The organism is Paenibacillus sp. Marseille-Q7038 (assembly GCF_965111595.1).
In genome coordinates, this window is sequence record NZ_CBCOOM010000001.1 from 3,058,296 (window position 1) to 3,115,966 (window position 57,671).

Sequence of the window (57,671 nt, forward strand, 5' to 3'; positions counted from 1 at the left end):
ATCCCATTCATCGGGAATAACCGTCTCATAAATGTGTGCTACGCTAACTTCCAGTCCTTTTTCACGTAGTCGATCCGGCAGCCAAGACCGCGCAAGATTTCCACAAGGCAGGAGGACTTTCTGACCTGGCAACAATTCATCTCCAAAGGTATCCATTAATCCTTCTTGCTGGTAAGAGCCTTGCACTTCTTCTGCTATGATTCCTTTGCTTCGTAAAACTTCTCTTGTAGAAGGTCCAATAGCTACGATTCTAGCTTTTGATAATGCACGAATATCTAGGCCTAGCTCTTCAAGATGCTTAAAGAAGTATTCCACTCCGTTAACACTCGTAAAGAAAACCCAATCATACTCCGGCATGGAGGCGAGTGCGGTTTTGATCTGATCTCTTGTTTCTACTGAAGCGGGAGGCACTGTTTCAATCACAGGCAGCTCATAAGCTTCTCCGCCAAGTTCTTCAATTCGATCTACCAGATCAATCGCTTGTGTTCTAGCCCGTGTGACCAAGATCCGTTTACCGAATAAAGGCATGGATTCTACCCATTTGAGCCGTTCACGTTGTTTAACTACATCTCCTACTACGATCACACCGGGCGGACGGAATCCATACTGGGTTACTTTTGCTTCAATATCTTCCAGCGTTCCGATCAGTGTATCCTGTTCTGCCCATGTCCCCCAGCGAATAAGGGCTACAGGTGTATCCTTTGGTCTGCCATGATCAATGAGCTGCTTACTAATATATCCAATATTCGCAACACCCATCATAAACACCAGTGTTCCGGTTGCATTCGTTACTTTATCCCAATGGATCGCACGGTTCATTTTTTCCGGACTCTCATGTCCTGTAATAATCGAAATAGAAGAAGCGTAATCCCGGTGAGTTACTGGAATTCCAGCATAGGCAGGTACACTGATTGCAGAAGTTACCCCTGGTACAATCTCAAAAGGCACGTTATTCTGCTTCAATAACTCTGCTTCTTCACCCACTCTTCCAAAAATCGTAGGGTCTCCGCCTTTTAAACGAACAACCTTCTTTCCCGCTAGAGCCAAATCAACTAGAAGCTGATTAATATCTTCTTGTTTCATCGTATGTCGATTTGTCTTTTTGCCTACATAAATTTTTTCTGCTCCCGGTTTCATAATTCGAAGCAATCTAGGGCTCGCTAGCCGATCATATACGACAACATCTGCCTTTTGAATACATTCCCATCCCTTAACTGTAATGAGCTTTGCATTGCCCGGACCTGCCCCTACTAGATAAACTTTTCCTGTCATGGACATCATCCCCTTACATCTGCCAGTATCTTCTCTGCACCCATTTCAATTAATCGGCTGGCCACAGCCTTACCAAGCTGTTTTGGATCAGTACCTGTTAAGGTTTGTTTCAATACGGTTTGGCCATCCGGTGTTCCTACCATACCCGTGAGTTCAATTTGTTTGTCTTCCGAATTACTACCCGTAACCCATGTGGCATAAGCTCCAATAGGAACCTGGCAACCACCGTTCAGGACATGTAAAAACTCTCGTTCAGCAGCAACTGGTTTGGCTGTTACTTCATCATTATATAAAGAAAGAAGAGTAAGCAATTCCTTATCATCCTTACGGCATTCAATACCCAGTGCGCCTTGACCAACCGCTGGCAAACAAGTTTCAGGAGATAAATAGGAGGTAATTCGATCGCTCCATCCCATACGCGCAAGACCTGCTGCAGCTAAGATAATTGCTTCAAATCCTTCCGTCTCAAGTTTACGTAAACGAGAATCAATATTCCCGCGGATCCACTCAACATTGAGATCGGGTCGATAAGCCTTCAACTGACTGGCACGGCGCAGGCTGCTGGTGCCGATTTTTGCTCCCTGGGGAAGCTCATCAAGCGAAGCTCCATTTCGAGAAATTAAAGCATCTCTTGGATCTTCTCGTTTGGGTACCGCCCCCGTCGTAAGGGATTCAGGCAGTACCGAAGGCATATCTTTCATACTATGTACCGCCATATCAATCTCTTTGTTCATCATTGCCTGTTCAATTTCTTTGACAAACAGTCCTTTACCGCCTACTTTTGACAGCGTAACATTCAGAATCTGATCTCCTTTAGTGACAATTTTCTTCACTTCAAAATCAAATTCAAGTCCATGCTCTGAACTTATTTTCTTCAAATCCTCGATGACATGACCTGTCTGTGTCAATGCTAAAGCACTTTGTCTGCTTCCCACAATAATTGTACGCATCTTATTACCCCTCCCGATTGGCATTAAGCCACCTTACCATTTCTTCCTGTGACCATGGTCGAAACTGTTTTTTTCGTATTTGTGCTAAAATATCCATTTCAAGCACCCGATCAAGCAGGCATTTTCTATCTCTCCGATCTTCGACCTCAAGCTGAATAACTTCTCGAAATTGCTGTAAAAAATCAAGGTAAATCTCATATTCTTCCCCATAGTCGGCTCTCATCTGTTCCATAATTCGTTTCGATAATCCAGGGCTTGCGCCTGATGCAGAAACCGCAATGGTTAACTTCCCCCGGCGTACAGAGCTGGGTGTTATAAAATCACCGGTACTCGGAGCATCTGCACGGTTAACAAGAATATTTCTCTGCTGGGCTTCGGCAATGACTTGTTCGTTTACTTCTGGGCTATCCGTTGCCGCATATACAAGAAAAGCCCCTTCCAGGTCTCCCTGGAGATAGGGCTTCTTACGCCATTCGGCTTCACCCCGGTGAACCATGTGAAGAAGGTTTTTCGTCACTTCGGGGCTAATAATAGTGAGCAGCGCTCCTGAACCTGCAAGAGCCTCCATCTTTCGCTCTGCTACCTTACCTCCGCCGATAATAATGCACCTGCGCCCTGAACAATTCAACATAACGGGTACATAGTGATTCTCCATGCGTAATGTCTCACTCCCCTGTCCAGCGATGAAACATGGACCATGCGTTGCTCAAAAAACTAATAATAACAAAAGCATATCCAATCAAAATCCACCTTGCCATTACATGCTGAGGTGCATCAATATATCGTTTGGATACAAAATAACCAACATAGATACATAGCGCAATAAAAGTAGCGAGCACTTTCAGATCTAATAGGTACAACCACTGCTTCTCGGCAACGATCGACAAAATGGCGAGGATCACAGATATACCAAGAATGGGTGTCCCGATGAGGCTTGCTTTGTTCATATACGATTGCAGAATTTCAAGGCTTGGCACACGTCTCATGGAATCATTCCAACGTTTTAACTTCAGTCTGTAATGTAAAAAGAGATAAATCAATGCAAAAACTGCCGATACCGTCAGTGCTGCAAATCCAAGATTTGCAAGTGCAATATGCATTACGAGCATGCCATGTACGGTCTGCCAATTGAGTAGTGCATTCTCACTCGGAGCGAGCCAAAAGTCACTAAGCACCAAAGCGCTGAAACTGACTACATTCAGTAGAAATACAATGTATTCAGACCTCTGCCCCCTGCTTAATATGAATGAAATTAAAACGATACAAAATGAAAATAAGAAAATAAAATCGTACATGGAGTAGATGGGAACATACCCTTCATTCACCGTGTAGAACAGAAGATACAATAACTGCATTATCGATACAATAACAAGAAGCCCTGTGCCTATCCGCTTTGCACTCGTATTACGACGAATACAATCCGAGAAATAAAACAGAAGGCTCAGAGCGTAAATATAAATGATGAAACTGTGAATCGTATCATGAACCGTCACTTAGCTCTACACCTGCCTTACAGGCTCACAGGAACATAAGCGAGACGCGAAGATTCCTTTGCAGCTCCATGGTTCATTTCCACGGCAGGCTGTAAACTCCCTTGAGAAGGAGCAGTGTCCTGTTTCTTGTCATCAACCTCATCCTCGAGCCCGAACATTTTGGTAAACATCAATAAAGCGTCGTCTGCTTTTTTATCAGCAGCCATTTCTTTAATTTGGTTAATCGGCTCATGGGTTATTTGATTCAGCATACTTTTGGTAAGACGCCGAATGACTTTACGCTGTCTTTCATCTAGTTCCGGCAGCTTATTAAATAAACTTTCGAGTGTATCCTCGTGAACGGTTTTTGCTTTTTCTTGAAGGGCACGAATGACAGGCCGTACTCCCAGCGTTTTAAGCCACTGCTGAAAAGCCATCATTTCTTCTTCAATAAATGCATCAATTTTAGCGGCTTCCATACGGCGCATTTCAAGATTTGTCTCTACTACGCCTTCTAAATCATCAATATCATATAAGTAAACATTGGACATATCACTGATTGCAGGATCAATATCTCTTGGCACCGCAATATCAATCATAAAGAGCGGACGTGCTTTTCTCCGCTTCATGCTTTCTTTCATCATATCCAGAGAAATAACAAAGTCCTTGGCACCCGTAGAACTGATCAGAATGTCGACTTCATGTAATCTGGTAAATGCCTGTTCCATAGTACAAGCGGTCCCTTGGAATTTTTTCGCCAATTCTTCAGCACGTACAAAGGTCCGATTCGCAACAATAACTTCTTCCGCTCCATTTGCGTACAAATGTTGCACGGTAAGTTCGCTCATTTTTCCCGCACCAAGAATCATTACTTTTTTGTTCGAAAACGAACCAAATATCCGCTTGCCGAGTTCTACCGCTGCATAACTCACCGAAACGGCAGCTTCTCCAATGGATGTTTCTGAATGTGCCCTTTTACCAACCGTAATCGCATGTTTAAATAGTTCATTAAACCACGTACCTGTTGTTTTCTCTTGCTGTGCACACAAAAAAGCTTGTTTAACTTGCCCAAGAATCTGAGTTTCTCCAATAACCATAGAGTCAAGCCCGCTTGTCACACGAAACAGATGACGGATTGCCTGCTCATCTTCGTAGATATAAAGATGCTGGGTAAATTCTTCACGGGAAATCCCAAACCATTTCTCCATAAAACTACGAATAAAATAGCCGCACATATGAAGACGATCGACTACCACATACATTTCAGTCCGGTTGCATGTAGCTACAATGACGCCTTCCAATACACTATTTGTCTTTTTAAGCTGCTGGAGCGCAAGGGATAAGTCCTTCTCATCAAACGTAAAACGTTCCCTGACTTCTACAGGCGCTGTGCGATAATTCAATCCAACTGCGACGATGTGCATTGCAAGTTCACCTGCCTCTACGATTTCATTAAATTTGTAAATGATCTATATCACAATATGCTGTAAACAGCACATGATCTTGAGTACATAATGTAAACAATACTCAGTATAACATATGTATTTGCCCGGCTAAGTGCTTTTTATGACATGTTTATGAAATCCTCATTTTACAGGCAAAGCTTCCGCTTAATTTTACCGGCTCTTCATATCTTTATACAGTGACGGAGACACTCCACACTTTTCAAACCTCAAATTGTAATTATTCATCCGATTAAGTATACCAGAATTGTAAAATATCTACATATATAAAACAACCATGGATATTTATCCATGGTTGTCATTTTAATCAATATTATTAACTTTCCATCAAACAAGTTCGATTTGGTTCATTTCAGGTGTTTCGACCTTCATTTCACCCAAACCGCGAACCAATTTTTTGGCGTACGTTTTGTCTGGTTTCAGTACGGACACCAGGTAGTCAATGGCTAACTGCGGGTCTACCGTTTCTCCACAAGTGTAACAATCAATTGCGGCAAAACCTCTCTCAGGATACGTGTGAATCGAGAGATGGCTCTCTGACAGCAATACAAGTACTGTCGCTCCTTGAGGTTCAAATTGCTTGGATTGTACAGACAATACTGTAGCACCACAAGCCTCAGCTGCATCAATCATCTGTGCTTGCAAAAACTCCTCATTGTTCAGTAAATCAAAGTCGACTCCCCAAGTATCAACAGCAACGTGTCTTCCGAAAGTTGAATATTCCATCTTCCGGTTCCCCCTTCCTAGGAATAAAATGTTTGAAAAAATTTCATCCGCTAGGACCTACGTCATTCACTTCCCGAGGGAATAATCTCTCGCAACATCTCAATGTCCTGAGTGAATCCTGGTTCCTATATTCTTTTCAACGAGATTAAAAATAACATCTATCGGATGCAATTGCAATAGTTTTTTTACAAGCACTACAAATAAATACATCTGTTACTATGAAATAAATCATAATTCTTTCATCATCGGAATTGTGGGGATCTAAATCGGAGTTTTACTCCAAATCTACACCCTGCTTTTTCATAAAGAGTAGCTAACCAAAAAGGTAATTCATCCTTGTAAATGTACAAACAAAAAAACTCCATACCCCAGTAGGGTAAGGAGTTCTAGAAAATAAAATGCTAGGGTATTTCCTTAGGAAAATACTTATGCTTCTAAAGCGAATAAAGTAAACGTATGAGTGCGTAATTGCTCGTCAATCTTCGCAATTTCTTCTTGATTATAGGTTCTATTCCGTAAATCAAGCAGTTCGTTAACACTTCTTTTAACCTTTGTAATCTGTTGCTCGACATTTCTCATCCGGAATACATCTTCCATTTCTTGAAGTGTATTTTTGTATTGATATACCGTCTGGGATTGATTTTCTCTTACTTCAACAATTTTACGCACAGATCCTTTTGAATAAACATAAGACATTGTAAACCCAGCATATACCCGATTTACAATTCCTTCTCCTTTGAAGCAAAGGAATAACTTGCGCACCAAATTAGTTAAGTGTACATTTACCAAGCGGCAAGACAACTCACAGACATAAAACCCTTCTCTACGATCAAATGGAAAATGAACTTCCTCGCCTGCATGATCCTCTAGTACAATTTCCTGTCCTCCATTACCAAGAACTTTCACTCTTGAATGGACATGACCGTCTTCTGCCATCTGCAAGAACTGCTTCATTTGAGTTTCCGACAATTTCAAAGTGGCTTTAACATATTCTGTGGCTAACCGCTGAGCCATAAAAATCTCCCCAATTCTTTCCTGATCTATCTCAGGCCGGTGTTTTCACCGGAAATTTCGTAACAAGGCTTATGCCTGACTCTATTATACACTACCTTTTAAACCGTTCGCTCCTTCTCTAAACCATAAAAACTTACGCAAAAACCGTAAATAACCGGATAAACGCTTAAATTCTATAGCTCATAGGGAAGATGCTCACTTTCCTGCATTAAAAGTTCATGCTAACTCTGTCATCCTGCATTTTAGGCTTGTCACGCTTCGTGAGTTGAGGTTTCCTGGCCTTCTTCTATTTCATCCTGCTCTTCTTCCTCACCGAATGGATCATTAGTGAATGCATAGCGGGAAATAACTTCCCACAATTCATCTCTGCCAATACCTTCTTCTGAAGAAAAAGATACAAATGAATCATCTGGATGAATCTGAAGGGCTTCTTTTATAATTTTTGCATGTTTAGCGCGTTTTGTTTTTGGAATCTTGTCCATCTTTGTAGTTACGATGCAAACAGGAAGACCATGATGTTTGAGCCAATCATACATCATAATATCGTCCTTGGTTGGTGCATGACGCATATCGATCATCTGCATCACAAGTTTCAGTTCTGAACGCTCCAGCAAGTATTTCTCCATCATTTGTCCAAATAATGCCCGCTGTGTTTTCGAAACTTTAGCATACCCATAACCCGGGAAATCGACAAAATAAAGCTGATCATTAATACGATAATAGTTCAGTTGTTGTGTTTTACCTGGTGTCGAACTCGTTCGTGCCAGGTTTTTTCGATTAATCATTCGATTAATCAGTGATGATTTCCCCACATTGGAACGCCCTGCCAGAGCAATCTCCGGCAAGGCATCCTCAGGATATTGACTGGGGCTTACAGCACTAATAATAAATTCCGATTTTGTTACTTTCATAGTTGATAATTGTCCTCTCTAATGCACTCCTGCTTGTTCTACAAGAGCATGCTGCAGTACTTGATCCATATGAGCAACAGGAATGAATTCGATATCTTCTCGAACACTGTCCGGAATATCTCTTAAATCACGTTCGTTGTCCTTAGGTAATAAAATTTTCTTGTATCCAGCTCGGTGAGCTGCCAGTGATTTTTCCTTCAGCCCCCCGATCGGAAGCACTCGACCTCGTAGCGTGATTTCACCCGTCATCGCTACGTGTTTAGACACATAACGATTCGTGAGGGCTGAAATAAGCGCAGTTGCCATCGTGATCCCTGCTGAAGGACCATCTTTAGGAATGGCACCTTCCGGTATATGAATATGAATATCATTTTTCTCATGGAAGTCTGGGTCAATTCCAAGTTCAACCGCCTTGGAACGAGTATAGCTGAATGCTGCTTGTGCAGATTCTTTCATCACGTCTCCAAGTTTTCCGGTCAGGGTTAACTTGCCGGTACCTGGAACAACGGTCACTTCAATCACCAAAGTTTCGCCGCCAACCTCAGTCCATGCAAGACCTGTCACTGTACCGATCTGATCTTCAAGATCTGCTACACCATATCTAAATTTACCCGGACCAAGATAATCTTTAATCTCTTCCGGTGTAATGATGATACTTCCTTCATATCCTGTCACAATTTTCTTGGCTGCTTTACGGCAGAGGGATGCCATCTGCTGTTCCAAGTTCCGCACACCGGATTCTCTTGTGTATTCACGAATAACTTTCAGCAGTGTATCTTCACCAACTTGGAGCTGCTCCTCCGTAAGACCATGTTCTCGAATCTGTTTAGGCAACAAATAACGATTTGCGATTTGCAGCTTCTCTAGTTCCGTATAACCTGGAATATTCAAGAGTTCCATACGATCAAGAAGCGGTCTAGGAATACTGTGTATCGTATTGGCAGTTGTCACAAACATGACGTTCGACAGGTCAAAAGGCAGTTCAACAAAATGGTCACTAAATGTGTTGTTCTGTTCCGGATCCAACACTTCAAGAAGCGCTGATGACGGATCACCACGGAAGTCAGAAGCCATTTTATCAATCTCATCAAGTAAGAAGACAGGGTTTAGTGAACCTGCTGTTTTCATACCTTGAATGATTCTCCCCGGCATTGCGCCTACGTAGGTTCGGCGATGACCGCGAATTTCTGCCTCATCTCGAACTCCGCCAAGTGAGATGCGTACAAATTCCCGTCCAAGTGACTTCGCTATGGAACGGGCCAGTGATGTTTTCCCTACCCCAGGAGGTCCTACAAGACAGAGAATCGGGCCTTTGAGCTTCTTAACCAGCTTCTGAACTGCTAAGTACTCAAGCACTCTCTCCTTCGGTTTCTCCAGGCCATAGTGATCTGCATCAAGCACTTCTTCGGCAGCCTGAATATCAAGATCATCTTCCGTCGAGCGGCTCCAAGGCAAAGCGAGCAACCAATCAACATAATTTCGAATAACGCCGCCTTCTGCAGAGCTTGCCGGCATTTTCTCAAGACGATCAATTTCTTTGTCTACCTTCTCTTGAACCTTCTCGGGCAGATTAAGAGCAGCCGCTTGGTTGCGCAGTTCTTCCACTTCACCTGCACGGCCTTCTTTTTCTCCAAGTTCCTTTTGAATGGCTTTCATTTGCTCACGCAGATAATATTCCTTCTGCGTTTTTTCCATCTGTTTTTTCACACGCTGGCTGATCTTACGTTCAAGCTCCAAAACTTCCCGCTCATTATTAAGAATATCGAGAAGTTTCTCAAGTCTTTGCTTCACGTTAATCGTTTCCAGAATTTCTTGTTTATCCTTAATCTTAAGTGAAAGATGACTGGTTATTACATCCGCAAGACGCCCAGGTTCTTCAATATCAGACACCGCTGCGAGTGTCTCCGGGGTAATCTTTTTAGACAGATTTATATAATTTTCGAACTGGTTCAGCAACGTTCTCATTAGAGCATCCGTCTCCGGATGGTTCGTTTCTTCTTCTGGAAGCTCCACTGCCAGTACTTCATAAAAATCAACATTATCTGTATACTCGGTAATTTCCGCGCGTTCCAATCCTTCTACAAGGACCCGAATCGTCCCATTCGGAAGCTTCAGCATCTGTCTGACCTTTGCCACTGTCCCGATCCGGAAGATGTCTTCTCTTGTAGGTTCTTCAATATTTACTTCAGATTGGGAACACAGGAGGATTAAATGTTCTTCTACCATCGCTTTTTCCAAAGCCTTAACTGATTTCTCCCTGCCTACATCGAGATGAAGTACCATACTCGGGTAAACAAGAAGTCCTCTCAAAGGCAGTAAAGGAAAACGACGACCTTTGGCTTTGCTCGGTCCCATCGCTTTCACACCTCCAATGGCTCTCAAGTTGTTATCATTCATTATTTTATCAAATGTTCACATAAAAAACCAATGAAGGGACAAGCATTACATGCTTTCGGTACTATTCAGTTTACCGTTCCGATTATGATCGGCATGGAGAACAGATGGAGAAGAAGGTGGAAAGAGTTCTGTAGGAGGAGAAACGACCTCTTCCACTACTATTTTTTCTGACTCTCCAAATACATGCTGGAACACTTCTTCAGCCGTCTCAACCGGAATCACACGTAAGCCTTCCAAGTTATCAAAAATGGATTGCCAATTCTCAGCGGGAATGATTACTTTTTTGGCTCCTGCCTGAAATGCTGCTTCCACCTTAGCCAAAACGCCGCCAATTGGTTTCACTTTTCCGTGAATACTTATTTCTCCTGTCATGGCCAGCTCATGATCTACAGGAATTCCCCGAATTGCTGAAACAATCGCCGTCGCCATCGCAATCCCAGCGGAAGGTCCATCAATCGGCGTTCCTCCCGGGAAATTAATGTGAAGATCATAATTGGATGGTTCATACCCCATAGCACGAAGAACAGTCAGAACATTCTCTACAGAACCTTTTGCCATGCTTTTGCGGCGCAGTGTTCTAGACCCTCCGCCAATCTCTTCTTCCTCTACGACACCCGTAATGTTATAGGTGCCCTTGCCTTTTGATACAGGTACAGCAGAAACTTCAATTTCAAGCAGTGCTCCCATATTGGGACCATACACAGCAAGTCCGTTAACAAAACCGATTTGTGGACGACTTGGTATTTTACGATCAGGTCTTGGCTGAATTTGACTACTGCTCGCTACCCACTCTAAATCAGAGGCCTGTAGTTCATCCCGATTCTCGGTCAGGGCAAGTCCGGCAGCAAGCTGTACAATGTTTACTGCTTCCCGGCCATTCGTCGCGTACTTTTTAACAACTTCTACCGCTTCGGGATTCGCTGAAAACCCGATTTTGGATATGGCATCTTCCGCAATTTGTCCAATCTCTTCTGGTAATAGCGCGCGGAAAAAGATTTCCATACAGCGAGAACGCAGTGCTGGCGGAATTTCATGTGGAGATCTTGTCGTTGCACCCACAAGACGAAAATCTGCTGGCAATCCATTTTGGAAAATATCATGGATATAAGCAGGAGTATGCGTATCTTCGGAATTGTAGTACGCACTTTCCAAAATCACTTTGCGATCCTCGAGTACTTTGAGCAGCTTGTTCATCTGAGTCGTATGAAGTTCACCAATTTCGTCCACAAATAAAATCCCACCATGTGCTTTGGTAACGGCTCCCGGTTTCGGCTGAGGAATACCAGCTACCCCCATTGCACCCGCTCCTTGGTATATCGGATCATGGACGGATCCAATGAGAGGATCTGCAATTCCCCGTTCATCAAAACGTGCTGTGGTCGCATCAATCTCGGTAAATTTGGCATCTGCCTTAAAAGGAGAAGCCGGGTTCTTTTTCGCTTCCTCTAAAATGACCCTGGCTGCCGCTGTCTTCCCTACTCCCGGCGGACCGTAAACAATCACATGTTGGGGATTACCACTGCAGAGAGCGGCCTTCATGGCCCGCAGACCATCTTTTTGGCCCACAATATCCTCAAGTTTTGCAGGTCGTGTCTTTTCAGCAAGTGGTTTCGTCAGTGAGATGGCTCTCAGCTTCCGTAGTTTATCCAATTCTTTGCGAGATTCTTTTTCTACCGCACTTCGATTATTTTTTTGCGAGCGCAGCATATTCCAAAAATATAACCCAATTACAACTCCAAAAAATAAATTGACCAACATAATGATAATCGTTATTTCATTTCCCATATTGAAGCCCTCCTGTTCAATCTTTCTTTCACATATTTTTGCCACGTAAAAAGTTCGATACTTGGTAGTATAGCCTTTTCCCCTTGTGGTAAACGTAAAATACGGATGAAGTGGGAGAGAAAAACAAAAAAAGCCAACTTTCGCGAGTGGAAAGCTGACTTATCTTATATAGATAATAAATATTAGTGCTTACGACCAGGGATGACCCCTGTTTCTTCATAGGCAACCACAATTTTATCAATTTCTTTTTTTAATTCATTAACCATCTCAGCCTCAGGTACTTTACGAATCATCTCTCCATAACGGAATAACAATCCTTCTCCCCGAGCACCGGCAATACCGATATCTGCTTCTCTTGCTTCCCCTGGACCATTAACAGCACAGCCGAGTACAGATACTTTAATCGGCACTTTAATCTGTGAGATGTACTCTTCCACTTCATTCGCAATGGAGAATAGATCAATATCAAGACGTCCACAAGTCGGGCAAGAAATGAGCGTAGCTGCATTCGAGATCAGACCAAACGCTTTAAGCAGTTCTCTTGCTACCTTTATTTCTTCTACCGGATCGGCACTTAGTGAAATACGCATCGTTGAACCAATGCCGAGTGAAAGAAGTGCTCCCATACCCGCTGAACTTTTAATCGTTCCCGAGAATAAGGTGCCCGCTTCTGTAATCCCAAGATGAAGTGGATAAGGAATAACCTGAGCTGCTTTGGTATAAGCTTCAATCGCCATGGGTACGTCAGAAGCTTTCAGGGATACGATAATATCATGAAAATCCAGCTCTTCTAGAATACCTATGTGATAAAGTGCGCTTTCTACCATCGCATCTGCTGTTGGATAACCGTACTTTTCGAGCAAATGGTTCTCAAGAGAACCGGCATTAACTCCAATACGAATCGGGATACCTTTTGCTTTACAAGCTTCCACTACTGCTTCTACTTTTTCACGGCGACCGATGTTACCTGGATTAATACGAACTTTATCAATCCCATTCTCTATCGCCTTTAAAGCCAGCTTGTAGTTAAAGTGAATATCCGCTACCAGTGGGATATGAATCCGTTTTTTAATCTCTTTAATCGCATCTGCTGCTTCGTCATTATTTACCGTTACGCGAACGATCTGACAACCTGCTTCTTCCAGACGCAAGATTTCAGCAACGGTTGCTTCTACATCGGCAGTTTTTGTTGTACACATACTTTGTATAATTACTTCGTTGCTTCCGCCGATGGTAATATCTCCAACTTTTACGGGACGTGTATCTTGTCTCAGAAACATGATGGCTTTCTCTCCCCATAACGTCAAATCTCCACCAGCAAGAGGACTGGAATATCCAGTAATAAGCCCCTGTACCAGTGGAGTATGACTAATTTATTTAAACTAGATAAGTGGGATCAGCCTAGATCACGCACTTTCTTCCTGTTTTTTATCTTTTGCATCTCCACTGCGTAATTCAGGTGTTGTTTTTTCTTCAACAACCTGTTGTGTAATTACGCATTTGGTTACATCTTCACGAGATGGCACTTCATACATTACATCAAGCAATAAGCCTTCGATAATGGCACGAAGTCCACGAGCTCCTGTATTCCGTTTGATCGCTTCACGAGCAATGGCCTCAAGTGCTCCTGGTTCAAACTCAAGAGATACATTATCGAGTTCAAGCATTTTCGTGTACTGTTTAACCAGTGCGTTCTTCGGCTCAGACAGGATGCGAACAAGTGTGTCTTCATCAAGCGGCTCCAAAGTAGAGATAACCGGCAAACGTCCTACAAATTCCGGAATCAAACCGAACTTGAGCAAATCTTCTGGAAGAACCATGCCAAGATATTCTCCTGGTTTCAAGTCCTTCTGCTCTGTTGCTGAGTTAAATCCGATTACTTTTTTACCGATACGACGTTTAATCATTTGCTCCAGACCATCAAAGGCACCGCCGCAAACGAATAAAATATTTGTTGTATCGATCTGGATAAACTCTTGATGTGGATGCTTACGTCCACCTTGCGGCGGTACGGAAGCGACAGTTCCCTCCAAAATTTTGAGGAGAGCTTGCTGCACACCTTCACCAGAAACGTCACGTGTAATCGAAGGATTCTCCGATTTACGTGCAACTTTATCAATTTCATCAATATAAATGATGCCGCGTTCTGCTTTTTCTACATCATAATCCGCTGCTTGGATCAACTTGAGAAGAATATTCTCAACGTCTTCACCAACATACCCTGCTTCCGTCAAAGACGTAGCATCTGCAATTGCAAACGGTACATTCAGAATTTTTGCCATCGTTTGAGCAAGTAAAGTCTTACCAGAACCCGTTGGTCCTAGAAGCAAGATATTACTTTTCGACATTTCCACGTCGTCAATTTTGCTCTGCGTATTAATACGTTTGTAGTGATTATAAACCGCTACAGACAATGATTTCTTAGCTTGATCTTGACCAATTACATATTGATCGAGAATATCACGAATCTCTTTTGGTTTCGGAATATCCTTCAGATCAATCTCTTCATCATGACCGAGTTCTTCTTCCACGATCTCCGCGCAAAGCTCGATACACTCATCACATATATACACCCCTGGTCCCGCCACTAACTTGCGGACTTGTTCCTGGGATTTACCGCAGAAAGAACATTTCAATTGTCCTTTCTCATCGTTAAATTTAAACATATAACCACCCCTTTAAGAATTGATCGGTTTGGTGAGTACTTGGTCAATGATACGGTACTCTAAAGCTTCTTCCGCACTCATGAAATAGTCACGGTCCGTATCACGCTCGATTTTATCAAGGGGTTGACCTGTACGCTCCACGTAAATCTGATTCAGTTTCTGACGAGTCTTAATAATCCAGTCAGCATGAATCTGAATATCGGATGCCTGACCTTGGACTCCGCCCAGCGGTTGATGTATCATTACTTCACTGTTTTCAAGTGCATATCGCTTACCAGGAGCACCTGCTGTTAATAGCAGAGAACCCATGCTGGCAGCCATACCTACGCAGATCGTGGATACGTCTGGCTTGATAAACTGCATCGTATCATATATACCCAACCCTGCTGTAACAGAACCACCAGGTGAATTGATATATAAACTGATATCTTTTTCTGGATCTTCTGCAGCCAGGAAAAGAAGCTGGGCGATTACAAGATTCGCCACATCATCATCTATTGCACCGCTGAGAAAGATAATCCGATCTTTCAGCAGTCTAGAGTAAATATCGTATGAACGTTCTCCGCGATTCGTTTGTTCAACAACCATAGGTACGAGACTCATGTGTAAACCTCTTTTCCATAATAGAATCTTTACCGCACAAGTCAGGGAAAACATAAGAATCTGTAAACATTTTTACAGTACATCTTATTTTAACATGTTCCCTGTTTCATGTCATATAGATCCGCTTTCTCAGATGAAGCAATAATAAGAAAGCTTGATCATATTTAACCATTTTTTTTATGTATGTGCAAATGCGCCTTCCGGCATATAGAGTAAAGACCTATATATTAAGTATATGGAAGGTTATAAAAATTATCACGCATATTAATTAATATCCATCTAATAATAAAAGTTACTATAAAATGGATATTACTTAGAAAAAATAAGGCACGTAAAAAACATTACGTGCCTTATCTGATATACGTGATTTGCATTTTGCATAAATCCATTTCTATTTTAAGGTCCTGGATTTATACTACATGCCATATGTGAGTGATTATTCAGCCGCTTCTTCTTTAGCTTCTTCAGCTGGAGCATCTACCTCTTTGCTGTTTGCCAAAAGGAAGTCGATTGTTTTACGAAGCAATACTTCTTCTTTCAAGCTATCGAGAGAACCATTGCTTTCAAGAATTTGACGAATCTCGTCAACAGAGCGTTTGAAAGAAGCAGCCATGTTGTTCAGCTCTTCGTTTACATCTTCTTCTGTTACTTCAAGATTCTCTTTTTTACCGATTGCTTCAAGAACCAAGTTGTTACGAACGCGTTTTTCGGCATCAGTTTTCATTTGGTTTTGAAGATCTGCTTCTGTTTGACCAGAGAAGCTCATGAACATTTCAAGGTTCATACCTTGTTGACGAAGACGGTTGTCAAAGTCACGCATCATGTTGCTAACTTCGCTGTTGATCATTCCTTGTGGAATTTCAACATTTGCATTTTCAGCCGCTTTTTCAACTACGATATTTTCTTGAGTTGCTTTTGCTTCTTCTTCTTTGCGGGAAGCAAGTTGTTTTTTCAGATCTTCTTTGTACTCAGCAAGTGTGTCAAATTCACTAACATCTTTAGCGAATTCATCGTCAAGTGCAGGAAGTTCTTTACGTTTGATTTCGTGTACTTTCACTTTGAATACCGCTTTTTTACCAGCAAGTTCTGCTGCATGGTATTCTTCAGGGAATGTCACTTCAACGTCTTTGTTGTCGCCTGTTGCAAGACCAATTACTTGCTCTTCGAAACCAGGGATGAATGTGTTGGATCCAAGTTCAAGGGATTGACGCTCAGCAGTTCCGCCTTCGAAAAGTTCACCATCAACAGAACCTTCGTAGTCGATAACAACAACATCACCAGATGCAGCTTGTCCTTCTTCCACTACTACAAGTTCAGCATGACGCTGTTGCAGACGCTCTAGTTCAGCAGCCAGTTCTTCTTCAGAAACTTCAGTGCTTACTTTAGGAACTTCAAGTCCTTTGTACTCGCCAAGTTCAACTTCAGGTTTAACTACAACTTTTGCTTTAAACTTGAATGTTTGACCTTTAGCAAATTGATCAACATCCACTTCTGGTTGCTCTACAGGGAAGATTTCTGTTTGGTCAACAGCTTCCGTGTATACTTCTGGAAGAAGGATGTCAATTGCATCCTGGTACAAGCTCTCTACGCCAAAACGAGCTTCGAAGATTGAACGTGGTACTTTACCTTTACGGAATCCAGGTACATTTATTTTTTTAACGACTTTATTAAAAGCCTTGTCGAGAGCAGCAGCTACACGATCTGCTTCTACTTCAACTTCAAGAACCCCAAGGTTCTTCTCTATTTTTTCCCAAGTTGCTTTCATTTATGCTTTCCCCTCCAAATTTCACGTGTTAACCATTGTCAAGCGCGTACAAAATAACCATTTTAGTATAAACAACATTAAATGCAATTTCAAGGGTAAACCCTTGCAAACACAGCAGGAAAAGTTTTATAACCTATTTTGTGCCCAGTCCTCCTGAAACAAATTGCTTAATTGAGCGATACGCCTGTTCAAATCGGAACCTAACCTCGCTCGTGATCCCATACAGGGTGCGAATCTCTTCTTCATTATGCGAACCTCCCAAACTCTCAGCCACCGCTGCATGAAGTGCAGCAGCCCACATATCGAGCATGGATTCATCGCCTTCCAGCATAGAGCGGTAATCACTTGTTCCAAAAACGGCCATGATATATTGCGACCAAAGCTCCTGAGCGAAATAAAACAAAGTGGGCTCGTGAACTTCCGTCTGATCTGCGACACGTTCTAGAATCCGAAGAACAGCGTGCGGGAAGTCTTCTGGTTTCAGAGGTACTGTCTCTATTTCAACTTCGACCTTCTCTGTTCCTCTTTGTAGAGTAACCTGAAAGTCAGCCCCTCTTTTCCGCAGGGTTTGAAGCACTCTAAACTGAAGTAATGGATGTAATCTGCTTTGTTCAATCCACTCTTTAAGTGATTCATCGACGCTCGGTACGTCTACATATGCTAGCTGGTCAAGCGCAAGCATGGTTTGTTCACTCAGCGGCTCATCCTTCAAAATACGCAGCAATTTATTCGCATAATCTCCGTCTTCAGCCAGCTTATTTTTCGCGTTTTGACGTGCTAAATCCTCTTCACTTTCAATTTCATCCTCTTCTTCAGGAACCGAATTATTGTCATCAGCACTTATATATTGAGGAAAGGCTGCCTGTAACCATTCAAGCAACGCTGCCCACTCTTCATAGTTTTTCTGATCCTGTCCCTGGCACTGAAGCAGAAATTCAAGCAAATTCATCGCTTCCGCATAGCGTTCATTTTCCAGCATAACGGTGAGCTGTATCTGATAAAAGTCTAGTGTCTTAGGAAACAATACAATATTTTTATCTGTAGTGTGTGAACTTGTATCTTTAATTAAGATTACCTCCTCTCTACCCGGAAGCTTAAAGCGACTCGTTGATTATATAGAAACCCGTAGTCTATGTATAGCACTAATATATTAGAATAACCTAAAGTGGTACAGAAAAAACATAGAGCTCTCCATTTTATGAAATAAACTGTCCCAAGTAAAAGATCGCCGCACTCTTTTTATTTTATTTTAGTATAACTGTTGATTTTACGTTTTATATATGGTATGCTCTATTTCGCGCTTGAATTTGTCTCAGTAGCTCAGCAGGATAGAGCAACGGCCTTCTAAGCCGTCGGTCGGGGGTTCGAATCCCTCCTGGGACGTACAATAAAAAGGTATCCTTTATAGGATGCCTTTTTTATGTCCTCGGGATGAGAACCCCTATAAGGGGCGTCGGAGCTTTTCTTCGAGCATTACAGTTCAAAATAGTCCTCAACTATAGAAATGATAGAAGAATTGTTGAGGTATCAATTACACAACCAATAAGTGTTATAAAAAAAGAGTAACCAAATGGCCAATGTCATTTAGTTAAGCTCTAAGATAAAACCTGAATTAAATTTAAAACGGCACGGGAAAAGTCCTATGCCGTTTTTTTGGTGTAAGTAGAAAAAAAAAGCGCACAGCAAACAAAGCGGATGAAATATCCGCTAAAAAAAGTTTGTGTGAAACGGATTATGCTACTCTATAGACGAAGCTAACAACGGATCTATACCGGATTTTTCGTGTATTCTTCTGCCCTTGACGAATGGATCGAATCGGCAACATGTTTTTACGAATCAGCGCTTCCATATCGGGTGGGGGTTCATCGTCTCGTAAACGCAGAAAATGTCTACAAACGTAAACAGCGACCGTAAAGTTGACTTGGTATGGGTATCGTTTATCCATTTGGGAAATGACTACGTGCGAGGTAATCATTTCAGCAAAATTGTACATGATCATTTTTGCGAAAATCTCTTGGGTGATCGATTCTTGTCTCTTTGCGTGAAAATTTGTCAGACCAACAGTGTATTTTAATGCTCTGAAAGAGGTTTCAATGCCCCAGCGCATGTTATAAATCGATTTGATTTCATTAGGTGGGAAATCAGTAGCAGAAAGATTGGTAATGATCGTTTCATAAGTGCCACAAGGCAGGATAAAACGAACAACCCGAAAGGAAATTGGATAAAACATGCGCTCATGCAGATCCAAAAAATCAAATGTAGAAGTGGAAGGGATGAACTTGTAAATCTCGGGCTGAGATTTAACCTTTTTGGTTTGTTTTTTGGTGAGTGTCCGATGAACATCAATATCAAACTCTCTACTAGATGGCAAACGTAAGCCCGAAAGAATACCATTGGAGTTTACATCCTTTACCCGTATGACGTAGTTCCAGCCTTTGCGTTCAATATGTGCGAAGTTATTGTAACTTTCATAGCCTCGATCGGCAATAACAATAGCTTTGCCTTGAATAGGAGAACGGTCAACCATATCAGCCATTGCCCTTCCCTCGTTGCACAATCTTCGTGGCTGAACAAGGGCATCTACGTAAAGTCTGTTGCAAAGATCATAGGCTGCGTTCAAATGCAGAAGGTTATAACCTTTCGTGTTCGGTCCACTTTGAAAATAGGTATCTGTGTCCGCAGAGTTCGTTGCGATATGCAAATCCGAACCGTCAACAGCAAGTAATCGATACCCACGATAGTGCTTGATATCCGTAAACAAACGCGTAAATTCATGAAATAAAAATTCCACAGCAGACGGTAGAATTTTATTCCTCTGTTGGACAAAAGCGGACGTGGTTGCAGTGTTTACGTCATAGCCCTCTGATTCCAAGAGTTCCTTATATATACTATTGCCACCCATTGAGATTAGAAGTTGCATGACCGTTTCAAAGGGTAGTTTTTTCTTTCTGGTAAAATCTGTTTCAGGGTTTTTGACATAAGGTGCAGGTGCAGCTGACATTTCTTGTATAAGGGATGTCAGTGATTGTTTTAGTGAATTTGCGTACTCGTTCATTGGCGTAACCTCCTTGTTTCAAGGGGCTTCGCCACACATTTTCGCTTACTTGTCAAGTCCTATTTCTCGTTTGTTCACAAAAAAAGAGCAGGTTATCTTTTTGATAACCTGCTCTTTTAGCATGCGCCTTAACTAAATGACATTGACCAAATGGCTACTCTTTTTTAATGTGGATTTAGGATGATACTATATACATATAGTTAAGATACATCAGACCAAACATTAGGCTAGCAATAAATTTATAATATTTACCTTCACCTTTTAAGTCTAACAAGACTCCACATGAAAATAAATCCTAGGAGCAAGAATATTAATGGCATTTCACTATGTCTCCTAACTATTTATTATCTCCGTTAGTCCAATAATGTCCAACCCCCTTAATTAATTTCAGGTGGTCCCTCCAGAAGCAAATTGATATAACCCAATTGAAATTAAAAACAGTACGAGAAAGATAATTCCGATTAGTACTACTATCTTGAATGTTCCAGAAGATTGAGATTTATGTTTGAGTTGACTTTCGACACTTATCAATCGATCTTTAATTTCTTGAATTTCTTTTTCGTGTTCCATTATTTCTCCCCTTCACTCAGGTTCATACTTTTTTTAATTTTCTTAGAATTACTGCTGTACAGACAGATATAACACTAACTAAGTATAAAAGAGCGTATGCTACAGCAAGATAATATGTCAGTTCAGCTTCAATACCGGACCTTGTAAGAACTAAAATAATGGCATAGCCAACAACAAAAACGACAATACCCAATAGAGCATTTTTAATAACTTCTTTCACAAATTCACCTCCTAGGTTTATACTAGTTCCCCGATTTCTGTGCCACTTTATTTGACCAAGAGGATCTACCCAGATGTGGTTATGCTCATTAGTTCTTCTTACATGACATAAAAGAATTAATAGATATGAAGTGAGATTCTGTAAAGATCATTCGAAATGTAAGCCAGTGCTATACAGGCAATCAATAAATATATCTTGTAGTGCTTCTGACTCTTAAAAATCTGAACAAAACAAATAAAGAAGACTATACATAAAACAGAAAAAATTATATCAGTTCCAATAAACCCCAACATGTGCCTTGATACTCCCTCCATGAATATTTTAATAGCTTGCTCTTTAAATAATATTAGAGAAGTATATCACGTCATCGTCACATTTATTAGTTATAATTTACCAATATCAATATAATTTCTATAATAGCTCTTTACACATTTATTCAACTAAACTGCCCTTTAGCTTAATAGACGGTAGCCTATCACTCAGGTTGCCGTCTATTCTTCATTGTTAATTAATCCGGTTATCTGATTGAACAATTAACTTTTACATCCTATATATGGTAAAGTATGCATGATTGATTCAATAAGGAGGAACATCATGCGTAAAGTTTTCATATGACGAACAAGCGAGATTGTAGTGAGTGAGTTGAATTTTACCAAGAAGAATGTGTCAGACAATGAAATAGAACTTGAATATACCGGTCTTACGTCATTTGCCCAAGAGAAGATCGAACTTGAAGGAATGATCACCTTATTACAGGAAAACAATGAATGGAAAGTAAATAATGATATGTACAACTTTGAAGATTTAATACCGATCATTGACGAATCTATAATTAAATAAGAAAGGTAGGATTCTATGAGCCGCTCTGTTTTGTACTACCTATGGGTAGCCATCATTGGTTACCTTGCCGGACCTATTTTATTCACAGCTGTACTGCGATTCTTATATCAAGAGCCGCTTAGTCAGCAGGAACTGTCGATGCTTCTTACCTGGACCATCCCTACCTTTTTCACCGTAGGAATCTTGTTATATCTACTATCCATTATCCTTCTCCGCTCCTTACGTATCTATAATGTGTTCACCCAGACGCTTCTGTTTCTTCTGGTTGGCATGCTGCTCGCTGCTTTATTCACACTAGGTGCAGGTATGTTTAGCTATGCTGATATATCGTCACTCATTTCACCAGAAGGTCTGCTGTTTTTCCTATTCTTTTCGGCCATTGGAATTGTCTGCTCTTATGGTGTTTGGCTTGGACATAAGAAACTTAGCAAATCCCCTTTCTATGCGTTATCTGGGGTGTTAATCATCGCTTTTGCAATCCTTATTGTTGTACCTCTTGGGTGAATCGAGTCCTTATAACAACACCAAAAGCCTCGCAAGAAGGTTAATGTCAATTTCCTGACGCACCTTCTTTGCGGGGCTTTGAACCCATTTTTCACATATCTTCGTATACTTCTGTTTCTACTCCATGAACATAATCACTTAATTGACTATAAATATGCACGATCTGCTTCATCGGCATTCGCACCAGACCACTCGAAGAAGGAGCAACAAATTCATGCATTCCGGATAGAAATGGTTCCGGCTGAAATCCCCAATTCACTTTTGTCCTTTTCGTGTACTGTGCATATACGCCTTTTCCTACAAAACAAGCCACTTCCGGACGATACTTCTCAAGCTTCTGCTTCAAGATTTCCCGTCCTTCTGCATATTCTTCCTTCGTAATATCATCAATGCCAACGGTTGGTCTTGCCACAATATTGGTAAAACCATATCCCAGCTTCAGCAGATCCTGATCTTCTTTTGCCTCATATAGGCGCGGTGTCAGTCCCGACTGATGCAAGATCCGGTAAAAGTTATTTCTCGGATTGGCATAATGATGTCCGGTCTCGCCTGACTTAATACTCGGATTAAAGCCGATAAATATAATCTGAAGCCCATGCTCCAGATGATCGGATATGGGTTCCATCTGATATCCTGCTCCTTTATTTGCGTCTTGCTTAAAAAAACATGTTATAAATAGATTACCCAAGGTTATCTAAAGATAACGGTAATATTAACCTACGAAAAGCATTCATTTTCAGTCCCACATTACTACCCAGATGCTATAATGTAACCAGTGTTTCTGAAATATTCAGAAAAATGTGACCCTATTTATAGAAAGAAGCTGAACTATCTCATGATTTTAGACATCTTGCTTGAAGTCGTCCTACCCGTATTTGTACTGATTGGTGTAGGCTCATTAATGCAGCGCGTGTTTGAACTCGATCTGTATACACTCGCCAAAATTAACTTTTACTTTATTACTCCGGCTGCTGTGTTTATGAGTATGTATTTATCGGAGATGTCCGGTGAACTGCTGGGGACAATAGCCCTTTTTTATGCAATGTACTCTCTGATTCTATATTTGATCGGCTGTATTGTGGCAAAATCATTCAAATTTAACAAGGGAATGAAAGCTGCTTTTAACAACAGCATCATGCTGGACAATGCAGGAAACTATGGAATGCCGATTAGTGCACTTGTATTCAAGGGTGATCCGCTTGCCGCCTCGATTCAGGCTTTTATTATGTCGATGCAGAGCTTGCTGACGTTTACATATGGGGTGCTTTCGATTCAAGGGGCACAGCTAAAAGGGAACTACCGCAGTCTTGTTGTCGGGTTCCTCAAAATGCCTGTCCCTTATGCTCTATTGCTCGGTATTCTATGGAATGCACTGGATGCACCGCTTCCTACTTTTCTGTCGATGCCGTTAACTTACGCTCAGCAGTCTATGGTTGCCGTTGCTCTATTGACACTTGGAGCACAGATTGTGAAATATCCGCTAAGATTAGGACGGATCACCGTATATGTCAGTATGTTCATCCGTTTGCTAGTAGCTCCTGTGATCGGTATTGCACTTGTATATCTTCTCGGTCTGGAAGGAATGACAGCACAGGCACTGATCATTGCTTCGGGTATGCCGACTGGCGTGAATGCTTCGATTCTTGCAGAAGAGTACCGGAATGAACCTGACTTTGCTGCACAAACGGTTCTCATCTCCACACTGTTTAATGTCGTAACGCTGATCGGACTTATTGCCATTGCTCGTACTTTTTAAAAGCTTGGCAAGCTTTTTGACTCCAATCGGTTGGCATGTAAAATGCAAAAAATCCTCTTCCCGTTTAAATGGGGAGAGGATTTTTTATAGAAGAAGTCCAGCACCGCATCTAATAGTTGTTGGATTCTTTTTATATGAACCGCACTTCATTCATTAGGTCTCTAATGGTTTCGTACCTTCACGATCATAAAAAAATGGACCTTTCGCCCAGCTCACAGCAAGATGCATCAGTAGTTCTGTCTTTAGCTGTTCCCTGATCGCAGCATGCTGTTCCTGTTCGTAAAGATTCGTCCATTCATGCGGGTCGGTACTCAGGCGATACAGTTCACCTTTCGTTTCATGTACTCTGGATGCGGCCTGAGCGGCAGAACCTTCAATGTACAGAATCAGCTTCCACTCCGCTGTCCGCCACATATATGCGGGTGCTGAGTGAGGCGCAGTAACACCCTTTCCATGAAATTCGCAAAACGTACCGCAGTGCCGAATTTCACCTAATAAATCCACACCGGGGAGCATCGGATTGGCTGCAAGTCCTGCTACTCGTGTCAACGTCGGCACAAGATCAACCAGTTCTGCCGGCTCCTGATCCGCAGTTCCTCTCCTCTGCTCAGGTAGATAGGTACCGGATAAAATCATAGGCACCCTCACACTGCTGTCATACAGATTATATTTAGTGAACCGATATTGCCGTTCTGAGAGCATCTCGCCATGATCCGATACAAATACAATGAGCGCATGCTCTAACCTTCCGAGCTGTTTCAGTTTATCTAGAGCAAGTCCGAAATAATGATCAAGCCAGGAACAATTCGCCCAGTATCTAAGTGTAGTAAGTCTCCGCTCTTCGGGACTTCGCTGTTCCCATACCTTTCTCTTATCCAGATATGACTTATGACTATGTGTATTCAGTTCATCCGAAGCAGTGAGATGTGTATTCTCTTCCTCTGCCCAAGGGGGCTGGGGGATGTCTGGAATATCCTTTATGTTATATAAATCTTCGAACTCTTTAGGTACATTGAAACCGGCATGCGGCTTAAGGAAAGACAGATAAAAAAACAAGGGTCTATCTGGGTCTACGCCCTCTTCCAAAAACTGCATGGCCTGCTCCGCTACCCAGCCATCTCGATGCTGATTCATTCGAATCCCGCTTGTCATACCGGTATAACCGTTACTATTTTCCTCTCCCCCGCCAAAATCCTTGGTTTCTTCATGATAGGCTTTCAGATCTTCTGGATGAGAGTCCCCCATCATCGTTGCGCCCTGTTCATAATGACCACTCTCACGAGTTAATCCAATCGATCTCACTTCGAAACCTCGCGTGGAAGGTTCTTCTACACCGTCACTATGATTCCAGTGCGTCTTCCCGAAACCAGCCGTCTGATATCCTGCGCGGTGCATCAGTTCTGGCAGCGGCTCAGATGGAAGCTTATCTTCCTCAAACAATCCGCCGTAATTCGTTCGGACTCCAAGCTGTGACGGATAGTAACCCATCATCATGGAACTTCGGCTTGGCGCACACATCGGTGACTGGCAGACCGCATTCTGGTAGGTGATGCCCTCTTCAGCAAGCCGATCTAGATTTGGAGTGTGAATATGCTCATTAAATGTTCCAATACAATCCCAGCGCTGCTGATCTGTCATTAGAAAAATAATATTCGGTTTATTTGGAGACAAGTGACTCCCCCTCTCTTTTGGAAGAAAAACTAGATTGATAGCTGCTACTCTTTCTTACTAGTAGACTTCATCTGATTTTTTCATCCTCCTAGTCTCTTAAATCTATCGAATCTCCCTATTTCCTGCAATTGCACAATTTTGTACTAACAGGAATTAAACTATGTTATGTTGGAATTGAAGGCGTTAGTATGAAATGAATACGACACTGGACTTATGCTGAGGATGTGACTTTATTCCATGTTTTCTTGTACAAATTGTTCCCCTACAGAACTGATCTACGAAATAAAAATGACTGGTGAACACAATCTTGCCGTCATAAAAGATATGATCCCTCATCTTCTAGCCCAATCCTCGATCACGCGTTACACTTCTGATACACTGTTCATTCGCGAATCGGAAGTAAACAGCCTGACTGATTTTTTTCAGGATCATATGCATTTGGATCATATCAAGTTCCGTATTTTTGAGGAGCAATGGCAGCCTTTTCGTAACTGGCCTAAAATGCAATCCCTGCAGTGGGTAGATGAAATCATTATGCAAAAGCGAATCACCTGTTATGCCCAGCCGATTGTTAACACAGAAGGCTCCATCATCGCTTACGAAATGCTTGCTCGTTTTATTCACGAAGATGGGAAGCTCTTGTCTCCTTTCGAAGTATTTGAAACAGCGAAAACTCGGGGGCGTCTATATGCTCTGGACCGTCTATGCCGAATGGAATCCGTCCGTGCATCAGCCGGCTTATCTGGATTTATATTCATCAATTTTATTCCAACATCGATCTATTCTCCTGAGCATTGTTTAACCTCCACTATTCAGACGGCAGAAGAAATGGGTGTTTCTCCCTCCAAATTTGTCTTCGAGGTCGTTGAGACCGAAAAGGTAGATGATTTGGAGCATCTAAAGAATATTCTCGGCTTCTACAAAGAACGCGGATTCAAATATGCACTGGATGATGTAGGGGAAGGATACAGCACCATCGAGCTTCTGCGAGAGATTAAACCGCACTATATGAAACTGGATAAAAAATATGTGCAAGGGGTGGCTGGAGACGAGAAGAAACAAAAAGTAGCACAGATCATGCTCGAGGCAGCATTACAGGTAGATTCCGTTCCCCTTGCCGAAGGTATTGAGGAAGACGAAGATTATGTATGGTTACGTGACCAGGGATTTCTCCTATTTCAGGGTTACTTATTCGGACGACCCGCACCTGCCCATACCTTTGTTTTATAATTTCTCCTATCAAACCCCTGACGAGCCCATGTTCCAGATCATTGGATATGGGTTTTTACGTGTTGTTCTACAATGAAAATAAATTCCTTCACCCCCCTCCTCCAATATGTGATATAAGTCCTTGAAAACCACAAAATGATATACGTTAAACAACACGAATTTACATGGATGATCCTGATAGGAGATGGTATGATGCAAATACGCACTATCCCAACTTAAATAGTAGGCTTTGTTAGATTCTTTGAACTCGTTCAGGATAAATTCTAAGAAACGCCTGCTCTACTTTTTAATGAAATAGAAGCTCTACATTATAAGGAGGGTCTGATTTTTATGAAAAAGAAAAAACGTTCTGCTCTGACGATGCTCACACTCGTATTCTCCCTTGCCCTCAGTGCATGTGGTGGAGGAAACAATGCTTCTTCCTCGGGAGATCAAGTGAAGATCAGCTTCATTCATTGGAATAGTGATGCAAAAGTGTGGAATGAAATTATTAGTAATTTTGAAACCGACAATCCTGGAATTGAAGTATCTATGCAGACGTTTCCTTCTGAACAATACCAGACTACTGCACAAGCGAAGCTAATGGATGGATCGGTTGGTGATGTATTTGCGTCTTTCCCTGGTGCACAGTTTGAATCCTTGGCGAAAGCAGGAATTTATACTGACCTAACAGGTGAATCTTTTGTGGACAACTATAAACCAGATCTCATTAAATCTGGCGCTAAAGAAGATAAGCAATATGCTCTTCCCTACAATCTGATATATAACATTCCCGTATATAACGTTGGTTTGTTTGAGAAATACGGACTTACTCCCCCTGATGATTGGGAGGGATTCCTTGCTCTATGTGAAAAGCTGAAAAATGAGGGGATCATCCCTCTTGCTTTCCCGGGTGCCGATATCGGACCTGGACAGTTTATGAACCCGATGATGATGAACAATGCACCGGACGAGGAGATCTTCGCCAAACTAGAAGCTGGAGATGCAAAACTCACTGATGAATGGTGGGTGAAGACGCTAGCTCAGTTCAAGGAACTGAATGACAAAGGTTACTTCCAGGACGGAGCACTCGGTACGAACACCGATGGGGCTATTGCTCTCTTTGTTCAAGAAAAAGCAGCCATGCTGGCTACAGGATCTTATTCTATGTCAGCCATTCTAGCAGGGAATCCAGACCTTAGTCTAAACCTACTTGCTCCCATCACGGTAGCTTCTTCCGAAGCCCAATATGAAGGCATCCATACAACAACTTTTATGCTAGGAGTTAATAGTAAGTCCAAGCACCCGGAAGAAGCGAAGAAGTTTCTTGCTTATCTTAGCAGCACAGAGGTCGCCAGCAAGGTAGCAAATGAAACAGAGCAAGATGTTCCTGTAAAAGATATTGAGTATACAGCCCCTACTCTACAAGCGATTAGTGACTGGAGCACGAAAAACACCCGCTTCCAGCCGCGTTATCTCATCAAGAGTATCGAGATTCAAAAAGCCGTAACAAGCTCTATTCAGGAAGTGATTTCAGGTACATCACCGGAGAAAGCTGCTCAAAATGCACAGATCATCGTGGATCAGCAGCTGAATCAGTAGTTATGGGAGTACGTAAATCGATCTATTGGTTTTTCGTTCCCGGCCTGCTTCTTTATCTCACTTTTTTTATCTACCCAACCTTAAAGGGGCTATATTATTCCTTCACGGATTGGGACGGGATGTCCGAGACTCTGCACTTTGTTGGTCTTCGAAACTATGTGAATGTAGCGGAAAACACGATTTTTCACAAAGCACTAGGTAATAATCTCAAATTCATGTTTAGTGTCGTTATCGTTCAGACCTTGATATCCCTCGTACTTGCTCTGCTGTTAGTACGCAATACGAAGGTGAACATTGGACTACGGGCTCTTTATTTTTTCCCAACCATCCTGTCTTCAGCCGCTGTTGGTTTCATTGGAACTTATCTGTATGATCCTAATTCAGGTTTACTGAATGCCGTGCTGAATCAGATTGGACTATCTTTCCTATCTAACAACTGGCTTGGAGATCCCGCCATCGCGATTTATTCTGTCGCAGGGATTCAGGCGTGGGCACATATTGGGCAGATGATTATTTTGTTTGTTGCCGGCCTGCACGGGATACCGGAAGAATTGAATGAAGCTGCAAGGCTGGACGGGGGAAACCGCTGGCAGATATTCCGATTTGTGACTTGGCCTTTGCTGGCACCTGCTGCTACGCTCGTCATTGCTTATACGACGATTCAATCTTTTAAGGCGTTCGACTTGATCTATGTTATGACTCGCGGCGGTCCTTCTTACTCTACAGAAATTTTATCAACTTATATCTATTCAGCAGCATTCCAAAACTACAATTTTGGACACGCTTCGGCTGCTTCCATTTATTTCTTAGCTATTATCGCTCTAGTTACATTTGTTCAATTCAGGGCACTCAGGTCCGACAAATTACCAAACTGACGGAAGGAGGAAATATTTATGGTCTCACGTATACTTGGTAAGCTGCTGCTTCTTTTATATGCAATTATAATCTCGCTTCCACTTTTGATGGTTGCTACGGCAACGATGAAAAACCAGCAGCAGTTCTATATGAATCCACTTGGCCTGCCTTCCTCCTTCTCGCTAGATAACTACCGTAATTTGTTTGTTGACCAGCCGATGATTACCTATTTCAGCAACAGTATTATCGTTTCATTTACAACGGTATTTATGCTGCTCATCTTAGCCAGCTTGATTGCCTTTGGACTGTATCGTCTGTCTAATAAAAGTGCAAAAGTGATCCTGGTTCTGTTTGTTGTAGGTCTCATGGTTCCTTCCCAGGTGAATATGATTCCAATTTACTCTTTTCTCAGAGACATCGGACTTACGAATAGCCGGACAGGGCTTATCCTTGTTACGATCTCGCTACTCATGCCTTTGTCCGTATTTATGATTAGTGGGTTTATGAAATCTCTGCCAAGAGAAGTATTCGAATCTGCCAGTATCGATGGGGCAGGCGAAGGAAGAATGTATATGCAGATCGCCATCCCACTGTCTGTACCATACCTCGCTGCAACGGCTACTTTTTTATTCGTATCCGTATGGAATGATCTACTCTTCCCGCTGCTACTCATAACGGACAAATCAAAAATGACGCTCCCGCTTGCATTGCTCCAGTTCCAAGGAGAGTATTCAACCAATTATCCCGGACTGCTCACAGGCGTAGTTATCATCTCACTTCCTATGCTGATGATGTTCTTGTTCTTGCAGCGTTTCTTTATATCTGGAATAACCGCGGGCTCATTAAAAGGATAATAAAATAAACACACAAATACACAAAAGGACAAGCTAAGGAAACCGATCTATCGCTTGTCTTTTTGTGTATCTAATCTTCATGTATCACTTTATATTTGTTCATAGCCTAAACCGGCTCGGCAGAGCCTTGCTCTACTTGCTGACGGTACCGTGCAGGAGAAATGCCAGCATAGTTCTTGAATGCCTTTGAGAAGGAAAATAAATCAGGGTAACCCACTGACTGAGCAATCTCTCCGAGCTTGTAGGAGGTATGGATTAACAAGGATTCAGCTTCATTCATTCGCAGCTGTTGCATATATTTCATTGGCGAAATGCCGTAGGTTTTGCGAAATGTTTTCGTGAAATGTGTGCGTTCTACTCCGACATAATCAGCTACACTTTTGATCGTGATCCCTCCAGCGTAGTGAATTTCAAGATACTCTTTTCCTTTTTGTACCCATGAGGGTTCTCGAAAAACATCCTGGGTTACGGATCTTGGTACCGTCAGAGTGGAGAATATGCGCAATAAGAATATCAGCCTTTCTATATCGGAGTAGTCTTTTTGCTCGTTGTAACATGACTGGAACCATTCTTCCATCACATGAACCGTTTCCTCTCTCACACTTTTGCGTAGGTAAGGTCTTGCAGAACTCAGCCCTATTCTCTCCAAAAGTGACAAAGCCTGCTTACCGTCAAAAGCAACAAATATTTTGCGCAGATTACTCGCTTCGGACGTGTAGTATTCATGTGTTACTTGAGGAAACAAGCAAAAAAGATCTCCAGGATGGAGTTGATATATTTCCCCATTCTGAATAAAGGTACCTTCTCCATCCAGTACCATCATCAAATAATAGTAAGGTGTGACGCGCGGTCCAATATGATATCCCGGCTTTGCCTGATTGGCTCCGAGACGAATGGGCCAAGCTGCGCTTGCCTTCTCATAAACCGAGGGATTAAAGAAATGGATTTCCAAAAATTCATGATAGTCTTCTTTCATGTTTTGAAACATTGTATCCCTCCCAATACCACAAAATGATAAATCTAACTCCCCCTCAATTGCTATGGTTTCTACTGTAAATCATTGTTAATATCATTATTATACTATTCCTACCTACTTAGTTGTCATTATTTAATTTCTTCCTACCGTATCAAATCTAAAAAGATAAGTGTCCCTTTATAAGAAATCATAATCCCATAGAGATCATCAATTTCAAGCAGAGGAGATTATAATCATGAGTGAAACGAAATCCGTAGAGTTTGGCTGGTTTATTCCTACGAGTGGAGATGGCAGATACATTGGAACAGCACTCGAAAGAGAGCCTTCCCGAGAATATTTTATACAGGTTGCAAAGGCAGCAGAGAAAGCAGGTTATGAATTCACCCTCATTCCCGCTGGTGGCGATTGCTGGGATGGATGGATTGTAGGCTCTTGGGTGGCAGCACATACAACGAAACTGAAACCGCTGATTGCAATGAGACCTGGGCTTATCTCTCCGGTACTTGCCGCACGTATGGCATCTACGCTAGATCAAATGTCGGGGGGCAGAGCTCTCATTAACGTGGTCACTGGGCATTATCCCGCTGACCTTAAAGCGACGGGAGATCCGCTACATGGTAGTCATGATGAACGATATGAGCGCACGAAAGAATTTTTAGATGTAGTTAAAGGTGTATGGGGTGAAGACGGTTCAGGCAGTGGATTTGATTATGAAGGTAAACATTATCAAGTCGAGGGCGGCGTAAGTAAGCCAGCTTCTCTCCAAGATCCGCATCCTCCTCTGTATTTTGGCGGGAGTTCGGTTGCCGGAAAAAAGGTAGCTGCTGAAAGTGCAGACGTGTATCTGATGTGGGGCGAACCTCTGGAATGGATACAAGAGCAGATTGTGGAGATGGAGCAGCATCTTAAGGATCTGAAAGAAAGAACGGGTATTTCTCGCACACTCCGCTATGGTATTCGTGCTCAAGTCGTTGTCCGGGAAACGGAAGAAGAGGCTTGGAAAGCAGCATGGAACATCCTAAGTAAAGTAGAACCGGATCAATTAAAGAATCAAGAAAAACTGCATGCCAAAACAGATGCCACCAATCAAAAACGCCAGATGGATCTGTATGAACAGTCGAAGGATCAAGATTATATCATCGGACCAAATCTTTGGTCAGGTTTGTCAGCGGTACGTGGCGGCGGAGCAGTCGCTTTCGTAGGTACACCAGAACAAGTGTCTGATCGTCTGATTGAGTTTGTCGATGCAGGTGTAAGTTCTTTCATTCTATCGGGATACCCTCATTTGGAGGAAGCAGAAATTACAGGGGAACTGCTGATGCCTGTGGTAAAAAGAAAACTAGCGGAGCGAACGATTAGCGTAACGATTTAATTCTATCTCGAGTAATGGAGTGGATTACTGCTACACCTTCCCGTTCCATATCAGGTTTGCAAAATGGTTTAAAATAGTTCTTGATCATCTACAGACACATAGTGTACTATTTGAGTAATGTTTTTATGGATAATTTTTACAGTAAACTGTTATAAATAAGGATTTAGTCATTCGTGTTTTAATGTGTCTCACATTTGATTTAAGGGAGCTAAGCTGATGAAATTGCTAACCAGGTATCAATTAGCAAAATGGATATGTATTCTGTGTGTAGGTACGCTCATATTCAATGGTTTCTTGTATTATCAATTTCAAAAGCAAGAACTCCTGTACAGTCTCGTTCCTGCTATTGTGCTAGCCTTAATTACAGGTATATTTTTACTCACTGCAGCTAATAAAAAGGCTTGAGTATTTCATAGTAAAAAGCGTCTCCCTTCCGTTAGGTTAGGAGACGCTTTTTACTATGAATTATCATCGTTCTCTTTTCACGAAAAAACCTTCATACAAACATCGTTCCACTGTATTGCTTCTTGTTCCCTATGCGCCTCCATAAACTCCTCTGCGATCGCTTCAAATTCCCCTTCTATAATAAGAAGAGAATCAGGACTGCGTGTTGCTATCATCTGCTCATAAGCGGCCAATGCCTGATCTACCCCTTGATGGACCATCACTTCAGCAAGAGGTCTCGCAATGGCATAAGGAATATCTTCGGGTTCTTCCCCAAGCACAATATCCATCAGAGTTCTATTCAGCACCTGTAACCCTACATGATCGGCATTACACATCAGAATTACTGCAGATCCTGCATCTGGCAGCAAAAGAAAGTTCGAACGAAAACCGGTATCCCTTCCACTATGCGAGAGTACTCTTGCTCCCTTATAGTCACCCATAAACCAAGCACAGCCTACATCACTCATCTGTCCGCCCCATCCGGTTTCTGCTTGTGGAGACCACATTTCTTGGTAGCTTCTTTGGTCTAGGATCGATGTGGACTTTAGGGATGAAGTGTTCTTCCTAGTTGTACAAGCTCGCAAATGCACAAGTGCCGCCTCGCACATCTCCTGCGCACTCGACAGAAGAGTCGAACTTGGCCCATGAGCCCGGTGATAAGGGAAAATGTGACTCACACATGTTCCATAGCTTTCTTTTGCGTCAAAAACATGTGGACTTGCAATCTGCTCCGGATTTACATTCAGTTTATAAAAATCACTATTGTTCATCCCCATCGGATTCAAGAGATATTCTTTCATATAGGACTCAAAAGATAACCCCGAAACTCGGCTGATGAGATGACCCAGGATTTCATATCCGATATTGCTGTAGCTGAACTGTTCTCCAGGAGCCGCATCCAGGCTCTTGCCCTGAATACCGCGTACATAATGCTCAAGTGCATATTCTTCATATACAGGAGAATGCCACTCATAATCCTCTTCATCCGGCATACCGGAAGTGTGGCTTAGCAACTGGCGAACCGTAATCTCGTTGGCCCTGTCATCCTTCATTAAAAAATAAGGAATCAGATCCGCAATCTTACTGTCTAGAGAGATGGCTCCCTGCTCGACAAGCTGCATGACTGCACTTGCTACAAAGGTCTTCGAGACCGAAGCCATATGAAACAAGGTATCCCCTTTTACGGGTTCATTTGTCTCTATATTTTTCACACCATAGCCGTCTGCTACGATGATTTCATGTTTATGGACAATGCCGACAGCAAGCCCAGGCAAACCTGTATTTTTCATAAATTGCTGAATGATCTGATCTGCTCTTTGTTTCTTTGTCATCACTATTTCTGCGTTCATTCTTCCTCCGATTTCTAGCCATAACTATGGCAATGTATCTGTATTTTTTCCGTTTTTCTGTACTCGATGGACTCGCTCTGTAAACTTGAAACATTGGTTATAAAGAATCAATGGGTACACCCCTCTTCGTTTTTTAGTAAACAACGTCTTACTTAGTAACAATATACTGATTTACATTTTCTTACATTGTATTAAATAGATATAATAAAACTCTACAAATCGCCTCTACCGATACGCATTCCACTATATGTAAGGTTGTGAAATAAGAAGCATCTAGGATAAAATAGGATAATGTTTATTTATATGGAATTTTTATACTTTATAAATCTTCATTAACAGCATCACCTGTAGAAAAACTTACATAAGTAAATGGAGGACGAATGCATGAGTGAAAAACGTGTCATGACTGCCGAAGATCTGTACCGACTGGTCTGGACCAGTGATCCATCCGTATCCCCAAGTGGTGATCGTATTGCCTATGTGTCTAAAAGGGTTAACCCGGATAAAGACGGTTATCACTCTCATATCCGCATACTTGAACGAAACAGCTACGAGGATATGCCTTTTACGAGTGGAGAACAAGATAGCAATCCTCTTTGGTCCCCCGATGGGAGCAAGCTGGCCTTTTTACGTAATAAAGATGGACAACGTCAAATTTGGATAATCGCTGTAAATGGAGGAGAAGCGCAGGTTGTTACCTCTGCGAAATATGGGATCAGCGGATTTCAATGGTCACCGGGCAGTTCGCAGCTGCTGTATCGCAGCCAAGTTCCTTCCGCGAAAGAAGAGTCTACTATAGAAACCGATGTAAGTAATACATCAAAGCCCTCTCCTTCCAAACCGCTGGAAGAAGAAATTATAGATCGCTTGCGTTACAAAGCAGACGGAGGCGGCAGATGGAATGGCCGTAGATCTCACTTGTTTGTACATACACTTGGAAATACGGAAGCAACTCAGTTAACAACAGGTGATTATGATATTGGCGATTTTTGCTGGTCACCGGATGGAAGTCAGATTGCATTTACTTCGAGAATAGCGGAGGAAGATAATCTAGAGGATCTCGATCTCTGTCTAATGAATGATGTCTATGTCATGACAAATAGCGGAGAAAATCGCCGTAAATATACGTCGTCGAATACCACCATCTATTCGATTTGTTTCTCTCCAGATGGTCGCTCTATAGCCGTGTTTGGAAGTGATCATTCCCATCTCAATGCCACTCATGCCGGACTGTACATCAGATCTTTAGATGAAGATGCAGCTTGGACACCGTTAACCAAGTCGTATGATATCCAGCTAACCAACTCCATGGTATCAGATATGCGCTCGGGTATACGTTCCAATGGTCCTGTCTTTAGTGAAGATGGTGCCTACATTTACGCTCTTGTTACTCGAGAAGGCGGCGTTCATCTAGCAAAGATTGCTGTAAACGGTGAAGGATATGAATGGGTATCGCACGGTAAGCGAGATATCTATCAATTCGAATTGTTGAAGGGCGGTCATTTCATCCTCGCAGCAGCAGACCTTACTCATCCCGGTGATTTATACGAATTAAGCCCTGAGACAGGTCAAGAGAACCGCCTTACACAGCATAATGTAGAATTACTGAACGAGCTGATCATCGCTACACCCGAAGAATTCCAATTGGAAGCTTCCGATGGTGCTACTCTTCAAGGATGGATTATGAAACCGGCAGGTACGAAAAAAGGAGATAAAGTTCCCACTGTACTTGAAATACATGGTGGACCGCATGCCATGTACGGATACACTTTTATACATGAATTTCAGCTGCTCGTGGCAAGGGGATACGCAGTAATCTACACCAATCCGCGTGGCGGGTATGGATATAGTCAAGAATTCGTAAGTAGTGTACGAGGAGATTATGGGGGAAGAGATTACCAAGATTTAATGGAATTTACCGAACATGCGATTACCCATTATGATTACATTGATGAATGTAGACTGCTCGTTACGGGAGGAAGCTACGGCGGTTTTATGACAAACTGGATTGTTGGTCATACGAACCGCTTCAAGGCAGCGGTAACTCAGCGTTCCATCTCCAACTGGATTTCATTCTATGGGGTAAGCGACATCGGTTTCTTCTTCACGGAAGATCAGATTGGCGGAAATGTATGGGAGAACACAGAACTTCTATGGAAGCACTCCCCGCTAGCTTATGTTCACAAAATAGAAACGCCGCTCCTTATTTTACACGGCGAGGAAGATCTTCGCTGTCCGATCGAACAAGCAGAGCAGCTGTTTAATGCACTGAAACGTTTGGGCAAGAAAACACAGTTTATTCGTTTCCCAAAAGCAAGCCACGACTTATCGCGCGGCGGTCATCCTGGACTTCGGGTAAAACGCTTAAATCATATTGTTCGGTGGTTTGATGAGCATAAGGATCTGTAAGATCGCATAGTAAATCAATTATTAATCATTCGAAATCATCCCCTCTTTTAACCAAATAAACGAAAGAGACAGCCAGAATTGTTCTGGCTGTCTTCCTTCTTCTATGGAAACACATCGTACACTGTCATTCTCCTAGATCAGCTGCTTACCTGCTCCGGCGATAATTTGTTTAACCTTCGTTTCCAGGCTGATGATGCTCTCTTTCTGAGCAACAATCTCACCCGCAATGGTTGCCAGCTTCGTGAGTGAAATCAGCACGTCTGCGCCTTCTTTTTTCTTCACAATGATATTAAAGTTTTTCATTTCTGCAGAAAATCGTTTTTTCGTTGCACTCATATTACTCTTCGTTGATTTAATCTGAACTTTTATGGGGTCTTGTTGAGCGAGTGAGGTTTTCACCTTTTTGACCGCTTCATCACGGGTTTTCTTCGCTGCGGTGAGCTTGTCCTGCTTTCTTCGAATATCTTCTTTTGCCAAGGTAACCGCTACTTTCGTCGTATCCACTTGTGCTTTTACGGCAGCGGTCAGTTCCTTGTTTTTTATTTTCCTTGCAAGAGCCAGCTCTTTAGTAAGTGAAGAATATAAGGTGAACAGCGGTTCATAACGTTTCTTTGTACTGGTCACATCCTGAGTAAGTGTTGTGATTTTGTCTGCCTGATGCTGCTTTAACCGAGTACGCAGTCTGGCTTCCGCTTCTTTGTTCTCATAATAGATGGCTGAGGTCTGCTGTGAAAGAGAAGTATCTTTTTGCTGCAAGCTCACAAGATTCGTTTCTTGCTTCGTCAAAGCCTGGGTGATGGAAGTCGTTGACGAAGTTTTTGTCTGCGCGAGCATCTTTTTACCAGTAATGGACAGTTCAAAACCGGCCGCTTCTACAGACGGCATCACCGTCATCGTCATGAGCAAACTGCCCGCGAACAAGGAGACCACTCCTTTTTTACACATCGATAATAACCTGTTTTTTCTATCCCTAGTGTTGTTGCTATTCCTCTCCAAGAGACTGCTGACTTGTTTCTCCTTGCTGCTACATTCCTTTTCTTTTATCACTTGATTACCTCTCTTCCGGATCAACATAAACGCAAAAAAACCCGCAAGAAGAGGCTGATTCGCCTTCTCTTACGGGTTCTTCCCATATATGCCGTTCCTATTTAAATTTCTTGTCCTTTTATATATACTGTATTCTCTCTCTAACCGTCAAGCTAATCTAGCTCTGTCTAACCTTTTTTAAATATTATTTTTCTATTTCGAAGATATAAATCTAAATTATTATTACTGTAATCCTTCAGGAAATTCGTTCAGTGACCAGATGATGATCTCTCCATTAGTAAGAGTGACCTTGACGAGGTAAGGATTCTCCTCCTTATTATACTCTCTATGCCCGTAAAAATTCTGTTGATTTAGGATAATAGTTTCTTTATCCTTTTCTTGCGTTACCCGAGTTTCCCCTGCCAGTTTAGCCATAAAATTATAGTAATCTATTGTAGGATCGTTCGTATTCGAATCTACCACAAAGCCGGTGTTTTCGACATTTCGTGTAATCGTCATGGAAGTCATATCAGCTGGAGCCATACGTAACTGATCGGCATACCCTTTTTCTTCTAGCCAAGCTTCAAGCTGCTTATACGATTTATTCCAGTCTCCATTATAGTTATTATTCCTATTTTCAACATTATAGAATTCGACATACGCCCAAGCCATCTGATTTCTTGCCTTGTGCTGATCCTCATAACTTGCATTCATCAATTCTTGAATATACAATGCTTTGAACTCTTTAATTTCATTGGCATCTGTAATTTCAATCCGGCCACCTCCGTATGGACTATCTAATATGATTCGGGAGGTCGGATCCTCATTCAGTTGCTTTATTTTATAGGTCAGCTCCTTATAATAAGTACTCTCCATAATCGGTTTCAGAGAATCCTCAATTTCCGAAGCCGCAACTCTATATTTACGCATAACCCGGTGACCGTTCTTCAGTTCATATCCAATGGTAACGTCAATAGTGTCACTAGTATACTCTTCATTTTCATCTAGTTCTCCACCCTGATGTTTATTCACTAGAACCTGATGGAGATTTATCACAGCCACAGCGTACTCTTCGTCTTCTGTGAAATAAGAACTTAAATTAATTTTCTTCAACTGTCCTGAAGAATCATATTGATTAGCAAACGAAAAATAAGAATCACTATATAGTACACCTTTTACATCCGCTTGTTCAGGAACACGCGACTCATATCCACCGATACCCGATACAGGAATATACAGAATAGCCGCCAGCGTAATCAGGTAGATGACACCATGTACCAGTACTTTTCGCGAAAACACCAGCCAAGTACGATGAAGGACCATCTGCACAACAAGATATCCGAATCCCCCTCCAAGGATATAGCCAATAATCAGCATTGCTCTGCTATTGTCTCTCATCCCAGACATATAGGCTCCCCCAACCAAAGAGCAGAACAACATCACGAGAATGATAAATAATGGGGTGAGAAAACGGTATACGATTGTCTGACTTGCCGCTGCTCCATCTCTCTTGCGATAAAGAAAATATCCAACTCCCAAGAAGAAGAGGGCAAGTACGAAATACGTCGTCAGTTCAAACCAGCCAAAAGGTTCTCTTGAGGCTCCCGCAATTCGGAGCATAGGGGTTACCTTTTCTAACGTGAACAAATTACTGTACCCATTCTCAAAATAAGTATCATGGAAACCGAATAAAAACTGTCTAATATGCATTATACCCAGCACCATGAGCCACGCGGGCGTAAATAACAGCCCATAAGTAAGGACCATCTGAATCAGTGTTTGTCCAAAACATATCGCTAGTAAAATAGTAAACGCACATACAAATAGCCCCAGGATCGTGTATATAATCCCGAACTCCCACACCGTTGTTAGATCATACATGTAATAATCGGCGTAGGGCCGGATCAGTGCCGAAAGAATAGCCGTTATCCATACCGGAACCGTAATGAGCACAAGTACACTACATAGGTGTGATGTTAACAGTTGGCTCCTTGTGATCGGCAGTCCATGGTAAAGATCCGACGGCGCCTTCGCGTGAAGATAACGAAAGATAAACGTTCCAGCGAGTACGGGGAAAATGAGTAGCAAGACAAGAGATATTCCGCTTGTTACTTCGTATAATGAGTTCAATTGTTGAACCGGCTGACCTTCACGAACAGCAAACAACATAAGGAATGGAATAAAAAATAGCAGGGCAAGCAAATATAAAATCCCAATCCATCCATACTGTTTCAGGTCTTGACGAATGATAGCTTTATTGAAGTACGACCTTATGGATGTCATAGCCCACGTCCTCCATTTCATAAATAAATATTTCTTCCAGTGTTAACGGCAGTACATCGAGTAAGTAAGGCCCATAAGCTTCAAACACCTTCCTTACTTCTTTTTCGTTACCTTTTACAATAAAAGTCTCTACACTGCCTCGTTTCTCGCCGTGGAGAATACGTACATTGTTAGCAAGTGACTCTTCATGAGAATGATCCCGAAAAGCAACCTGGATTTTATGTGTATCTGCTTTCAGGTCATCAAGATCCTTCTCCACAATCAGCTGGCCCTGGTGCATAATGCCGACATGATCGCATAAATCTTCAATCTCCCGTAAGTTGTGAGAAGAGATAATGACGGTAAGTTCACGTTCAGCAGCTTCCTGGAACAGCAGGTTTTTAACCTGTCTACGCATCACCGGATCCAGCCCATCAATAGGCTCATCCAGCAGTAAAATATCCGGCATACAGCTGAGTGCCAGCCAAAAAGCAGCTTGTCGCTGCATCCCCTTAGACATCCGGTGAAGCTTACGTTTTCTATCCAGTTTGAACACAGCATCTAACTGCTGATAACGTTCATCACTCCAGCTGGGATAGATTCTTTTATAAAAAACAGCCATCTGATCTAAGGAGGTCTGCGGGAAAAAGTAAGGGATATCCGACATGAAAATGATCCGCTGTTTCAGTGCGTTATTCTCATATACAGGCGTACCTTCTACATTCACGCTCCCCTGATCTGCTTGATAGATACCTGCTATGGTCTTCAGTAATGTCGTTTTACCCGCCCCATTTGAACCTAACAATCCAAATATACTTCCTTTTCGGATGGTCAGCGACAATTGGTTGACTGCCGCTTCGGACTCAAACCGTTTGGTAACTCCAGATACCTCAATCATGGTTTTCCTCCTGTTCTTTGATATGAATCTCATTCTTTACCTTGTTATAGAGAACGGTAATATCTGAGTCTTTGATGCCTAGATACACGGCTTCTGTAAAGAGCTTCTGTAGCTCCGTCTTTACTTCTTCTCTCCGCTTATCATCCGGTCTATGTTCAGGTTTAGCAACGAAACTTCCTTTTCCTTGCAAAGAATATATGTAACCTTCTCTTTCCAGTTCCCGGTAGGCTTTCTGGATCGTGTTGGGGTTTACCGTAAGTTGCCCAGATAAATGCCTGACGGAAGGTAATTGTTCATCTGGCTGTAATACACCCATCATGATCATCTCCTTCATTCTCTCGATTAGCTGTTCATATATCGGCTTGCGACTTCGTACATCTAACTCAAACATGGGATGCCTCCTTTCTTAACAGGTTGTTCTTCGCCCTAATCTCTATTGACTGAACTAACTGTACTACAACTCATAATACAGTATGTTTTAAACTTGTCAATCTAAATCTTTCGATAGAAAGTGCTATAATGGTAAGATCAAATTTACCCTCGTTATATCTCGTATGTACAAGATATATCACCTTACTAGAGGAGATGAGCTATATTATGACCTCACGCGTTCTCATTGTGACTGCAGTAGAAGCGGAGCAAAAAGCAATTAAAAATGGCTTACCTACAGGGTTGTCAGCAGATGTTCATGTGATTGCGGCAGGAGCAGGACCGGCAGCCGCGGCAGCTGTAACCTCAGCCGAACTTGCCAAGCATGCGTATCGCGTCGTAATTAATGCCGGGATTGGCGGCAGCTTTCCAACAGAAGCCGAGGTAGGTTCGCTTGTCCTTGCGACTGATGTTATAGCAGCGGACCTAGGCTCTGAAACTGCTGAAGGATTCCGCAGTGTAGCTGAGCTGGGGTTTGGCAAATCAAGTGTGCCTGTAGATCGTACCGTCACTCAAAGATGGGCTGAGACACTTCAGGACGAAGAAACCCGTGTTTATACAGGGCCGATCCTTACCGTGTCTACCACAACGGGTACAAAAATTACTGCCGATGAACTTCAAAGACGCGTACCCGGTGCTGTTGCAGAGTCGATGGAAGGTTTTGGAGTAGGAACAGCGGCCGCACATTTTGGAATCCCGTTTATCGAGATCAGAGCCATATCCAACGTTGTAGGGCCGCGCGACCGTGAAGCATGGCGAATTCCTGATGCACTAAGAGCACTTACACTGGCCAGTTCAAAGTTATTGGAGGTTTTATAAATGAGAATTGTATATTCCCCGTGTCCAAATGACACCTTTGTATTCCATGCACTCGTACACGGGCTCGTTCCGAATACACCTGATTTTGAAGTCAGATATGCAGACATTGATATAACGAATGGTCTAGTAACAACGCCAAATGAGTATGATATTTTAAAAATTTCCTATGCTGCACTCCCTTGGCTGTCAGATGAATATCGCTTAATTCCTTGCGGAGGAGCTCTCGGCAGAGGAAACGGTCCACTCGTGCTTACAGCAAATTCAGATACAAACCCAAGTTCACTGCAAGGAAAACGAGTGGCTGTTCCAAGTGAGCGCTCCACTGCCTACATGCTGTTCCGATTATGGGCAACTCAAAATGTTCCCGGCGGGATCGGTGAAGTTGTAGTGATGCCATTTGATCAGATTATGCCAGCCGTTCGTGATGGACAGGTAGATGCTGGGCTCGTCATTCACGAGGCACGTTTTACTTACCCTTCTTACCATCTTCAGCTGATGGCTGATATGGGAACCTGGTGGGAAGCAGATACGGGACTTCCCATTCCGCTTGGTGCCATTGTTGCCCGCCGTTCCCTTGATCCTGCGCTCATCACATCTTGGATTCAAAGCTCCATTGATTATGGATGGAAGCATCCGGAAGCATCTCGCAGCTACATCTTAGAACATGCACAAGAGATGGACGAGCACGTAGCTCAGCAGCACATTGACTTATATGTAAACGACTTTACTAGAGAGCTTGGCGATGAAGGTTATCATGCGATTGAAGCTCTGCTCGGCCGTGCTGCCAAAGAAGGACTTGTTCCTGAAATTGATTTTTCTGCCTTACGCAGTTAACGAAAATATAAAAAGACGGTAGGCAAACTAGTTTAGGCTAGTTTATCTACCGTCTAAAGTTCTACATCTAGTTCACCTACAGACTGAAGCTCCACATCATGTGGAGCTTTTTGTCTTCTTTCAAGTGATAAGTTCCTTTTCCAATCTTGATCAAATAGAAAACGTTACATCAGCAGATTCATATAAAGGCAGAATTAGGGTAAAGGTTGACCCTACCTCCGGCACACTATATACAGTAATCGATCCCTCGTGATCTTGCGCAATTTTCTGACATAACGAAAGTCCAAGTCCAGTGCCCTCATCTTTCGTTGTATAAAAAGGATTGAAAATCTCCTGAAGCATGTCTGGTGGTATACCACTGCCCGTATCTTGAATCCGAATGATTGCATTTTGTTCTAATCTGCTGACTTCGAGATTAACCTGGCCGGGAGTATCCATCGCTTCCAGTGCATTTTTAACTAAATTCAGCAGTACTTGCACGATCTTATCTCTGTCCATATATATGTAAAGCGAATCATCTTGAATATTTAGCAGCAGTTCATGTCCACGCGATATAGCATCCGATTCCGATAATGACACTACACGCTCCACACATACTTTTATCGATTCCGCTCTCATATTACTGGCATGAGGCTTCGAAAATTGTAGAAATTCTGCTGTGAGTTCCGTTACCCTCGTAATCTCACTCATGATTACATCATACCAAGGCTTAATGTTATAGGATTGTACTTTAGAAAGTTGAACAAATCCTCGAATCGCAGTTAGCGGATTACGAACTTCATGAGCCATTCCGGCAGCAAGCTCACCTACCACCTTCATTTTCTCTGAACGAAATAAATCTTCTTCCCGCTGAATCCATTGCTCTCTGCGAATACGAAAAAGCTTGTCCTCTGCCCTTTGGATTAGTTGATTGAGATCATCCGTCTCCTCCGGATAATGCGTAATGCTGAAAGATACCTGATAACCGAGTGCATCCGATTCCAGTAACTGTCCAATATGTAGTGGTGTATAACATTCTGTGGGAACGAGGATCGCATACCGATCGCCGGCATATCTCGAAATTCCGAAAGCATTGGGGAAAATAGACGTGAGCGCTTGCCCAACGGTAGATAAAGCTTCATTTCCACTTTCCAGTCCATCATGATTAAAGGATTTGAAATTCTGAAGATCAAGCAGCGTCAGGTAAAAGGAGGTTTTTTCTTTGACAAGTCCCTGGATCTGGTTCATATAACCAAAATAGTTAAGCAGTCCTGTCAGTGGATCATGCGCGGCAAGATAGTTATTTTCCTCAAGAAGCATCTGTTTCTCTGCTTCCCCGCGTAGAACATGATGAAACACAATGACAACAACGACAGCAGAGATGAGATCAAATATAGTTACAAAAAGAGTGTACGTTTCGATGGGGACATAGGTCAGGCGAACGACCGTGTACTCTAAAATAAGCAAAATGGAGAGGGGTAACGTTTTTCGATAACTTTTTTTCTCGTCAAAAACGCTCAACATCATTATATAATACAGTATGACGCACCAGTTCAGCTGCGTAAAATAATGAAATAAACCTAAAGCCAGCCATTGGAATTTCTTAAGAATTGGAAATTTGGTATCTAATAAGACACTGCTCAAAAACAAGGCCGCAAACAAAAACATAAACGGTTCATTTTGAGTCGTATCCAACATACAAGAAGAGATGATGATAAAGAAACAGCCTAAAGGAAAAAAGATTAATTTAATTCGATGTATTAACAACAAGCCGCACTCCCTCATGCATGTACTTTGGATTTCCATTTATTGGACAAACATAATGTGTATTATATACTACTATTCTGAATTTTACTGCAGAATAATGACAAATAAACGTAAAAATCCACTGTTATTTTGCTTTCCCAGTACCTGCTCGAAGAACGGCTTCAAATATACTCTACATCACATTCTTTTTTCCTCTTTTCTCTTTAAGTTCAAACGTATTAAATCCCTCCTTTAATTTTTGGTGAATCTCTCTAATCTTGCGTACATCTTCAAAAGAATATCTACGACTCCCTCCTTTCGTTCGTGCCGGAAATACAAGCTGCCTTTCTTCGTAATATCTAATTTGTCTCTCCGACAATCCGGTTAACTCCTTCACCATACCTATGCTCATAATTTGATTATCCAATAGAACCACTCCTCATGTCATATTTTGTATCATTAAGTGGTATACTTCTTAAAAAGTGAACAAAGTCGGAATCAAAAGATTGGAATTATAAGGAGAAACATTCGGTATGTGATTTTTATTTTTGATTATGGCAATAATTGTATGTAATTTTTCATTGAAATTCAATAACTATTATAAAATAAAAAAACCATGTTAGATTACCTCCCAAAAAAAATCACAAATGCTTTTTTTTTTAACATCAGCTTTATGATAAACACGCAAAAGGAGCTGATCCCTAATGAGTAAATCAGAACGCCCGCACGATATGTCAAGAAGACAGTTTCTGACCACGGTCGGAAAAGTTGGCGGATCTCTTGCTGTATTTAGCTTAATGGGGACCATGGGCTTACTTTCTCCCGAAACCATGAAAGCTCAAAGTTATACGCCGCCTGGACAAAATGATCTTTCGCTGACTGGCCGCAAAGGAAAAAAAGTCATCATTCTTGGAGCCGGGATCGCAGGCCTTACAGCAGCCTATGAATTTGAAAAAGCGGGATATGATTGCACTGTTTTGGAAACAAAGCCTTTTGCGGGGGGACGAAACTTCACGGTTCGACGCGGCACCTCCTTAGCTGAGATTGGTTCCAAAGCTCAATTTGCCCAGTTTGACCCTGACTCCTACCTGAATGCAGGTCCGATGCGAATTCCTCAGTTCCACTCCACGCTTGAATACTGCCGAGAATTTAACATCCCCATCGAACCCTTTAATAACGTCAATGAGAGTGGCTACTACTACAACGAAAACGTGGGCAGCTTGTCGGGTCAAAGGATTCCAAAACGCGCGGCCAAAGCAGATGTCAGGGGTTATGTTTCCGAGATGCTGGCAAAAGCCGTTAACCAGTCTGCACTCGATCTGCCTTTGACTTCAGAAGAGAAGCAGAAGCTCGTCGATTATCTGAAAAGAGAAGGCGATCTAAACGTAGATTTATTCTACCGAGGTTCTTCTCGAGGCGGTTATAAGGAGGAGCCTGGCGGTCATCTGGATGCAGGCGTTGTCCGAGATCCTTTTGACCTGAAAGCCATTATAAACTCTGGGTTCGGTAACTATTTTGGTAATGAATACGGCTATGATCAGCAGATGATGATGTTTCACCCCGTTGGGGGCATGGACAAAATTGTACACGGCTTTGAGAAACGACTTGGAAACCGGGTCAAACTCTCGGCAGAAGTCACTGAAATAAGGCAGTCCGCTGATGGAGTCCGCATTCGATATAAGCAAAAAAATAAAGAACTAGAACTCACCGGCGACTACTGCATCTGCACGATCCCTCTCTCCGTTCTACGCAAAATCCCAGCAGACTTCTCTTCAAAAATGGCAAGTGCCATTGCGGCAACCAAATATGCTTCTGCCGGTAAGATCGGTTTGCAATTTAAGCGCAGATTCTGGGAGGAAGACGAGCATCTCTATGGCGGCAGCAGCTTAACGAACATGGACATTACCCAAATCTACTACCCACCTACAGGCTATATGAATAAAAAAGGGGTGCTCCTTGGCTATTATGTAACCGGAACGAATGCGGACAAGCTTGGCAGTATGAGCTATCTTGATCGTGAGAAACATGCCATAGCCCAGGGTGCCAAGATTCATCCGCAGTATATAAAGGAATTCGAATCTTCCTACTCTATTGACTGGAAACGTGTGCCCTTCCAAGAAGGAGCCTGGGCAACATATAGCACAGAAGAACGAGCGGGAATCTATAAGACGCTGTGCGAACCAGATAACCGAATCTATCTGGCGGGCGATCACATTAGTCATATTGTCGCATGGCAGGCAGGTGCAATCGATTCTGCGCGGTCTGTTGTCAAACACATTCACCAGCGAGTCATGCAGGCGTAGATTAGCAGCTAGTTACTTTTTTAAATAACAAGGAGGAAATTGAAAATGAAAAAGAAGGTCCAGAGTATCATGCTCGCAGGTGTACTGATGGGAAGTTTCGGTATGACTGCATTCGCAGAGAATGCAGTCACCGTAGTTAAAGGAACCGTGGTTAGCGTCACTCCCCCTGCTTCAAGCACGCCTCGCCCAGCGGTAACCACCGATTCCGGTGCAACATTTTACGGTAACCCTACTTCCTCGATTTCTAGTGGAACTATTGTCCCTGAAGGAGCTGCATACCTGTTTACGAGCGGTACTGTTCCACCCCTGCTGAATAAAGAGGGAAGCACGATCTATGAGCGATATGGAGATACCAAGACCCAAGCTGTTGGCGTATTAAAAACCATTGAAAAGCAGCTAACAGATCAAGGACTTTCTATGAAGGATGTCGTATATCTCCGTGCCTATCTAGTGGCAGACACTGCAAAGGAGGATAAGTTCGACTTTGCGGGATGGAACGAAGCCTACGGTGAATTTTTTAATAATGAGGAAAATCCGGTAAAACCTGCCCGCTCTACCGTTGGTGTTGCTGGACTTGTCAGTTCCGATTGGCTCATTGAAATTGAGGCTGTTGCTGTTTATCCGAAGAAATAACCTGACTACGAAGGAGAGATGAACGATGCTTCAAAATATAGGAGTTACCGGCATCATTATGATTCTTGTCCTTGTTCTGATTTTATTCGGTCCTTCAAGACTCCCCGAACTTGGGCGAGCCGTAGGACGCACCTTATTTGAATTCAAATCCTCAGCTCGTGAGCTTGTAGGGGATAGCAAAGATGACGAAGATTCTGATAAGAAAATAGACTAGGTATTTTCAATAAATCCTTCCTATAGATCCCCTCTAGCGCTACATTGCCAGGGGGGATTTTCCTTTTCCTTCATCTGATATACTTAAGTACTGAGGACTTACTCTATTCAAAGGAGAACTACATATGCTGCACGACAATCAAAAGCCAGAAGAGAAATTACAACGCTACGGAGTGAGTTATCTTCCTGATCGTTATCTGGAACACTTATATCCTTCCAAAGATGCCTACTATCCCTTTTCTTACGAAGGAGTTACGAGTCATATACAATTTTCAGAAAAAGAAATTACACCTTCACTACAAAGTTTGGAGTCTTGGATACCAGAGTGGATGGCACAGATCAATGCATTCCCTATTTACTTTTGTGTGGTGCTCCCCGCTTATTCAGAAGAAGAATATAAGATCAAATTTGATGGACTGAGAGCTACCTACCAATTATCTAAAGGAAGAAGAACCTCCATTTTCGTTGTGAAAGCACGGGATGAAGAACTTTTCCGTAAATTACTCCCCATCATCTTATCCATTGGAAGTAACAATGACATAGCCCTCTGGTCAACTCGTAGTCATACTTTTCAGGTAGTGGAGAAAGAACTAATCTATAGGAAACCAAGACGCAAGAAAAAGTTGACGATCGAAACAAAAGCTACAGATTATGAAATGAAAGTCGTTCTTGAGTCAAATACTTCTGTATTCTGGGTTGGCCACGATGCTGACGATCTTTATCTTCTCTCATCGGACTCTCATATGACAACTTATGATCGTCTTCGCTCCACTCTACCTGCTACTGTCATGACCATTCTCGAAGAGCTATCTGACTAGCAGATCTACTTAATATAGCTTGCATAAGATACAAAAAATCCCCTTCACAGAAAAGGTTATGACGCTGTTTTCTGTGAAGGGGATTCTTATCCATATACATTTTCGTTTACCTTACTCACTTCTAGTAAGGAAAGTTTTTGTTCGCTCCAGCTGCGGATTTCCAAAGATCTGTTCTGGAGTTCCTTCTTCTGCAATCTCACCTTTATCCATAAAGATCACGCGGTCCGCTACATCACGGGCAAAATTCATTTCGTGCGTAACAATGACCATCGTCATGTTCTCGTCTGCGAGTTTACGAATAACGCGAAGTACTTCGCCTGTCAGCTCTGGATCAAGCGCCGAGGTAGGTTCATCAAAAAGCAGGATTTCTGGGCTCATCATCAGCGCTCTGGCAATGGCTACACGCTGTTTTTGCCCGCCTGATAGATTAGCAGGATAGGCATCTCCCTTATCTGATAAGCCCACTTTAGCAAGCAGATCAGCCATTCGGGGCTTTAATGCTACTTTGCTTTCTTTTTTCACCACTTTCGGGGCAAGCTCCAAATTCTCATTGACTGTTAAATGTGGAAACAGGTTAAAGTGCTGAAATACCATGCCCATGCGAGTCGTAATCCGCTTAATTTCCGCTGCACTCACATACTTTCCATCCGTTACAAAGGCTTCACCGCCGATACGAATGGTCCCTCCATTGATTTGTTCCAGATTTACTAAGCTGCGAAGCATCGTACTTTTTCCTGAACCCGAAGGTCCTATCACAGCGACCACTTCACCCGGCTTCACATTAAAATCTATCTTCTTCAACACATGCAAATCACCAAACGATTTTTGCAGATTCGTCACTTCAATCATATTTGTCATTACACGACATCCCTTTGTTGTTTATTCAAATTTGTACTTTCTCTCCAGCGCTTTAAAGATCAGCGTCAGCACAAGTGTCATTAATAGATAGATGATGGCGGCAATCGCAAAAGGTACAATCGTTGCATCTCTGTTCACCGCAGTTTGAGCAAAATGGAGCACTTCTGGTACAGCTACTGCATACAGTAATGCCGTATCTTTGACAAGTGTGATTGACTCATTTGCTGTTGACGGGAGAACTACACGAATCATCTGCGGTAAAATAACTTTGGTTAGCGTCTGGAATTTGCTCAGTCCAAGTACTTGTGAAGCTTCATATTGTCCCTTGTCGATCGATAGCAAGCCGCCTCTGAAAATTTCCGCAAAATAAGCAGCGTAGTTCAGGACAAACGCAAGCCCAGCAGCAACTGCACGATCCATTACAAGATGCTCCCCTATAACAGGCAGCATGGGTAAACCGTAACAGAAGAACAATAGTTGCAACAACAGCGGTGTCCCTCGCATCACATAAATGTACGTATGCGCAAAAGCCGACAGCGGCTTAAATTTACTGTTCGCCATCAGGGTAAATAAAAATCCAATCGGAATGGATAAGATGATTGCTATGAAAAATAGTAAAAGAGTTGTCCGTGCACCTTCCAGCATGGGGAGTGTAATACTCCAAAGATAATCTAATGTCATATTCTCAGGCTCCTAAGTAAAAAGAAAACCGGATATGAAACTCCCCGGTTTTCAATCCTATTAATGAATTTCATAAATCAGGTCTAATATGAAGCTATAAGTGTTATATATGATTTCAGTTAGACTTTAGCGAAGCACCTTATCTTCACCAAACCATTTTTCAGAAATCGTAGTAGCTGTTCCTTCTTCAATTAATTCATCTAAAGCTGTCTGAAGACTCGTCAGCAGCTCTTCATTCCCCTTCTTCACACCGATTCCATATTCCTCTGGAGACAACGTTTCATCCATAATTTTATACGTTCCTTCTTCAAGAGACATATAGTAGTCAGCTACTACTTCATCGATGATAACCGCATCAAGGCGACCGCTCTTCAGATCACTTAGAGCAAGTACATTATCAGGAAATTCGGATATACTTTTGATCTGATCTTTGATTGGATTCTCACTGAGTGCATCCGAAGCAGAAGAAAGATTTTGCAGCCCTACTTTTTTCCCAGCGAGATCAGCTAGGGATGCAAGCTGTGAATCAGCCAGTGTTACTACAACCTGACTATTCTTGAGATAAGGTTTCGTGAACAACACTTTGTCTTTGCGATCCTCTGTAATCGTATAGCCGTTCCAGATCAGATCAATACGACCACTGTTCAGCTCAGATTCTTTTGAAGACCAGTCAATAGGTTGGAACTCTACTTCTTTACCCATTTTTTCAGCTGCTGCTTTCGCATAATCTATATCGAATCCGACAATCTCATTATCCTTGTCTCGGAATCCCAGCGGGGCGAACTTATCGTCAATACCAATGACAATCTTATCTCCCGCACTTCCGCTTGTATCACTTCCGCAAGCTGCAAGAATAACCACCATCAAACTTAAACTTAACGTTATCCATAATGACTTTTTCATGTTGTTTCCCTCCGTTATATCTATATCAAAACGCTTTAGTTCGCTACCATGTTACCAAGATAAAACTATCATATCACAAAATATGTGAAGCTGCCAAGAGGGATTAGAAGGACTGTTGCGCTCCATGGACAGATGGGGGTTCCGAACGTCGTTGAATCTGGATTCGCACGGTTGACTCTCATAGATGTAAGCATCCAGCTCCAAATACGAACGCTCCGCTTCTTCACCCCCATTCTGCCTCTTCCGCTTTTGGCCCTTCTCTTATTTTTATAGAGCAGGGAGATAAGGTATTGTTCCTCTATACCTCACTTTAAGGAGAAGATAACACCTCAGCTATTGGATGCGTAGTTTTAATTCAGCATATAAAAACTGCATTTCTCAGTTAGATGCTATCTAATAGAAGAAGTGCAGTAATGTTTTTTGCAAACAGTAAGATAGTTACAGGAAATTCCCTATAATTCTTAAATACTAACTTACTAGTGGTTTGATATGCTCTGTTGCCTTATTAAGCTTTTCAACAAATTCCTTAGAATTCTCGTATTTTTCGGGTAATTCGTTTACAAATAGATCAATTTGTCTTTTGAAATTTGCATGAATCTCAGATTTAAAATCATCATTGTTTGCTATCTGATTTCTTACGAGCGGCTCATATCGAGTCCTCAGTAATATAAAGTCGTTAACAAGTATATCTAAATCAATAGATCGAGGAGCATTACTTTTAAAAAGATCCAAGCGAAAGTTTGAAAAAACCAAAGATGTATATACATCGAACATACCTTCTGAAATTTTATCAGGCTCTTGATCCTCTTGAATTAGATCCAAACTACGATTCAATGTCTGGACACTTGAAACAAAACTCAAATAATATTTTGATTGCGACTCGTTATCTGCCTTATTTTTGTTACTTAGCAGGGCGATTGATAGTAAACAAAGAAATATTAGTACAAAAACAGTTAACCATTTTTTCATATATTAATAATCCTCCTATTTTATTGGTAATTTTGTTTGAATACAACAGAAGAAGATACTTTATCATATAACCCCCTTTAATTACAGACGTTTTTCCATAGTCGTATCAACAATCACGTAGTGTACACAAAGACAAAAAAGGATAGGGATTCAGAATTGCTCTGAGTCCCTATCCTTATCCGTGTCAAAATCCCACTTTTTTTCTATACCTTCTACGCTTTGTGTACCTTCACAATATAGCTTTGTTTTGCCTCTACAAGGAAGGATATAAGTCCCCTGCCCAGGTCTGTGATACTAACCTCCAGCCCGTCTGCTGTTCTTACAGCAAGGGTTTCTGTATTCCACCCTTCCATACAAATGGTGCAAGTACCGGATTGATCTGGCCGTATTTCTGCTTCTTTCAGGTTGCCTTCAGACCACGAAATATCAACTTCGTATCCTCCGCGTGCCCGCAGTCCGCGAACACTTCCTGCCGCCCAGGCATCTGGTAGAGCCGGTAGCAATTCGATATATCCCTGATGGGATTGGAGAAGAAGCTCAATGATTCCTGATGTTGCCGCAAAGTTGCCGTCAATTTGGAATGGAGGATGTGCGTCGAACATGTTCGGATACACGCCCCCGCTTTCATAGCGTTCAGAACCGTCCCGTACAAGTTGCAGCAAATTAGAAATAAGGCGATGCCCCCGGTTTCCATCTTTGAACCGTGCCCACAGTCCGACTTTCCAGCCAAGACTCCAGCCCGTCCCTCCATCGCCGCGCCGCTGTAGCGATACTTTCGCAGCTTCCATGAGCTCTGGTGTATCTTTTGCTGTCAGTTGTCGTCCTGGATATACACCGAAGAGATGGGATACATGTCTATGCTCCACATCCTCGTCTTCATAGTCATGAAGCCATTCCTGCAGCTGTCCATACTTCCCAATCTGCAGAGGAGGAAGTTCATCCCTACGCTGCTGAAGCTCTTTTGCAAACTCCTCATCTTCACCGAGAATTGCTGTCACTTCAATAAGATTCGTAAATAGATCATAGATTAAAGCCAGATCCATCGTTGCTGTCGTAGTCACCTGATGAAGCTCCCCATTCACCCGAAAACGATGCTCCGGTGAGGTTGAAGGTGCCGTATACCAAGAACCGTCTTCTCCTTGAATCAGCCAATCCAGACAGAATAAAGCCGCTTCCTTCATAATTGGATACGCTTTATTTCTAAGGAAATCGGTGTCTTGTGTAAACACATAATGTTCATATAAATGCTGACACAGCCATACGCCACCCATCTGCCATAATGCCCATATCGGATCTCCATGTCCAAAAGCACCAACCGGTGCTGTCTGTCCCCAAAGGTCAGAATTATGGTGAGCCGTCCATCCGCGTGCACCGTAGTTAATCTCTGCTGTCTTCTTCCCATTAACGGAGAGTCTAGTAATCAGATCAATTAAAGGTTCATGACACTCAGATAAATTCGCCGTTTCCGCTGGCCAGTAATTCATTTCGGCATTGATATTCAGCGTATAATTACTGCTCCACGGTGCTCTCGTTTCGTGATTCCAGATCCCTTGCAGATTGGCAGGCTGTGTTCCTGAGCGTGAGCTTGAAATGAGCAAATATCGGCCGTATTGAAATAAAAGCTGAACCAAGTATGGGTCTTTCCCGCCATATTTTACGATACGTTCATCGGTAGGCAGATCTATTGATTCCAGAGGGGGACCAAGATCAAGCACTACCCGATTATAAAGCTCCTGATAGTCTTCCACATGTCGATTTCGCAAGGTCTCATATTCATATGCAAAAGCTTTCTCCAGATCATTTCGTGCATAGAGAGACTCATCTTTGCCTTCTTTTCCCGGAGAGCGATCATAACCATTAAAGCTTGTCGCACAGCTAAAATAAAGAGTGGCCTGATCTGCACCTTCCACCCGAATTCCGGTGGCATGAGTTCTTGTGTTTCCTCCCTTATGACGAACTGCTAATCTCCCTTCAAAGCGCATGGCATCCGTCTCACCTGGCTTACCGTAACGTATGGGATCATCCGTTGGATAATAACTTGGATTCACAACCTCAGGCGCGTACCCTTTAATCATCGCTTGGTTCTCTTCCGCTTCTGTTTCATGACGAAGAAGACTGCTAAGACTCGTATGAAAAGACAATATTCCTGGCACGCTTGCCCCCAGATGGATAACGATGACCTGATCAGGGTGAGACACAAAAATTTCCCTGGTATATGTTGTATCTCCGATACGGTATGTAGTTTTTGTTATTCCGTCCGTGAGATCTAGTCTCCGGTTATAATCTGCTGTAATATCTCCATGATCAAACGTAATCTGTAGATCTCCAAATGGCAGATAAGACTGCGTATAAGATCCCAGCATTTCCTTTGTCAGCTTGTCTGCTTCAGCATATTTCTCATCCTTTATAAGCTGTCTCACCTGCGGAAGCACTTCTTTGGCACGAGGATTGTTCCAATCTTTCGGTGGACCTGACCATAGTGTATCTTCATTCAGTTGTAAACGTTCCTGCTCCACACGCCCAAACACCATTGCCCCTATTCTTCCGTTCCCGATCGGCAGTGCTTCGGTCCATTCCTTAGCCGGACGGTTATACGTTAAAAACATATCGTCTCCTCCAATATAATTACTATTGTTATTGCAGAAAATCTAAAACGTTTTAGAATACCTATAAACCTTTACTTCCTTGGCAATGAACCCTGCAAATCTTGTCTTTCATGTAAGCGGATTCCATTCTACTAGTATCGTCCTAAAAATCAGTTCAAAAAGCAAGCCTTTACCATAAAATATTTTAGAGAAACTGCTAGAAAACAACTTTTCACACAGCAAGAGATAACAAGAAAAGGCCCTTCCCAGCGGGAAATGACCTTCCTATGTAACCTAATATACTTTATGAATAACATCTTCAAAATCAGGTTCCTGCATCTCTACGTCTGCAAGTTCCCCCCATTCGCCAAGCTGAGCTAAAATTTGCATCGTACCTATGCGATTCCGATTCGCTTCCACTGTAATCGTTCGCTCGGTACAGCCTATTATCTTCACCGCTTCGTGATGAAATTTGGCAAGACTTACACTCTGAATATCTTCAAGATACGAAACTTTTATAATAGTAGGAAGACCGATATTCTCTCTAAGAGACTGCACGGTTCCATCGTAAGTAAGCTGTCCATGGTTAATGACCATTACCCTGCTGCAGAGCTGTTCAATATCATCCATATCATGGGTTGTCAGCAGAATGGTTTTGCCAAAATCACAGTTCAGCAGTTTCAAAAAAGATCGTATATTCCGCTTTGCATTTACATCAAGCCCAATCGTTGGTTCATCAAGGAACAGAATATCCGGATCATGAAGCATTGCAGCACCTAGATCGGCACGCATCCGCTGACCAAGCGACAGTTTACGTACAGGTGTATCCCAGAATTCTTTCAGGTCTAGAAGAGCTGCAAACTCTTTCAGCCGTTCGTGTTTATCCCTATCATCCACGCGGTACATTTTGGCGAGAATATCATAGCTGTCTTTTACCGGAAGATCCCACCACAGCTGACTGCGCTGACCAAACACCACTCCAAGCCGTCTTACTACTTGCCTTCGTTGCTGATGCGGATTCATTCCATTTACCCTTACACTTCCTGAACTCGGATGTAGGATGCCTGTTAACATTTTTATCGTCGTTGATTTTCCTGCCCCATTCGGACCGATATAACCTATAAATTCTCCAGGTTCGATCTTGAAACTGATATTTTGAACGGCTTGTTTGACCGTGTATTCTCTTGAAAATAAAGCGCGGAGTCCTGCAAAATTCCCGTCTTTCACGACAGGCGTTTTGAACTCCTTATGTAAGCCTTGTACTTCGATCATCTTGACTCCTCCTTAGCTACCTGTGCTCTGATATTTTGTCATGCCAAATTTCCAAAAACGCAGACTGATCGCAAGAAAGCCCATCGCCGCGAATAGAATGACTAGAAAAATCCATGGACCCCATTCGCCTCTCAAGATATATAGGGCAGGCACATAATTGACTAGACCTACTGGCAACACAAAAAGGAGCATCCCGGCAAGCCAATTCGGATAAAGGGAGAGGGGGAATCTTGCAGCCGTTCCCGCTGCATCTTCCGTAAATGTCTGGAGTTCGCTGATCCTTGTCGTCCAGAATCCAATTGTTGCGGTAGCAAGGCCGATAGAAAATAAAAGAACTGCCCCCGTTAAGATCACAAATAAAGACTGTGGCACAGCAATCCAACCAATCTGACCATCGTTCATCATTCCGTGAATAGACCAGCTAAAGACAAATCCTCCTTGCAGCCACTCTCCAAGCATAATACGAAAACGCTGTGGAAGCAGTGTAAAGAGTACCGGTAGTGGTCTTGTCAGCAGCCCATCCATATCTCCGCTAACCAAGTATTTTTCGAGATGATGTACTTCGTTTGCAATAGAGCGGTACACTGTTTTGGATAAAGTCATGATGGCAAATAGATAGCCCACCTCATAGATATTCCAGCCTTGAATGGCTCCAAACCGATGAAGGACTATCGCAATCATTAGAAATTCTGCAATCTGGATGAAGGCAGCAAGAAAAGACCCAAGGAAGAAATTGAGTTTGTATTGCATGGAACTTTTGATACTCGTTCGGATCAGTAATACGTAAAGTTCGAAATAGGAGCGAAGTGGATAGAAAGTGCTATGTTTTTGTAATAGATGTGTCTCCGCCTTTGTGTTCATCCTCCCTGCACCTCCACTTTTCTCCGAAGATAGTAGGTAGCAAGAAAACAGATCAGCGTGAGCAGCAGCATCCACACCATGGTTCCTAATAATAGAGAGCCATCCTCATAACCAAGGTAAATGCGAGTTGGTACATACAGAAGATATGGATAGGGTGACCACCAGGCAATCGTTTGAAGAATCTTAGGCAGCCATTCAATAGGGATGAAAAATCCCGCAAGTAAATTAATAAGTGCATGGTTTGCCCATTGCAGCCAGCTTGATTCGGTGGTCCACATCGCGGATATTCCAATCAGATAGTTGATGCAGATCCCCATGTAAGCAGCTCCGAGCAAACTTGCCGTGGTTAAGACATACGTCGTTCCGTTCTCTGGCAGCCTGAGTTTGAAAGCAATGAGATAGACGAGATAGATAGGAATCGATTTGTACAGAAACTGATAGAGAATCTGCCCCCATTCTCTAGACATGAGATGCGTAAAAAGATGAACAGGTCTCATCAAATCCATGGAGATATGCCCTGTTCTAACTGTCTCCGGAATTCCAAGACCATTTGTTAGAAAAGAGGTTACCCAAAGGGATGCTTGTGTAAACGCAATGTAACTGACCATCCCCTGTGTTCCATACTCTCCGAGTGAGCGCCCTTCCCCAATTCCAATCCAGATACAGGCATACAAATAACCGAATAAAGCGCTTGCGACATTGTGCACCATATGTGCACCGCGGTACTGCAAGTTTCTTGCATAGGCCTTACGGGCCAGGGTGAAATAGAGCAATGAATACACCTCCGATAAGCTTGGTTGAGACGCCAGCCGTCGTCTACTTCAGACAAGGTGAAATGCGAGAAGGGCACTATCATACCAAATATGGAA

At 42.4% G+C, this 57,671-nt stretch carries 51 protein-coding genes and 1 tRNA gene (1 of these 52 only partly in view); 17 read left to right on the plus strand and 35 right to left on the minus strand.

The genetic code is table 11. The annotated features are described in order from the left end of the window. The 15 genes from cobA to ACWPWY_RS14575 all read right to left on the minus strand — a co-directional run. Positions 1–1,272, minus strand: the 5' portion of a protein-coding gene (gene cobA / locus ACWPWY_RS14505) for a uroporphyrinogen-III C-methyltransferase (protein ID WP_454192312.1). It extends 264 nt beyond the left edge of the window; 1,272 of the gene's 1,536 nt are visible here — the first part of the coding sequence; it begins with the start codon at positions 1,270–1,272; its stop codon lies off the left edge, out of view. 5 nt (positions 1,273–1,277) lie between these two features. Then, a complete protein-coding gene (gene hemC / locus ACWPWY_RS14510) occupies positions 1,278–2,222 on the minus strand; it encodes a hydroxymethylbilane synthase (protein ID WP_454192313.1) in 945 nt (314 codons plus the stop codon). Positions 2,223–2,226: 4 nt separating this feature from the next. Next, a complete protein-coding gene (locus ACWPWY_RS14515) occupies positions 2,227–2,877 on the minus strand; it encodes a precorrin-2 dehydrogenase/sirohydrochlorin ferrochelatase family protein (protein ID WP_454192314.1) in 651 nt (216 codons plus the stop codon). Between the two features lie 10 nt (positions 2,878–2,887). Further along, on the minus strand, positions 2,888–3,715 hold the full coding sequence (gene ccsA / locus ACWPWY_RS14520) for a cytochrome c biogenesis protein CcsA (protein ID WP_454192315.1): 828 nt from the start codon (positions 3,713–3,715) through the stop codon (positions 2,888–2,890). A 17-nt stretch (positions 3,716–3,732) separates the two neighbouring features. Further along, positions 3,733–5,118 (minus strand): glutamyl-tRNA reductase, encoded by a 1,386-nt coding sequence (gene hemA / locus ACWPWY_RS14525; RefSeq protein ID WP_454192316.1) that lies wholly within the window; start codon positions 5,116–5,118, stop codon positions 3,733–3,735. Positions 5,119–5,484: 366 nt separating this feature from the next. Next, the gene (gene speD, locus ACWPWY_RS14530) at positions 5,485–5,883 is read right to left on the minus strand and encodes an adenosylmethionine decarboxylase (protein WP_454192317.1); all 399 of its coding nucleotides are present in this window, start codon (positions 5,881–5,883) and stop codon (positions 5,485–5,487) included. A 426-nt stretch (positions 5,884–6,309) separates the two neighbouring features. Further along, positions 6,310–6,897, minus strand: a complete 588-nt coding sequence (locus ACWPWY_RS14535; RefSeq protein ID WP_454192318.1) for a non-ribosomal peptide synthetase module — start codon at positions 6,895–6,897, stop codon at positions 6,310–6,312. A gap of 251 nt (positions 6,898–7,148) precedes the next feature. Next, entirely contained in the window at positions 7,149–7,808 is a 660-nt protein-coding gene (gene yihA / locus ACWPWY_RS14540) for a ribosome biogenesis GTP-binding protein YihA/YsxC (protein ID WP_454192319.1), read from the minus strand. An 18-nt stretch (positions 7,809–7,826) separates the two neighbouring features. Then, positions 7,827–10,163 carry an endopeptidase La gene (gene lon, locus ACWPWY_RS14545; protein ID WP_454192320.1) on the minus strand — a complete coding sequence of 779 codons (2,337 nt, stop codon included), beginning with the start codon at positions 10,161–10,163 and terminating at the stop codon, positions 7,827–7,829. Positions 10,164–10,250: 87 nt separating this feature from the next. Next, on the minus strand, positions 10,251–11,990 hold the full coding sequence (gene lonB, locus ACWPWY_RS14550; RefSeq protein ID WP_454192321.1) for an ATP-dependent protease LonB: 1,740 nt from the start codon (positions 11,988–11,990) through the stop codon (positions 10,251–10,253). Positions 11,991–12,172: 182 nt separating this feature from the next. Then, a complete protein-coding gene (gene ispG / locus ACWPWY_RS14555; RefSeq protein WP_213535201.1) occupies positions 12,173–13,270 on the minus strand; it encodes a flavodoxin-dependent (E)-4-hydroxy-3-methylbut-2-enyl-diphosphate synthase in 1,098 nt (365 codons plus the stop codon). Positions 13,271–13,396: 126 nt separating this feature from the next. Beyond that, a complete protein-coding gene (clpX, locus tag ACWPWY_RS14560; protein ID WP_454192322.1) occupies positions 13,397–14,656 on the minus strand; it encodes an ATP-dependent protease ATP-binding subunit ClpX in 1,260 nt (419 codons plus the stop codon). Positions 14,657–14,668: 12 nt separating this feature from the next. Then, on the minus strand, positions 14,669–15,259 hold the full coding sequence (clpP, locus tag ACWPWY_RS14565) for an ATP-dependent Clp endopeptidase proteolytic subunit ClpP (protein ID WP_191802208.1): 591 nt from the start codon (positions 15,257–15,259) through the stop codon (positions 14,669–14,671). A 436-nt stretch (positions 15,260–15,695) separates the two neighbouring features. After that, a complete protein-coding gene (tig, locus tag ACWPWY_RS14570) occupies positions 15,696–17,024 on the minus strand; it encodes a trigger factor (RefSeq protein ID WP_454192323.1) in 1,329 nt (442 codons plus the stop codon). Between the two features lie 133 nt (positions 17,025–17,157). Continuing rightward, complete coding sequence (locus ACWPWY_RS14575; RefSeq protein ID WP_454192892.1) at positions 17,158–18,096, minus strand: hypothetical protein; 939 nt, start codon at positions 18,094–18,096, stop codon at positions 17,158–17,160. Between the two features lie 237 nt (positions 18,097–18,333). Here ACWPWY_RS14575 and ACWPWY_RS14580 point away from each other — a divergent pair. Beyond that, a tRNA-Arg gene (locus ACWPWY_RS14580) sits at positions 18,334–18,407 on the plus strand. 349 nt (positions 18,408–18,756) lie between these two features. Here the strand turns inward: ACWPWY_RS14580 and ACWPWY_RS14585 are convergent. Both ACWPWY_RS14585 and ACWPWY_RS14590 read right to left on the minus strand, forming a co-directional pair. After that, positions 18,757–20,079, minus strand: coding sequence for an IS4 family transposase (locus tag ACWPWY_RS14585; RefSeq protein ID WP_454192324.1), 1,323 nt, complete (start codon positions 20,077–20,079; stop codon positions 18,757–18,759). A 592-nt stretch (positions 20,080–20,671) separates the two neighbouring features. After that, positions 20,672–20,869, minus strand: a complete 198-nt coding sequence (locus ACWPWY_RS14590; protein WP_454192325.1) for a hypothetical protein — start codon at positions 20,867–20,869, stop codon at positions 20,672–20,674. A gap of 633 nt (positions 20,870–21,502) precedes the next feature. Here ACWPWY_RS14590 and ACWPWY_RS14595 point away from each other — a divergent pair. Both ACWPWY_RS14595 and ACWPWY_RS14600 read left to right on the plus strand, forming a co-directional pair. Beyond that, a complete protein-coding gene (locus tag ACWPWY_RS14595) occupies positions 21,503–21,709 on the plus strand; it encodes a hypothetical protein (protein ID WP_454192326.1) in 207 nt (68 codons plus the stop codon). Positions 21,710–21,724: 15 nt separating this feature from the next. Beyond that, positions 21,725–22,213 carry a hypothetical protein gene (locus ACWPWY_RS14600; protein WP_454192327.1) on the plus strand — a complete coding sequence of 163 codons (489 nt, stop codon included), beginning with the start codon at positions 21,725–21,727 and terminating at the stop codon, positions 22,211–22,213. Positions 22,214–22,304: 91 nt separating this feature from the next. Here the strand turns inward: ACWPWY_RS14600 and ACWPWY_RS14605 are convergent, their stop codons facing one another. After that, a complete protein-coding gene (locus ACWPWY_RS14605; protein WP_454192328.1) occupies positions 22,305–22,838 on the minus strand; it encodes a mismatch-specific DNA-glycosylase in 534 nt (177 codons plus the stop codon). Positions 22,839–23,048: 210 nt separating this feature from the next. Here ACWPWY_RS14605 and ACWPWY_RS14610 point away from each other — a divergent pair, with 210 nt between their 5' ends. Further along, positions 23,049–23,969 carry an AEC family transporter gene (locus ACWPWY_RS14610; protein WP_454192329.1) on the plus strand — a complete coding sequence of 307 codons (921 nt, stop codon included), beginning with the start codon at positions 23,049–23,051 and terminating at the stop codon, positions 23,967–23,969. A 153-nt stretch (positions 23,970–24,122) separates the two neighbouring features. Here ACWPWY_RS14610 and ACWPWY_RS14615 read toward each other — a convergent pair whose 3' ends face one another. Beyond that, positions 24,123–25,640 carry a sulfatase family protein gene (locus ACWPWY_RS14615; protein WP_454192330.1) on the minus strand — a complete coding sequence of 506 codons (1,518 nt, stop codon included), beginning with the start codon at positions 25,638–25,640 and terminating at the stop codon, positions 24,123–24,125. Between the two features lie 237 nt (positions 25,641–25,877). Here ACWPWY_RS14615 and ACWPWY_RS14620 point away from each other — a divergent pair, with 237 nt between their 5' ends. From ACWPWY_RS14620 to ACWPWY_RS14635, 4 genes are all read left to right on the plus strand, one after another. Beyond that, a complete protein-coding gene (locus tag ACWPWY_RS14620) occupies positions 25,878–26,870 on the plus strand; it encodes an EAL domain-containing protein (protein WP_454192331.1) in 993 nt (330 codons plus the stop codon). Positions 26,871–27,200: 330 nt separating this feature from the next. Next, on the plus strand, positions 27,201–28,451 hold the full coding sequence (locus ACWPWY_RS14625) for an ABC transporter substrate-binding protein (protein WP_454192332.1): 1,251 nt from the start codon (positions 27,201–27,203) through the stop codon (positions 28,449–28,451). A 2-nt stretch (positions 28,452–28,453) separates the two neighbouring features. After that, positions 28,454–29,326: a carbohydrate ABC transporter permease gene (locus tag ACWPWY_RS14630; protein ID WP_454192333.1), complete on the plus strand. Its 873-nt coding sequence runs from the start codon at positions 28,454–28,456 to the stop codon at positions 29,324–29,326. A gap of 18 nt (positions 29,327–29,344) precedes the next feature. Next, on the plus strand, positions 29,345–30,160 hold the full coding sequence (locus ACWPWY_RS14635) for a carbohydrate ABC transporter permease (RefSeq protein ID WP_454192334.1): 816 nt from the start codon (positions 29,345–29,347) through the stop codon (positions 30,158–30,160). Positions 30,161–30,266: 106 nt separating this feature from the next. Here ACWPWY_RS14635 and ACWPWY_RS14640 read toward each other — a convergent pair whose 3' ends face one another. Beyond that, the gene (locus tag ACWPWY_RS14640; protein WP_454192335.1) at positions 30,267–31,148 is read right to left on the minus strand and encodes an AraC family transcriptional regulator; all 882 of its coding nucleotides are present in this window, start codon (positions 31,146–31,148) and stop codon (positions 30,267–30,269) included. 223 nt (positions 31,149–31,371) lie between these two features. Here ACWPWY_RS14640 and ACWPWY_RS14645 point away from each other — a divergent pair, with 223 nt between their 5' ends. Both ACWPWY_RS14645 and ACWPWY_RS14650 read left to right on the plus strand, forming a co-directional pair. Next, positions 31,372–32,508: an LLM class flavin-dependent oxidoreductase gene (locus tag ACWPWY_RS14645; protein ID WP_454192336.1), complete on the plus strand. Its 1,137-nt coding sequence runs from the start codon at positions 31,372–31,374 to the stop codon at positions 32,506–32,508. A gap of 216 nt (positions 32,509–32,724) precedes the next feature. Further along, positions 32,725–32,913: a hypothetical protein gene (locus tag ACWPWY_RS14650; protein ID WP_454192337.1), complete on the plus strand. Its 189-nt coding sequence runs from the start codon at positions 32,725–32,727 to the stop codon at positions 32,911–32,913. 77 nt (positions 32,914–32,990) lie between these two features. On the opposite strand, the gene ACWPWY_RS14655 is transcribed toward ACWPWY_RS14650, so the two are convergent. Beyond that, positions 32,991–34,304: a serine hydrolase domain-containing protein gene (locus ACWPWY_RS14655; protein WP_454192338.1), complete on the minus strand. Its 1,314-nt coding sequence runs from the start codon at positions 34,302–34,304 to the stop codon at positions 32,991–32,993. A gap of 384 nt (positions 34,305–34,688) precedes the next feature. On the opposite strand from ACWPWY_RS14655, the gene ACWPWY_RS14660 reads away from it, so the two are divergent. Further along, entirely contained in the window at positions 34,689–36,713 is a 2,025-nt protein-coding gene (locus tag ACWPWY_RS14660; protein WP_454192339.1) for a S9 family peptidase, read from the plus strand. A gap of 132 nt (positions 36,714–36,845) precedes the next feature. Here the strand turns inward: ACWPWY_RS14660 and ACWPWY_RS14665 are convergent, their stop codons facing one another. The 4 genes from ACWPWY_RS14665 to ACWPWY_RS14680 all read right to left on the minus strand — a co-directional run bounded on the left by ACWPWY_RS14665 (position 36,846) and on the right by ACWPWY_RS14680 (position 41,290). Next, entirely contained in the window at positions 36,846–37,634 is a 789-nt protein-coding gene (locus tag ACWPWY_RS14665) for a hypothetical protein (protein WP_454192340.1), read from the minus strand. A gap of 348 nt (positions 37,635–37,982) precedes the next feature. Continuing rightward, positions 37,983–40,022 carry a DUF6449 domain-containing protein gene (locus ACWPWY_RS14670; RefSeq protein WP_454192341.1) on the minus strand — a complete coding sequence of 680 codons (2,040 nt, stop codon included), beginning with the start codon at positions 40,020–40,022 and terminating at the stop codon, positions 37,983–37,985. Further along, positions 39,994–40,899: an ABC transporter ATP-binding protein gene (locus ACWPWY_RS14675; protein WP_454192342.1), complete on the minus strand. Its 906-nt coding sequence runs from the start codon at positions 40,897–40,899 to the stop codon at positions 39,994–39,996. The genes ACWPWY_RS14670 and ACWPWY_RS14675 overlap by 29 nt, the downstream gene beginning before the upstream one ends. Beyond that, positions 40,892–41,290: a GntR family transcriptional regulator gene (locus ACWPWY_RS14680; protein ID WP_454192343.1), complete on the minus strand. Its 399-nt coding sequence runs from the start codon at positions 41,288–41,290 to the stop codon at positions 40,892–40,894. Before ACWPWY_RS14680 ends, ACWPWY_RS14675 begins: the two co-directional genes overlap by 8 nt. A 206-nt stretch (positions 41,291–41,496) precedes the next feature. On the opposite strand from ACWPWY_RS14680, the gene ACWPWY_RS14685 reads away from it, so the two are divergent. Then, complete coding sequence (locus tag ACWPWY_RS14685; protein WP_454192344.1) at positions 41,497–42,147, plus strand: futalosine hydrolase; 651 nt, start codon at positions 41,497–41,499, stop codon at positions 42,145–42,147. Continuing rightward, the gene (locus ACWPWY_RS14690) at positions 42,148–42,981 is read left to right on the plus strand and encodes a 1,4-dihydroxy-6-naphthoate synthase (RefSeq protein WP_454192345.1); all 834 of its coding nucleotides are present in this window, start codon (positions 42,148–42,150) and stop codon (positions 42,979–42,981) included. Positions 42,982–43,131: 150 nt separating this feature from the next. Here ACWPWY_RS14690 and ACWPWY_RS14695 read toward each other — a convergent pair whose 3' ends face one another. Then, a complete protein-coding gene (locus tag ACWPWY_RS14695) occupies positions 43,132–44,727 on the minus strand; it encodes an ATP-binding protein (RefSeq protein ID WP_454192346.1) in 1,596 nt (531 codons plus the stop codon). A 172-nt stretch (positions 44,728–44,899) separates the two neighbouring features. Further along, positions 44,900–45,118 (minus strand): MerR family transcriptional regulator, encoded by a 219-nt coding sequence (locus ACWPWY_RS14700; RefSeq protein WP_191803866.1) that lies wholly within the window; start codon positions 45,116–45,118, stop codon positions 44,900–44,902. 292 nt (positions 45,119–45,410) lie between these two features. Here ACWPWY_RS14700 and ACWPWY_RS14705 point away from each other — a divergent pair, with 292 nt between their 5' ends. The 4 genes from ACWPWY_RS14705 (at position 45,411) to ACWPWY_RS14720 (ending at position 48,673) form a co-directional block, all read left to right on the plus strand. After that, on the plus strand, positions 45,411–47,009 hold the full coding sequence (locus ACWPWY_RS14705) for a flavin monoamine oxidase family protein (protein ID WP_454192347.1): 1,599 nt from the start codon (positions 45,411–45,413) through the stop codon (positions 47,007–47,009). A gap of 45 nt (positions 47,010–47,054) precedes the next feature. Next, a complete protein-coding gene (locus ACWPWY_RS14710; protein ID WP_454192348.1) occupies positions 47,055–47,642 on the plus strand; it encodes a RidA family protein in 588 nt (195 codons plus the stop codon). Positions 47,643–47,667: 25 nt separating this feature from the next. Next, complete coding sequence (locus ACWPWY_RS14715; protein WP_454192349.1) at positions 47,668–47,856, plus strand: twin-arginine translocase TatA/TatE family subunit; 189 nt, start codon at positions 47,668–47,670, stop codon at positions 47,854–47,856. Between the two features lie 124 nt (positions 47,857–47,980). Beyond that, the gene (locus ACWPWY_RS14720; protein WP_454192350.1) at positions 47,981–48,673 is read left to right on the plus strand and encodes a hypothetical protein; all 693 of its coding nucleotides are present in this window, start codon (positions 47,981–47,983) and stop codon (positions 48,671–48,673) included. 111 nt (positions 48,674–48,784) lie between these two features. On the opposite strand, the gene ACWPWY_RS14725 is transcribed toward ACWPWY_RS14720, so the two are convergent. The 8 genes from ACWPWY_RS14725 to ACWPWY_RS14760 all read right to left on the minus strand — a co-directional run bounded on the left by ACWPWY_RS14725 (position 48,785) and on the right by ACWPWY_RS14760 (position 57,575). Next, positions 48,785–49,531 carry an amino acid ABC transporter ATP-binding protein gene (locus ACWPWY_RS14725; protein ID WP_454192351.1) on the minus strand — a complete coding sequence of 249 codons (747 nt, stop codon included), beginning with the start codon at positions 49,529–49,531 and terminating at the stop codon, positions 48,785–48,787. A 21-nt stretch (positions 49,532–49,552) separates the two neighbouring features. Then, positions 49,553–50,212: an amino acid ABC transporter permease gene (locus ACWPWY_RS14730; protein WP_454192352.1), complete on the minus strand. Its 660-nt coding sequence runs from the start codon at positions 50,210–50,212 to the stop codon at positions 49,553–49,555. A 126-nt stretch (positions 50,213–50,338) separates the two neighbouring features. Further along, positions 50,339–51,076: an amino acid ABC transporter substrate-binding protein gene (locus tag ACWPWY_RS14735; RefSeq protein WP_454192893.1), complete on the minus strand. Its 738-nt coding sequence runs from the start codon at positions 51,074–51,076 to the stop codon at positions 50,339–50,341. 507 nt (positions 51,077–51,583) lie between these two features. Continuing rightward, positions 51,584–52,084, minus strand: coding sequence for a hypothetical protein (locus tag ACWPWY_RS14740; RefSeq protein WP_454192353.1), 501 nt, complete (start codon positions 52,082–52,084; stop codon positions 51,584–51,586). A gap of 212 nt (positions 52,085–52,296) precedes the next feature. After that, the gene (locus ACWPWY_RS14745) at positions 52,297–54,690 is read right to left on the minus strand and encodes a glycoside hydrolase family 95 protein (protein ID WP_454192354.1); all 2,394 of its coding nucleotides are present in this window, start codon (positions 54,688–54,690) and stop codon (positions 52,297–52,299) included. A gap of 273 nt (positions 54,691–54,963) precedes the next feature. Then, complete coding sequence (locus ACWPWY_RS14750) at positions 54,964–55,941, minus strand: ABC transporter ATP-binding protein (RefSeq protein WP_454192355.1); 978 nt, start codon at positions 55,939–55,941, stop codon at positions 54,964–54,966. 12 nt (positions 55,942–55,953) lie between these two features. Further along, complete coding sequence (locus tag ACWPWY_RS14755) at positions 55,954–56,802, minus strand: ABC transporter permease (RefSeq protein WP_454192356.1); 849 nt, start codon at positions 56,800–56,802, stop codon at positions 55,954–55,956. Then, positions 56,799–57,575 (minus strand): ABC transporter permease, encoded by a 777-nt coding sequence (locus ACWPWY_RS14760; RefSeq protein ID WP_454192357.1) that lies wholly within the window; start codon positions 57,573–57,575, stop codon positions 56,799–56,801. Before ACWPWY_RS14760 ends, ACWPWY_RS14755 begins: the two co-directional genes overlap by 4 nt. Positions 57,576–57,671 lie beyond the last annotated feature (96 nt).

Coding starts and splice junctions, on each gene's coding strand:
- hemC (WP_454192313.1), bottom strand. CDS start 2,222: ATGCGTACAATTATTGTGGGAAGCAGACAAAGTGCTTTAGCATTGACA.
- ACWPWY_RS14515 (WP_454192314.1), bottom strand. CDS start 2,877: ATGGAGAATCACTATGTACCCGTTATGTTGAATTGTTCAGGGCGCAGG.
- hemA (WP_454192316.1), bottom strand. CDS start 5,118: ATGCACATCGTCGCAGTTGGATTGAATTATCGCACAGCGCCTGTAGAA.
- speD (WP_454192317.1), bottom strand. CDS start 5,883: ATGGAATATTCAACTTTCGGAAGACACGTTGCTGTTGATACTTGGGGA.
- ACWPWY_RS14535 (WP_454192318.1), bottom strand. CDS start 6,897: ATGGCTCAGCGGTTAGCCACAGAATATGTTAAAGCCACTTTGAAATTG.
- yihA (WP_454192319.1), bottom strand. CDS start 7,808: ATGAAAGTAACAAAATCGGAATTTATTATTAGTGCTGTAAGCCCCAGT.
- lon (WP_454192320.1), bottom strand. CDS start 10,163: ATGGGACCGAGCAAAGCCAAAGGTCGTCGTTTTCCTTTACTGCCTTTG.
- lonB (WP_454192321.1), bottom strand. CDS start 11,990: ATGGGAAATGAAATAACGATTATCATTATGTTGGTCAATTTATTTTTT.
- ispG (WP_213535201.1), bottom strand. CDS start 13,270: ATGTTTCTGAGACAAGATACACGTCCCGTAAAAGTTGGAGATATTACC.
- clpX (WP_454192322.1), bottom strand. CDS start 14,656: ATGTTTAAATTTAACGATGAGAAAGGACAATTGAAATGTTCTTTCTGC.
- clpP (WP_191802208.1), bottom strand. CDS start 15,259: ATGAGTCTCGTACCTATGGTTGTTGAACAAACGAATCGCGGAGAACGT.
- tig (WP_454192323.1), bottom strand. CDS start 17,024: ATGAAAGCAACTTGGGAAAAAATAGAGAAGAACCTTGGGGTTCTTGAA.
- ACWPWY_RS14585 (WP_454192324.1), bottom strand. CDS start 20,079: ATGAACGAGTACGCAAATTCACTAAAACAATCACTGACATCCCTTATA.
- ACWPWY_RS14600 (WP_454192327.1), top strand. CDS start 21,725: ATGAGCCGCTCTGTTTTGTACTACCTATGGGTAGCCATCATTGGTTAC.
- ACWPWY_RS14605 (WP_454192328.1), bottom strand. CDS start 22,838: ATGGAACCCATATCCGATCATCTGGAGCATGGGCTTCAGATTATATTT.
- ACWPWY_RS14610 (WP_454192329.1), top strand. CDS start 23,049: ATGATTTTAGACATCTTGCTTGAAGTCGTCCTACCCGTATTTGTACTG.
- ACWPWY_RS14620 (WP_454192331.1), top strand. CDS start 25,878: ATGTTTTCTTGTACAAATTGTTCCCCTACAGAACTGATCTACGAAATA.
- ACWPWY_RS14625 (WP_454192332.1), top strand. CDS start 27,201: ATGAAAAAGAAAAAACGTTCTGCTCTGACGATGCTCACACTCGTATTC.
- ACWPWY_RS14630 (WP_454192333.1), top strand. CDS start 28,454: ATGGGAGTACGTAAATCGATCTATTGGTTTTTCGTTCCCGGCCTGCTT.
- ACWPWY_RS14635 (WP_454192334.1), top strand. CDS start 29,345: ATGGTCTCACGTATACTTGGTAAGCTGCTGCTTCTTTTATATGCAATT.
- ACWPWY_RS14640 (WP_454192335.1), bottom strand. CDS start 31,148: ATGTTTCAAAACATGAAAGAAGACTATCATGAATTTTTGGAAATCCAT.
- ACWPWY_RS14645 (WP_454192336.1), top strand. CDS start 31,372: ATGAGTGAAACGAAATCCGTAGAGTTTGGCTGGTTTATTCCTACGAGT.
- ACWPWY_RS14650 (WP_454192337.1), top strand. CDS start 32,725: ATGAAATTGCTAACCAGGTATCAATTAGCAAAATGGATATGTATTCTG.
- ACWPWY_RS14655 (WP_454192338.1), bottom strand. CDS start 34,304: ATGAACGCAGAAATAGTGATGACAAAGAAACAAAGAGCAGATCAGATC.
- ACWPWY_RS14660 (WP_454192339.1), top strand. CDS start 34,689: ATGAGTGAAAAACGTGTCATGACTGCCGAAGATCTGTACCGACTGGTC.
- ACWPWY_RS14670 (WP_454192341.1), bottom strand. CDS start 40,022: ATGACATCCATAAGGTCGTACTTCAATAAAGCTATCATTCGTCAAGAC.
- ACWPWY_RS14675 (WP_454192342.1), bottom strand. CDS start 40,899: ATGATTGAGGTATCTGGAGTTACCAAACGGTTTGAGTCCGAAGCGGCA.
- ACWPWY_RS14680 (WP_454192343.1), bottom strand. CDS start 41,290: ATGTTTGAGTTAGATGTACGAAGTCGCAAGCCGATATATGAACAGCTA.
- ACWPWY_RS14685 (WP_454192344.1), top strand. CDS start 41,497: ATGACCTCACGCGTTCTCATTGTGACTGCAGTAGAAGCGGAGCAAAAA.
- ACWPWY_RS14690 (WP_454192345.1), top strand. CDS start 42,148: ATGAGAATTGTATATTCCCCGTGTCCAAATGACACCTTTGTATTCCAT.
- ACWPWY_RS14700 (WP_191803866.1), bottom strand. CDS start 45,118: ATGAGCATAGGTATGGTGAAGGAGTTAACCGGATTGTCGGAGAGACAA.
- ACWPWY_RS14705 (WP_454192347.1), top strand. CDS start 45,411: ATGAGTAAATCAGAACGCCCGCACGATATGTCAAGAAGACAGTTTCTG.
- ACWPWY_RS14710 (WP_454192348.1), top strand. CDS start 47,055: ATGAAAAAGAAGGTCCAGAGTATCATGCTCGCAGGTGTACTGATGGGA.
- ACWPWY_RS14715 (WP_454192349.1), top strand. CDS start 47,668: ATGCTTCAAAATATAGGAGTTACCGGCATCATTATGATTCTTGTCCTT.
- ACWPWY_RS14720 (WP_454192350.1), top strand. CDS start 47,981: ATGCTGCACGACAATCAAAAGCCAGAAGAGAAATTACAACGCTACGGA.
- ACWPWY_RS14725 (WP_454192351.1), bottom strand. CDS start 49,531: ATGACAAATATGATTGAAGTGACGAATCTGCAAAAATCGTTTGGTGAT.
- ACWPWY_RS14730 (WP_454192352.1), bottom strand. CDS start 50,212: ATGACATTAGATTATCTTTGGAGTATTACACTCCCCATGCTGGAAGGT.
- ACWPWY_RS14735 (WP_454192893.1), bottom strand. CDS start 51,076: ATGGTGGTTATTCTTGCAGCTTGCGGAAGTGATACAAGCGGAAGTGCG.
- ACWPWY_RS14740 (WP_454192353.1), bottom strand. CDS start 52,084: ATGAAAAAATGGTTAACTGTTTTTGTACTAATATTTCTTTGTTTACTA.
- ACWPWY_RS14745 (WP_454192354.1), bottom strand. CDS start 54,690: ATGTTTTTAACGTATAACCGTCCGGCTAAGGAATGGACCGAAGCACTG.
- ACWPWY_RS14750 (WP_454192355.1), bottom strand. CDS start 55,941: ATGATCGAAGTACAAGGCTTACATAAGGAGTTCAAAACGCCTGTCGTG.
- ACWPWY_RS14755 (WP_454192356.1), bottom strand. CDS start 56,802: ATGAACACAAAGGCGGAGACACATCTATTACAAAAACATAGCACTTTC.